This window comes from Thalassobacillus devorans (assembly GCF_011761345.1).
In the GTDB taxonomy this organism is placed as follows: domain Bacteria; phylum Bacillota; class Bacilli; order Bacillales; family Halobacillaceae; genus Thalassobacillus; species Thalassobacillus devorans.
On sequence record NZ_JAASRY010000001.1, the window covers coordinates 801,407 to 859,077 of the forward strand.

Below are 57,671 nucleotides of genomic sequence, written 5' to 3' on the forward strand. Positions count from 1 at the left end.
GTCGCCCATGTTCAGGTAGGCAATCCACTCGAACACGCTTTACTGGTCTTAGTGAAGACCGGATATTCTGCGGTTCCTGTACTGGATGCTGCATTTAAGCTGAAAGGGACAATCAGCAAAGCCGCTATCATCGAACAAACGTTAGGAATCGAACAATTTGAATTTAATAAACTATCCGAGATGTGTGTCAACACGGTCATGAAAACAGAAATCCCGATTCTTCACCGGGATGATTCGTTTGAAAAGGCGTTGAAGTATGTCATCGATAACCCATTTGTCTGTGTCGCAGATGAAGAAGGTTCTTTTGATGGTATTTTGACGCGCAGAGCAATTTTAAAGCAGTTGAATCGTTATTTGCATACAGAAACGAACCTCTTACGGGATAAGGTGAAGGGGTAGAGAAAAAAGAAATTGCAATCAACCGGGGCTCGACTCTATTAAAGAGTCAGCCCTTGTTTTATCTTAAGATGAAGAAAGTGAAGGGGATTTATGGAACAGTCTGTTGTACATAAAAAAACGATCAAACGGCCGCTCGTGTTAGCATCTATTATGCTTGCCATGTTTCTGGCAGCAATTGAAGCCACGATAGTATCTACAGCGATGCCAAGCATCGTCGCCGATTTAGGAGGATTCAGTCTATACAGCTGGGTATTTTCTGCTTATCTGCTGACGAATGCTGCCACGGTGCTGATATTCGGTAAACTCTCAGACATCTTTGGAAGAAAACCGATATTTTTATTTGGAATATCGGTGTTTTTAATTGGTTCGACATTAAGCGGGTTTGCTGCTTCCATGGAAATGCTTATTTTCACCCGGCTGATCCAGGGATTAGGGGCTGGGGCATTGATGCCGATTGCAACGACAATCGTTGGTGATATTTATACGAAAGAAGAGCGTGCCAATATTCAAGGCTACCTATCAAGTGTTTGGGGAATCTCTGCTGTAACGGGCCCGGCACTCGGCGGCTTTTTTGTTGATGTGTTGAGCTGGCCGTATGTATTCTGGATGAATATACCGTTAGGTTTGCTGGCGATGGCAGGCATTATCCTTTTCTTTCATGAGGAACTGGATAAGACAGACAGGAAAATCGACTATGGCGGTGCCTTGTACATGTTCATTGCTGTCAGTGCCCTCATGCTGATTCTCGTGGAAGGCGGGGTTAGGATAGCCTGGGATTCACAGTTGATGCTCGTACTTGCGAGTCTATCATCTATCGGATTCGTCCTATTTTTCTCCCAGGAGAAAAGGGTAAGCGCACCGATGATGCCATTTGAAATCTGGAAGCATCGCTCGATATCCATTGCTAATATTACATCCTTGACCACAGGAATGATTCTTATCGGCGTTTCCAGTTATTTGCCGGCATTCGTTCAGGGTGTGATGGAGAAGCCTGCGATTGTCGCCGGTTTCACGTTAACCACGATGTCGATTGGCTGGCCTATCTCATCTGCTCTTGCCGGGAGATTGCTGCTTCGGATCGGATTTCGGTCCACCTCATTGATTGGTGGTATTTCGTTAATTATCGGTGGTATCTTCTTCTTTATGTTATCTCCGGAAAAAGGACCGGTTTGGGCAGCGACAGGCTCGTTTTTCATCGGTGTCGGCATGGGGCTTTCGACGACTTCTTTCATCGTCTCGATTCAAAGTACGGTGGATTGGAAGACAAGGGGGATCGCTACAGCATCCAACATGTTCATGCGTTCCCTGGGGAGTGCGGTGGGCGCAGCTTTGCTCGGCGGTATGCTCAACAGCAGGATTCAGACAGCAATTGCTCAAGCGGATCTTGGCAAGGAGTTGACCGTCGACTCCACCAACCTGCTGCTGGATGCGGAAAAAAGGGAGAGTCTTTCCCCCGGTGCCCTTGAAGTACTGCAGGAGGCCCTGACATCCGGACTTCACCTTGTCTATATCGGTATCCTGGTCCTGGCGATCATCAGTCTTTTATTGATCAGTTTGCTGCCCAAAGGAGACAAAAGCAACGTAACGAAAAAATAAAGAAACAAGTGAAATTCTTGTCACAAACATTTCACTTTGATAAAGTAAATGAAGCAGTACGTTACATACCATGAAGGAGGAATTGACACATGAAACAAATGGATGCAAACGAAATCATTTCGTTTATTTCGAATAGCACCAAGTCGACACCAGTCAAAGTTTACCTGAAAGGGGAAAACTTGAAGAGCATCGATTTCGGTGAGAACGTTCAGGATTTTGTCGAAGAAAAAAGCGGAGTCTTATTCGGTGAATGGAAAGACATCGAACAGCTTCTTGAAAACAACAAAGATGCTATTGCGGACTACGTAGTAGAGAATGACCGCAGAAACTCTGCGATTCCATTGCTGGACTTGAAGGGCATTAACGCTCGTATCGAGCCAGGCGCTGTCATCCGTGACCAGGTGGAAATCGGCGATGGCTGCGTAATCATGATGGGTTCCATGATCAACATCGGTTCTGTTGTGGGTGAAGGTACGATGATCGATATGAACGTAGTCCTAGGCGGACGCGCAACGGTCGGCAAAAACTGCCACATCGGAGCAGGAGCCGTACTTGCAGGGGTTATCGAGCCGCCATCTGCCAGCCCGGTAGTAATCGAAGATGGTGTCGTAATCGGTGCAAACGCAGTTGTTTTGGAAGGTGTCACAGTCGGTGAAGGTTCCGTCGTAGCAGCAGGCTCCATCGTTACAGAAGATGTCCCTCCAAATACACTGGTTGCCGGTACACCAGCAAAAAAAATCAAAGACATCGACGATCAGACCAAATCCAAGACAGAAATCAAACAGGAACTACGCAAACTGGATAACTGATCAACCCTTAAGGCCTTGCACATCGCAGGGCCTTTTCTATAAGAAATATTGCATTAAAGCTCCTTTTACTGAAGACTGAGTTTCGAGACTTTAGCTTGTGATTATGGCGGCCGGGAAAACGGATCGCTTTCCGTGGGCATGTGGTGAGCTTCCTCAGGCTTCGCCTGAGGAGGTTCGCCAGTTCCACCGCAGGGAAGCGAATCCTTCCCCTATGCCGCTATTCCTCAAATAATGTCTCGAAATCAAGTCTTCGACTTTTCGGTTCTTTAATTGAACAAGTGTTTAGGGATAACCAGCAACAACTTAACAGATTCAAAAAGAAAGAGGTGGGCAGGTTGGATAAAAACCAGCTTCAAATAATAAGAAGAGACTTGCACCAGATTCCGGAACTTGGCTTCCAGGAATACAAAACACAACAGTATCTCTTAGAGGAGATCGGACGGATGCCACAGGAGCATATCGAAATCAAAACATGGCGGACAGGAATTTTAGTTTTTGTAAAAGGCGAGAATCCGTCAAAAACAATTGGCTACCGGGCCGATATTGATGGACTGCCTATCACGGAAGAAACCGGGTATGAGTATCAATCCCGGCATGAAGGAAACATGCACGCCTGCGGGCATGATTTTCACATGACTATCGCATTAGGATCACTAAGACGGCTTGCCGAAAACCCGGCAGCTGACAATGCATTGTTTATTTTTCAGCCGGCAGAGGAAGGACCAGGTGGTGCCAAGCCGCTTTTGAATAGTGAAGCATTTCAAGCGTGGCGTCCTGATGTTATTTTTGCTCTTCATATAGCACCAGATCTGCCGGTGGGGACCGTTTCATCCCGAGAAGGCTTGCTGTTTGCTAACACAAGCGAGTTGTTTATTGATTTGAAAGGGAAGGGTGGACATGCTGCCTACCCCCACCAGACGCATGACATGGTAGTGGCCGCGAGCTATTTCGTCACGCAGCTGCAGCAAATCGTTGCCCGGCGTGTGGATCCTTTGGATAGTGCGGTCGTCACAATTGGAAAAATTACCGGTGGAACAGTCCAGAATGTCATTGCAGAAAACGCCCGTCTGGAGGGAACGATCCGGACGATGTCCCCGGAAGCGATGAAAAAGGTAAAGGCGAATATTGAACGGCTGGCAGAAGGGCTGGAAATCGGACATGAATGTACCGCTTCGATTGATTATGGAGCTAATTACTATCAGGTGCACAATAACGGCAAGCATGTGGATGCTTTCCGGCAGATTTCTGAAAAAGTGGATGGTGTCACCTTCCAGGAAGCACCTCCAGCCATGACTGGGGAGGACTTCGGTTATATGCTGAAAGAGATTCCCGGGTTTATGTTCTGGCTTGGAGTGGAATCTGAATATGGACTTCATCACGCAAAACTAACACCGGATGAACGTGCATTGGCTGTTGGGGTGGACATTGTGGAAGCGGTCACCCGAAACTGGTAGGCATGGTTATCTGCATACCTCCTTTAACGTTGGTAACAATAGGGACGTAGACCTTACCCTATTCAAGGAGGAAAAAGAAATGAGAAAAATTGCAGTAGAGGAAAGTTTGACAGATATTAGTTCCGCTTTACAGGAAAAAGGGTATGATATAGTAACCCTTCGAAATGAACAGGATGCACAAGGATGTGACTGTTGTGTCATTTCCGGTCAGGATAAAGATGTGATGGGAATGGCGGATGTACAAACAGAGCAGTCGGTCATCAATGCACACGGTGCGACAGCGGAAGAAGTCTGTCAGCAAGTGGAGCAGCGGATGCGATAAGCAAATGGGGCGCATTGCCCCGATACATAGTCGTTAGAGGAGAGATTGGATGGAAACCACGTTAAAGCTTTTGGCAGTAGCCTTGCTGATCGTATTGACGGCTTTCTTTGTAGCGAGTGAATTCGCTATCGTAAAGGTGCGGAAAACGAAAATGGAAGCAAGGGCTGAAGCAGGGGATAAAAAAGCGAAGAGTGTATTACGGCTGACAAATAACCTGGATTATTATCTATCTGCCTGTCAGCTGGGAATCACAATTACCGCATTGGGATTAGGCTGGCTCGGTGAACCGACCCTCGAGGTGCTCCTCCACCCGTTATTGGAAGAATTTGAGCTGCCGAGTGCTGTCAGTCATACCATCTCTTTCGGAATCGCCTTTTTTGTCATCACCTTTTTACATGTGGTTTTAGGGGAGCTTGCCCCAAAGACAGTTGCCATCCAAAAAGCAGAAGCAATCACGCTGCTGTTGGCAAAGCCATTGATTTTATATAGTAAGATGATGTATCCGCTGATATGGCTGCTGAATGGGTCTGCCAATATCCTGGTGCGTATGTTCGGACTCCATGCAGCCAATGAATCCGAGGAGGTGCACTCCGAAGAAGAATTGCGGCATATCTTATCGGAAAGTTATCAAAAAGGGGAAATCAACCGATCTGAATTCACATACGTGGACCGTATTTTTGAATTCGATAACCGGACAGCAAAGGAAATCATGATTCCCCGTACGGAAATGGCTGTTATCGATATCAACGATTCTGTCAAAGCGATCAGTCGTTATATCCAGCAAGAACGGTTTACGAGATATCCAGTCATTGACGGTGATAAAGACCATATCCTGGGTGTCATTCATTTGAAGGAACTATTTTATAATGATTTCGAAGACCTGGGTACGTTAGAGCCGTTCATCCGCCCGGCATTCAAAGTATTTGAAAATATCCCGATCCATGACTTGCTGGTCCGGATGCAAAAAGAACGGACGCATATGGCCGTCCTGATCGATGAATATGGAGGTACATCCGGAATTGTTACCATTGAAGATATTATTGAAGAGATCGTAGGAGAGATCCGCGATGAATTCGACCACGAAGAAGAACGGGCGATCAAACGTCTGAAAAACGGCCACTTCCTTGTGGAAGGAAAAGTCTCTATTCAGGACATGAATGAATATTTTGATTTGGATCTTGAGAATGAAGACTACGACACGATTGCCGGATTTATTTATACGAATGATATCGATGCTTCGGAGGGGACAGAGGTCACCTTCCGGAATCATCATTTTAAAATCGTTGATATGATTGATGGGCAAATTAGAAAAGTAGAGGTATGGAAAGAATAAAAATGTCCCGGGCGCAGGAGCCCGGGATAATTTTTTTAGGATTTAACTTTTTATGAGACAGATTCGGCTTATATGAGAAATTACATCCGTTTGTGATTCCCTCGGGTTCATTAATGAGACAAAATTTAAATTATGAGAGACAAATTCGTGATTTAATGAGACAAATACGAAAATTTTCGAGACAAACTACCCATATACGAGACAGCCGGTCCAGGGGGGGCCGTTAAGCTTCTGCGTTACCCTGCTTCTCTATATATACCTGATGAGGGAACGGGATTTCAATGCCAGCAGCGTCAAGGGCTTCTTTCATCGCCTTGCGTAAATCCCTTTCGACGCCCCATTGTTCCATGTTTGTGGTTTTACCGAGAACTCGTAAGACGATATCAGAGGAACCAAGAGTCTGAACACCCAGGACATCCGGGCCTTCTTTGATTCGTTCATCATTGGCTGCAAAATCATCACAGACGCGCTGAAGAACAGCGACGGCTTCCTCGATATTTTCATCATAAGCGATGCCGATGTCGATCATCGCGCGCATGTTGCCGCGAGAGTGGTTACTGACACCTGAGATTTCCCGGTTGGGGATATAATGAAGAGTTCCATCAAAGCCGCGCAGCTTTGTCGTCCGCAGGCCAACTTCTTCCACCACTCCGTCATAACCTGCTGCGGTCACATAATCATCTACATCTACCTGCCGTTCAATCAATATGAAAAAACCGGTAACGATGTCACTGACAAGGCCTTGAGCGCCAAAACCAATGGCGAGACCGACAATACCAGCACCCGCAAGTAATGGTCCGATCGGAATACCGACCATCTCAAGAAGCATTACCACAAAAACGAACATCATAATGTAGGAAAACAGATTGATTGTAAGACGCTCCAGTGTTTTCGTGCGAGGTTCCGGAATTTTTCTATGTCTGCTGATCCGGTTGATGGCGCCACTGATCGCTTTTCGGCCAATCGGTGCAATAATTGCGAACGCTATGAGAAGCAATAGGATTTTCAACCCTACCGTAATCAACAGCTCTGTGATTTCCGTTAAATTGATTTGGAAACCATCCTCAAACAAATTCATGTAAACAACTCCTTATTTCATACCGTGCTATGTAATAGAATAGCGGATTTTGTAATAAATTATCAAATCAAACGGTTGATTCGGTAATAACCGGGATAGAAAAGGTTTTTGCCGGATGTAATGCCTATCATTTTACATTCATCAATCATTATTGTTTAATGAGAATGTGTAAGGGTTATATTATTAGGGCATGCTTGATTATGGAAGTCGGAGAAGCTAGATTAAATTTATTATAATTTAATATTGACTTTAAACAAGCAGCTCGTTATAATAGGACTTGTGAGTGATTACAACAACTAATTCAATATTTTTTGGAGGGATTTTCATGGCAGAACGTATGGTAGCAAAACAAGCTCCACGCTTCGAAATGGACGCAGTACTTCCGAACAAAGAATTCGGAAAAGTATCTTTGGAAGAAAACATGAAGAACGACAAATGGACAGTGCTATTCTTCTATCCAATGGACTTCACTTTCGTATGTCCAACAGAAATCACTGCACTTTCCGATCGTTACGATGAATTTGAAGATCTGGATGCAGAGGTAGTTGGAGTATCTACAGATACTATCCACACACACTTGGCATGGATCAACACTTCCCGTGATGACAATGGTCTAGGCGATCTTGCCTACCCATTGGCTGCTGACACTAACCATAAAGTCTCTGAAGACTTTGGTGTACTAATTGAAGATGAAGGTGTTGCACTACGCGGCCTATTCATCATCAGCCCAGAAGGTGAATTGATGTATCAAGTAGTTAACCACAACAACATCGGCCGTGACGTTGATGAAACACTACGTGTACTTCAAGCACTTCAAACTGGCGGACTTTGCCCAGCAAACTGGAAGCCAGGTCAAGAGACTCTATAATAGGGTCATAAAAGGACAAGCTATTCACAAGGGTCTAACTTCAGGTTAGGCCCTTTTATATCTAAGTAACCGAACTGTACCTTTTCTAAGGAGGAATTAACATGCGTTTAAGAGCACCAATGCCTGAACTGGAAGGCGCAACCGAATGGTTGAACGGAGAGGTCTCTAAAAGTGATCTATTAGGAGATAAACCTACATTGATCCATTTCTGGTCTGTCAGCTGTGGTCTATGTAAAGAAGCAATGCCGAACGTTAATGAATTCCGTGACGAATATAAAGAAGATTTGAACGTGGTTGCCGTCCATATGCCACGCTCTGAAAAAGACCTTGATTTGGATAAAATCAAAGAAGTGGCTGCTGAGCATGATATTACTCAGCCCATTTTCGTAGACAACAAACACGCACTTACCGATGCGTTTGAAAACCAATATGTTCCTGCCTACTATGTATTTGATGAAGAAGGTAACCTTCGTCACTTCCAGGCAGGCGGCGGTGGTATGAAAATGCTCCGCAAACGCGTCAACCGCGTCCTTGGCAACAAAGAAAAATAAGCACGAACCGAACCACCAGTTAAAGCTGGTGGTTTTTTTAATGACTAAAAGTGATTGTTCCTCGTTATTTACTATGAAAATCCACGTGTCATGTACATTAGTGCTATCCAATTTTACACTAGAATAAAGTATGGAGAATTTTAAAAAAATTAACTCAAAAAGGTGGATATTTATTTCGTAACCCGATATATTTATAATTACGTTAAAATTTTACAGAAAGAGGAGGGAGACAATGGATACTTTCAAAAAGCTGAGAGAATTTTATTGGCCTTATAAAAAGTATTTCTTTTGGTCGCTGTTGTTTTTATTATTTGTGACGGGAATTACTGTGGTATACCCGATCATCCTGCAAATCACAATCGATGATGTTGTAGCAGATGAACGGTATAATCTCATTCCTTATTTGGCAGGCGCCTTCATTATTTTGATGTCCATCAAAGGAATCGCCACCTACCTACACCAATACTTAGGTGATTTATTCGGTATCACTTCCGTCTATAAATTGAGAGATGAACTTTATAAAAAATTACAGCGTCTCCCATTTAAGTATTATGACAACGCCAAAACCGGCGATATCATGTCCCGGCTGACAGCGGATGTGGAAGGGTTCCGCTTTTTCCTTTCATTCGGTATTGCTGAATTAATCCGTATCACATTATTGATTGTCATCAGCCTAAGCGTCATGTTTTATTATTCCGTGCCATTGGCGCTTGTAACGATGGCGGCGATGCCTTTTCTGGCAGTCGTTGTTTTCCAGTTTGATAAACGCGTCCATCCAGCTTTCCGAGGCATTCGTAAATCGTTCGGGAAACTGAATACACGCGTACAGGAAAATATAAGCGGCATGACAACCGTTAAATCATTATCAAGGGAAGGTTTTGAAATCGGCAGATTCTCCGACCGTAACCAGGACTACCGCCAGAATTACCTGACCACCGCCAATATCTGGGCAAAATACTTTCCATTGATGGAGTTCATCGGAAATGTGTCTGTCGTCGCATTGCTGGCGTACGGAGGCAGCATGGTCGTCAATGGGAATCTTGGCCTCGGCGAACTCGTCGCATTCTTCAGCCTCGTCTGGTATATCCTTGGACCATTAATGAACCTCGGTTTTGTTATTAACTTATTTTCTCAATCGAAAGCGTCCGGGGAACGTCTTCTTGAAATTTTAGAGGCGAAAGAAGATATTCAGGAAAAATATAAACCAATTACTCTGGAGCGCTTAAACGGTCATGTCACTTTCCGTGATGTCACCCTGACTTATACGGAAGATGATGATTCAGCATTAAAAAATGTCAATTTTGATGCCCCTCCAGGCAAGGTCATCGGTTTAATCGGGGCAACTGGTTCCGGGAAAACAAGTATCACCCAGTTAATCACTCGATTTTATGAACCTGAAACCGGAGAAGTACTAGTTGATGGCAAACCTGTAGACCACTATGCCTTGAAAACTTTACGCCGCAATATCGGGTTTGTACTTCAGGAATCATTCCTTTTTTCAACGACGATCAAAGAAAATATTGCTTATGGGAACCCGGATGCTACATTAGAAGAAGTCATAGATGCTGCCAAGCGGGCGCAGGCACATGAATTCATCATGGATATGCCTGAAGGTTACGATACGTTGTTAGGTGAGCGGGGAATGGGCTTATCCGGTGGCCAAAAGCAGCGGATCGCAATTGCCCGGGCGATTTTGATTGATCCGAGTATCCTTGTTTTGGATGATGCTACTTCTGCTGTGGATATGGAAACAGAATTCAAGATTCAAAAAGCTTTGAAGGAAGTGATGCAAGGGAGAACGACCTTCATCATTGCACACCGAATTTCTTCCTTGAAGCACGCGGATGAAATTATCGTCCTGGAGGATGGGGAAGTAAAAGAGCGTGGTACCCACGACTTCCTGCTTTCTAACGGTGGTCCATATCAACGTATCTATGATATTCAGTATCAGGATAAAGAACAGATTTTGAAAGCATCCAATACCTGAAATCAAAAAGGGGGGAGTCACCTTGGCACGCAGACAAAAAACGAAACCACAGGAAAATAAGCACTTGAACCGGTTTCATTACACCATCGACCAGGCGATTGAGAAGCCGTTCAACTGGGAACAGATGGTCCGGTTATTAAAATATTTAAAACCATACGCAAAAACGCTGCTCCCGGCAGCTATCATCGCCATGCTGGTGTCAACGATCATCCGATTAGTCGTACCGATCCTGATAGGTAAAGTAGCGATTGATATTGCGATTGCGAATCAGGACGTCAATATGCTGATTCAGCTCGTAGTCGGAATCGCCATTCTTTACTTATTCAGTTATCTTGGGAACGTATTCCGTATTAAATGGGTGAACATCCTGGGGCAAAATGTCATCTATGATTTGCGCCAGCACTTGTTCTCCCATGTCCAGCGGTTATCACACCGGTTTTTCGACTCGCGTTCAGCCGGTTCGATACTTGTCCGGATCATGAATGACATCAATTCATTGCAGGAACTGTTCACAAATGGAATCATCAATCTATTGATGGACATCGTGACCTTGCTTGGCATTATCATAATATTATTCGTGCTGAGCCCGAAACTGGCATTGGCGATCATGGTCGTTTTGCCACTCATGTTTTATATCTCAACGAAATTACGCCGGAATATCCGCCGTTCCTGGCAGCGGGTAAGAATTCAGCAATCCCGTTTGAATTCCCATTTGAATGAAAGCATTCAGGGTATCCGGATCACCCAGTCGTTTTCTCAGGAAAAAGAAAATGCTGAGTTCTTTGACGGTGTCAATACCGACAGTTTTGAAGCCTGGCGGAATGCTACGAAGAAAAGTGCTATGTTCCGTCCATTTGTAGAAATGAGTAACGCCATTGGCACAGTCATTCTTATCTCTTACGGGGCGTGGCTGATCATTCAGGGACCGGCGAATGGGGGAATTGAAGTAGGGACGTTTGTCTCCTTCGCCTTTTTCCTGGGAATGTTCTGGGAGCCGATTTCACGTCTCGGACAGATGTATAACCAGCTGCTGATGGCAATGGCGGCGTCAGAACGGATATTTGAATTTCTTGATGAGCAGCCAAACGTGGCGGAGAAGCCAGATGCGAAACAGTTAGAGCGCATCAAGGGTCATATCGAATTCGACCATGTCCAGTTTTCATATGATGATAAAAGGATTGCCCTTCATGAAATTTCACTGGAGATGAAACAAGGGCAGACTGTTGCATTGGTCGGTCATACAGGTTCCGGTAAATCTACAATTGCTAATTTGATCAGCCGTTTCTATGATCCTACCAAAGGAGCTGTGAAAATTGATGGAACCGACCTGCGCGATGTTACCATTGACAGTGTCCGGCAGCAAATTAGTGTCGTCCTTCAGGATACATTCATTTTTTCCGGCACCATCATGGAAAATATTCGTTTCGGCCGTCCGGATGCAACGGATGATGAAGTTATTGAAGCGGCAAAGGTCGTCGGGGCTGATGAATTCATCCAGCGTCTTTCGAATGGATATGAGACAGAGGTGGAAGAACGAGGCAACGTCCTCTCTGCAGGGGAACGTCAACTGCTTTCGTTTGCAAGAGCACTGCTCGCTGATCCAAGAATCCTGATTTTGGATGAAGCGACAGCAAGCATCGATACAGAAACCGAAGTGAAAATTCAGTCTGCATTGCGTCGGCTGTTAAAAGGAAGAACAGCGATCATTATCGCTCACCGTCTTTCTACGATCAGGGAAGCGGATAATATCATTGTGCTGGAGCATGGTAAAATTCTTGAACAAGGCAGCCATGATGAGCTGATGGACCAAAAAGGTGAATATTACGACCTGGTCAAAACACAATTCCAAATGCTGGATGCCATATAAAAAAGCAAAATAATATCAAAAACGCCTGGATAATCAAAGTCCAGGCGTTTTTTCTCTTGTTCATCAACGACCCTGTTTTATTGAAAGTGGTATCGGGGCAGACTTTTTCTTTGGACAAAAACGAAACAAATATTATACGATAAAAACTAGAAAGAATATGTGAAGTTTGTCACAAAATAGTCATGATTAAAATTAAATTAAAACGATTTCACATATTATACTAGTGTTAGTATTTTTAGGGTAGAGTAACCATAGAGTTCATGAAAATTGAAGTGTAATGGGGAGGGAAGTCTGTGTTTGAATTAGATAACGTCATGCTAAGCAGGTTATTGACATCATTAACGCTTGGCTTTCATATTATTTTTGCAACGATCGGGGTCGGGGTTCCACTATTGATTTCCATTGCGGAATTCATGGGTATCAAAAAGAAAGACCCGAATTATACCTTGCTGGCCAGAAGGTGGACAAGAGGGTTCATTATACTCGTTGCAGTTGGTGTGGTAACCGGAACGGCTATCGGCTTGCAATTATCCTTATTATGGCCGAGTTTCATGCAGGTTGCTGGAAACGTCATCAGCCTCCCATTGTTCCTGGAAACCTTCGCCTTCTTTTTTGAGGCTATTTTTCTTGGTGCTTACTTATATACCTGGGACCGATTTAAAAAGCCGATCTATCATTGGTTTTTATCCATTCCTGTCGTTATTGGGGCTGGGATGTCGGCGTTTTTCATTACTACCGTCAACTCTTTTATGAACACGCCGCAAGGTTTCGAAGTCAAGGATGGCGCGTTGGTGAATGTCCAGCCACTTGTTGCGATGTTCAATCCTGCGACACCGACGAAGGTATTCCATGTTCTGTCGACAGCTTATTTGACATCTGCTGCGATCCTCGCGGCTATTACTGCTTTTTATATCATTAGAAAAAGAAACACGGAATACCATAAAAAAGCTTTAAAACTGACGGTCGGTTCCATTTTCATTTTTGCTTTGTTGACGGCTGTTGCAGGGGATTTATCTGCTAAATTCCTGGCGCATGAACAACCGGAAAAACTGGCCGTAGCAGAATGGCATTTTGAAACAGAGGAAGGCGCAGATTTAATATTATTTGGCCGGTTGAACGAGGATAATGAGGTTGAAAATGCTCTTCGCTTACCGAAAGCATTGAGCTTTCTTGCCACCGGAGATTTCAATGGCGAAGTAGTCGGTCTTGATCAATTCCCTGAAGATGAAATAGCTCCGTTATGGGTACATTACATGTTTGACTTAATGGTGCTGATTGGATTCTATTCCTTAGGGGTCAGCTTGCTCTATTTGATAGTTGCTAAGATGAAAAAATGGAATGAAAACAACAAATGGCTGTTGTGGCTGATTGTATTCAACGGCCCGCTTGCCATGCTTGCCATTGAATTCGGCTGGATTTATGCCGAGGTAGGACGCCAGCCATGGATTTTGAGAGGGTACATGACCGTTGCAGAAGGTGCCACTACCTCACCGAATGTCGGCTGGATGCTCCTGTTGTTCATTCTTTTATATACCGTGTTAGGCATCGGTGTCGTCACCGTGCTGCGCAAATTGTTCAAAAACAACCCTGCTGAATCAGAGCTGGAACGGCATTATCCGGAATTCACGGCTAAAGGGGAGGAGCGCTGATGACATACGAACTGATAGGAATCACTGTGTTATGGATCTTTTTATATGGCTACCTAATTGTCGCTTCGATTGATTTCGGTGCCGGATTTTTTGCTTATTATGCCAAGGTGACAAAAAGGGATCATGTAATCAATCGGTTGATTTCCCGTTATTTATCCCCGGTGTGGGAAGTGACCAATGTTTTTTTCGTATTTTTCTTCGTCGGACTGGTCGGTTTCTTCCCGGATGCGGCCTATTATTATGGCCAGACACTGCTCGTTCCCGGGAGTATAGCAATTGTATTGATTGCTATCCGCGGCTCATTCTATGCATTTGAAAACTACGGTTCGAAACAGAGTAACATTTATTTGTTCCTTTATGGAGCAACAGGTCTGTTGATTCCTGCTTCCTTATCAACAGCGCTGACCATTTCGGAAGGCGGGTTCATCGAAGAGACAGCGGAAGGTGTACACTTACTGACAGGTGAATTACTAACCAGTCCGTACTCCTGGAGCGTTGTATTTCTTGCGATAGTCTCTGTCCTGTATATCAGTGCAGCATTCTTAAGCTTCTATGCTCACCGTGCTGATGACCAGGGAGCATTGAATCTAGTGAAAAAGTATGCCCTGTTTTGGAGTTCGCCTACGATAATTGCCAGCCTGACCACATTTATTGCGATGAGTCAGCATAATGAAGATCACTTTAACCGGATGATGGAATTATGGTGGGTGTTTGGACTGTCTGTCGGATTTTTCATGCTTGCCATTTTCCTGATTTACCAGGGCAAATATTACGGCTGGGCGTTCATAGCCGTCATGTTCCAGTTCTTCACCGCGTTTTTCGGTTATGGTGCATCTCATTTGCCTTACCTGCTTTATCCGTACATTACCCTTTCCGAAGGTGTCGTCAATGATGCGATGGGGCTTGCACTGGTGATTGCATTTATTGCCGGGTTGTTCCTATTGATTCCATCGCTCATTTTATTAATGAGAATGTTCTTGTTTGATGCTGATTATGTCAAAGGGAAAAAGTGATACCGACAGCCTCCCGAACGCGGAGGCTGTGTTTAATTCTTTTAGGGTGCTCGTCGCAAACCTTAAATTATGATAAAATACTTCTATCAGATGTAAGCGAAAATGGAGGATTAACGATGAAGAAAGAGTATGCAGTCATTGGCTTGGGGCGCTTCGGCGGAAGCATCTGCAAGGAATTGAGTAAAGAAGGTCTTGAAGTACTCGCCATTGATTTAGATGAAGATAAAGTAAATGAATACAAAGAAATTGCATCCCACGCTGTTATTGCTGATTCTACCGACGAAACCGTGTTGAGAGAACTGGGAATCCGTAATATCGATCATGTCATCGTCGCCATTGGCGACAATATCCAGGCAAGTCTGCTGACTACCGTTATTCTGGAAGAGCTGGGTATTAAAAAGATTACTGTGAAAGCTCAGAATGATTACCATGAAAAAATACTGAGCAAAATAGGTGCCGATCACGTCATTCACCCAGAACGTGACATGGGTAAACGAATTGCCCATAATATTATGTCTAACAATATTCTCGACTATATCGAACTTTCCGACGACCACAGTGTCGTGGAAGTGAAAGCCGGAAATAAAATGAGCGGACGGTCGCTTGTGGACCTGGATATTCGAGCCCAGTACGGCTGTAACGTCGTTGCCATCAAGCGGGATAAAGATGTTATCGTATCTCCCATGGCGACTGAGATGATCCAGGAAGGCGATATCCTGATCGTAATCGGTGCTGATAAAGATATTTCGCGTTTCGAGAAAAATCTGGTTGTCGAAGACGATTAAAATAGGAATGTTTTACAAAAAATGATGAAAAGCTTATCAAGGACTGGCGGAGAATGAACTCTGTCAGTCTTTTTTATATGATAATTTCCTGCCAAGTAATTTTTTGGGGAAGGTTTCCTTTGTTGCAGGGAAGGATATACACATGGATATAAGATAACTAGATGTAGAGAGGGTGCTTTATGTTGTTAGAAAAACGCACGGGTGCCGTGATGACAGAAATGTTGATTGATTGGGGCATTGATCATATCTATGGCATGCCAGGTGATTCCATTAATGAATTGATTGACGATTTACGAAAACAGGAAGAAAAATTAAAATTTATTCAAGTGCGCCATGAAGAGGTAGGAGCGCTCGCTGCTGCCTCGTATGCTAAACTAACCGGAAAAATCGGGGTTTGTATGTCCATCGCAGGCCCAGGAGCCATCCATCTATTGAATGGGTTATATGATGCCAAAGCTGACAGGGCACCTGTCCTGGCGATTGTCGGGCAAGTGGACAGCGAAGAAATAGGCACCGATGCCTTTCAGGAAATCAACCTGGAGCGGATGTTTGATGATGTCTCTGTCTTTAACAAGCGGGCAGCGACGGAATCCCAGCTTCCTGACTTACTGAATCAGGCGATTCGTGAGGCTTATGTAAATAAAGGTGTATCGGTATTGATTGTACCGGACGATTTATTTGCCAGGAAGTTTAAAAATGAAAGCCGGCTGACTTCTCAAGGATTCTATCGACCGCAAATTTTCCCATCAGAAACATCATTAAAAGAAGCCCGATCACTGCTTGATGATGCGAAAAAGCCGGTAATCCTCGCAGGTAAAGGGGTGAAAGGAGCCAGTGAGGAACTGGTGGCTTTTGCTGAACATATCAAAGCGCCTATCATCCTTAGTCTGCTGGCTAAAGGGGTGATTCCGGATCAGCATCCGCTTTGCCTGGGGCAGCATGGGCAGATAGGGACAAAACCTGCATACAAGGCAATGATGGACGCAGACTTGATCCTTTTAATAGGTACCCAATTTCCGTACAGGGATTTCCTGCCTGATGGTGTAAAAGCCATCCAGATTGATTATAAGCCTGAACACCTTGGAAAGATGTATCCGATCGAAGTGGGCCTTGCGGGCGATGCCAAGGAAACTCTTGCCTATCTTACTTCTCATATGAGTGAAAAGAAAGACGATTCGTTTTTAAGAGAGAGTCAGGAAAGAATGAAAGAATGGCATGTACAGCTCCAGGAGGAAAAAAAGCTGGAACAGGATCCAATGCATGCCCCCCAAGTGATGTATCACTTGGAGAAGGTGATGGACAAAAATGCCGTTATTTCCTGTGATGTCGGGAATGTGACCGTATGGGTGACACGCTTTCTTCCATTGAAGCAACAGGATTTCATTATTTCAGGCTGGCTGGCAACGATGGGAAGCGGGCTCCCAGGAGCAATAGCGGCACAAATTGCCTATCCGGATCGCCAGGCAATCGCTGTATGCGGAGATGGCGGCTTTAATATGGTATCCCAGGATTTCGTAACAGCAGTAAAATACGAACTTCCGATCAAAGTAATTATACTCAATAACAAATCCATTAGCATGATCAAATATGAGCAGCAGCAAATGGGACACCAGACATATCAAACTGACTTAGGCGAAATGGATTTTGCTAAATTTGCTGAAGCATGCGGCGGAGAAGGCTATCGTGTGGAAAAATTTGAGGACTTAAGCAGCAGCATGAACCAGGCATTCGCGAGCGACAAACCCGCCATCATTGACGTCGTCATTGAAGAACAGGCCCCATTACCAGGACACATCGGTTATACCCAGGCAGTCAATTACAGTAAATTTTTGATTAAAGAGTTTTTCGATACAGGCAACATTGAACTTCCTGACATGAAAAAAACAATCGATCGACTAATCTGATGGCAGAGTAATCCCTATTTTTCAGTTAGGGGAGAAGTTTCCGTCGTTAGGGCAGAAGTTTGTTGAGTTAGGGAGGAACGTCTGGTAGTTAGGGCAGAAGTTATTGGCGATAGGGAAGAACATGGAGGCGTTAAGTAAGAAGTTACTGTAATATGCTTCCATTTAAGCCATCATCCGAATCTGGCTCCTGAAAAGTAAAAAATCCCGGACATTTTATACATGTCCGGGATTTTTTATTATACCTCCATGATAATCGGAAGGATCATCGGGCGGCGTTTTGTTTTATCAAATAAGAATGGTGCAATGGTATCCGTAATTTCATTCTTGATTTCCGACCACTGGGTCGTACGGCGTTCCATCACTTTTTCAACATGCTGGGAAACAAGCTTTTGCGCTTCTTTGATAAGATCTTCAGATTCACGCATATAGACGAATCCCCGCGAAATAATATCTGGACCTGATGCGATCTTGAATTCCTTCATGTTGATGCTTACAACTACAATTACAAGCCCTTCTTCGGAAAGGATACGGCGGTCGCGTAAAACGATGTTCCCGATATCACCAATACCGCTTCCATCTACATACACAGAACCGGATGGAATTTTGCCTGCAATCATGGCATTATCTTTTCCGAGGGCCAAAACGTCTCCGTTATCCATAACGAAGCAGTCACTCGGATCGATGTTTGTCTGTTGAGCCAGTTTCGTATGCTCTTTTAACATACGGTATTCACCATGAATCGGCATGAAATACTTAGGCTGCATCAAACGAAGCATCAATTTCATTTCCTCCTGGCTTCCATGACCAGAAGTATGGATGTCATTTAATGGTCCGTGAATGACATCCGCTCCGTTACGGTAAAGCATGTTGATTGTCTTAGATACACTCAACGTGTTCCCTGGGATTGGGGAAGAGGAGAACACGACAGTATCTCCTGGCATGATCTGAATCTGACGATGTGTACCATTGGCGATACGGGATAGAGCTGCCATTGGTTCCCCTTGGGAGCCGGTACACAGGATCATGACCTCATGTGCTGGAAGACGGTTGATCTGATGGGCATCGATGAAAGTATCCTTCGGTGCTTGAATATAGCCGAGTTCCTGGCCGATTCGAATAGACGATTCCATGCTGCGTCCGAATACGGCGACCTTTCGGTTATGTTTCACCGCTGCTTCTACCGCCTGCTGCAAACGATAGATATTGGATGCAAAAGTCGCAAAAATGACTCGTCCATTAACACGGCTGAATATGTCCTGGATGCTTTGTCCAACCACACTCTCAGACTTTGTAAAACCTGGGACTTCACTATTTGTACTATCCGATAATAATGCTAATACGCCTTCTTTACCGATTTCAGCCATTTTTGCTAGGTTTGCTGGCTCTCCAACCGGGGTGAAATCAAATTTGAAATCACCGGTGTGCACAACATTCCCTGGTGGTGTTTTCACAACGACACCAAAAGAGTCCGGAATGCTGTGTGTAGTTTTAAAGAATGTCACCGATGTTTTGCGGAATTTGATTACATCCTCTTCCTGAATCGTGTTCAGTTTTGCATTCCGCAATAAACCGTGTTCATCCAACTTATTTTTAATTAGTCCAATCGCTAATTTTCCTGCATAGATAGGCACATTGATTTCACGTAGAAGATAAGGAATGCCACCTATGTGGTCTTCGTGTCCGTGGGTGATAAAAAGACCTTTAATCTTGTCCTGGTTTTGCACCAGATAGGTGTAATCCGGAATGACATAATCAATCCCAAGTAATTCATCTTCCGGGAATTTGATACCCGCATCAATCAAGATGATTTCGTCCTGGAACTGGACGCCATACGTGTTTTTACCGATTTCACCTAAACCGCCTAGTGCAAAAACAGCGGTTTGATCATTTTTAACGAATTTCATGATCAGCCGTTCTCCACTTCAAGTTTTTCAACCGTTTGTTTTTCATAATTCAGGTGTTCCTCATCTAACCCCTGAATAAATTCAATATTAATCCCACGATCGGACAGATGTTCACGAACTTTTCTTTCTGTCTCTGCTTCTACATACAGAGCTTTTGTACGTTCTCGAACAGGAACTTCGGCAGGAAGCTCCTGATATAACACTTTATATACCATTTTCTAATATCTCTCCTAACTGCTAATGTTTTCCATGTTTTTTCCTAGCAATAATAATAGCGCATAGTTTATCGGATGTTTTTTGCTACTCCTAATACGTAGGAGAAGACCGTCTCAGGCTAACGTTTTACGCTTCCAAAAATCTTTCCAACGTTTTTTCAGCTTTCTTCTTAAGCGCTTCAGCATAGCACTCATCTCCTTTCAAGGTGATGAAGAAAACAACTAAAAACGTTCAACCGACCCAATCCCGTTACTCTTAGTATAATACGGTTTGAGAAATAATGAAACAAAGAACTATTATCTGAGAGGATTTATTATCCAACGATACCCGAAATTGGCGCTTGAAATTCCTGAAGTTATCCCTTAGTTTTTCCCTTCTCATCTTGTTTCAGTCATGCTATGGTGTATTCATTGATTAAAAATAACTGAAAAGAAATAACAGATACTAACGGAACAGCAGGAGGATGAAAAATGAATAAGAAGATTGCTTTTTTTGATATTGATGGAACTTTGCTAAATCATAATAAAGAACTGCCTGAAGAGACGATTCTCACAATAAAACGCCTGCAGGAAGAAGGAGTTTACTGCGCAATTGCAACAGGCAGGGCTCCATTCATGTTCGAGGATATTAGAAAAACACTGGGGATTGAATCGTTTGTTAGTTTTAATGGACAGTATGTGGTATTTGAAGGGGAGGTCATTTATGAAAACCCGCTTTCAACGGAGAGGCTGACCACTCTCTTTGAACATGCCAAGCAAACCGGCCATCCTATGGTGTTTATGAATCATGAAGAAATGAAGGCGACAGAATCTGAGCATGAGCATATTTCGGAAAGTATGGGGAGCTTACATTTTGATTACCCGGATATCGACGATGCCTTTTATGATGGAAGGAACATATACCAATCATTGATTTTCTGTGAAGGGGATGAAATTGAGGATTATCGTGGGGAGCACGACGCTTTTGATTTTATCCGCTGGCATCCAAAAGCCTGTGATGTCTTACCTGGCGGTGGCTCTAAAGCAGAAGGAATCAAAAAAATGATCGAGGCAAGCGGTCTGCGCATCGAAGACTCCTACGGATTTGGTGATGGACCGAACGATAAGGAAATGATGGAAGTAGTCGGTACCGCTGTTGCAATGGGGAACTCAATTCCAGAGCTTAAACCCCTAGCTGATTACGTCACCGATGATGTCGACGAAGGCGGACTAGTCAAAGCCATCCACGAAGTCGGCCTTCTAGAAAACTAAGAGGTCCGTTATCATGTAAGAGAAGGATGGGCAGGAAAACACCTCGAAATCAAGTCTTCTACTTTTCGGCATTTTAATTGAATGGGACCATTTTTAAAAAGCTTAGAGCCACGAGGACTCTAAGCTTTTTTACTATATGGATTAGATTGTGAAATGAGAAGTTGTGTTTAATGATCGAGGGCTTTGGCGTTTTCTGGTTCTTTGAATGGATTATCCGGATCGATATGATCGTAGAACATCACGCCATTCAAATGGTCGATTTCATGCTGGAAGACGATTGCTGCAAAATCTCGCAACCGCAATTTCACTTCGTTTCCTTCCAAATCAACAGCTTTGATCGTGACTCGTGCATAACGCGGAACATATCCAGGTACTTCCCGGTCTACAGAAAGACAGCCTTCACCGCTCGTCAAATAGGCTTTTTCAACGGAATGACTAACGATTTTCGGGTTAAACAAGCCATAACTATATAATTTATCATTGAAATCCGTAAAATGGACCGCAAGCATCCGCTTGGATACTCCAATTTGAGGAGCGGCTAATCCTACGCCCGGTCTTAAGCTGTAACGGTCACAGATTTGTTCGTCCTGACTGTTTTTTAAATATTGCAGCATCTCTCCAAGGGTTTCTTTCTCTTCCTCGCTCGGGGGCATTTCCACCTCGTCTGCCACCTCACGAAGCACCGGATTACCCTCCCGTACAATATCTTTCATTGTAATCATACCAATGTCCATCCTTTCTCTCTATCTCTGTCTTCGAATATCTTCATATAGTTTAACATAGATGACTTCAGAAGGGGGATAAGAGAAATCCCCATTCTACTACAATATTGGATAAAATATCCTTCCAATTTAATTTTTTTTATTATAGTATGTAAATTATGATGAAAAGTATGGAAAAATCCATACTTCTTAAGGGGGAAGATTCGTGTTATTAAGAAAGCTATTCATACCATTATCACTCATCTTAGTTATGTTAGCAGCCTGCAATAATGGGCCGGCTCCTGAGGAACAAATCTATGAACATCTTGAAGAAGCTGTTTCTCTGGAGGAAGAATTCCGGGAACAACAAGAGCCGATCGTCGAATTGGAGCGTAAGGAACAGGAATTGTATAACAAAATCATTAACCTGAGCATGGATGAATTCGACCAGATCAAAGAGTATTCCCAGGAAGCGGCATCTTTAGTGGAAGAGCGTCAGGAAAAGATTGATCGTGAAAAAGAAAGTATCGATGCAGCTAAAGAAGAATTTGATAAAATCGAACCGATTATTGATGATTTAGATGAAGAAGAACAGGCAGAAGCGAAGGAAGAAGCACAAAAACTGGTGGAAACGATGAATAATCGTTACGATGCTTACCAGCAATTGTATGAAAGTTACCAGTCAGCGATTGAACTGGATAAAGAATTATACGAACTGCTTCAGCAAGAGGACTTAGAAGAAGAAACATTACAGAATCAAATCGACAAAATTAATGATAGTTATGATAAGGTCATTGAAGCGAATGAGGAATTCAATCAGTATACAGAACAATACAACAAGCAGAAGAAAACTTTCTATGAATCGACAGATTTGAATGTGGAATACAGTGAACAAGAAAATGGAGCTTCTGAATCGGAATCAAATGAGCAGGAGAAAGAAGATAACCCTGACTCAGAGAAAGACGATACAGACCAGGAATAAAAAGGCCGCCCTTAGCGGTCTTTTTTTGTTGAGTATCCAGGGGAACATCAATAAAAATAACAGGAGAATCATTTTTTTCAGAACGTAACTGATACAGGAGTGCTATTTTACTGAAACAGTCTTCTTACGCTGCATGCCTTCCAGCCTGTTTCATCCTTGTTGCACCAGCTGTTATTAAAAAACCTCCATTGAAATTGATACAAACTGTTTGACGTTTCCTAGTAAGATAAGCTAAACTACAAACAGAACATTTCATTGTACCAGTTATTTTTGTGTTCTTATTGTAACAGTTTCCATTGTGTAAGGCTTATGATTAATATAAATGGCTAAAGGGTAAAAGAATAAGAGCAAATCGGTACAGGTTTTTTCAGCTTTTGGGAAAGCTAAGGAAAGTATCCATTTTTTTAATAGGAAGGAAGAGGTGAATCAGTTTGAAACGCTCACTTGAAAACATTGAAAATCAGTTCGAAATGTTTCAAATTCTGAATGAAAAAGGCGAAATTGTAAATGAAGATGCAATGCCTGACCTTTCAGACGATGATTTGAAAGAGATCATGCGCCGCATGGTTTACACACGTATCTTAGACCAACGTTCCATTGCCTTGAACCGTCAGGGCCGCCTGGGATTCTATGCTCCGACAGCAGGACAGGAAGCTTCCCAGCTAGGCAGTCATTATGCACTTGAGAAAGAAGACTTTATTCTTCCAGGGTACCGTGATGTACCTCAATTGATCTGGCATGGTCTGCCATTGTACCAGGCATTCCTATTCTCCCGTGGACACTTTCACGGTAACCAGATGCCAGAAGGTGTGAATGCTGTCAGCCCGCAAATCATTATCGGTGCACAGATTACACAAGCTGCTGGTGTCGGTATTGGTATGAAGAAACGCGGCAAAGACGCAATCGCAATTACTTACACAGGGGACGGCGGTGCCTCCCAAGGTGACTTCTACGAAGGTATTAACTTTGCTGGTGCATTCAATGCACAGGCAGTATTCGTAGTCCAAAACAACCGTTATGCAATTTCCGTTCCAGTAGAAAAGCAATCCGCTGCGAAAACAATCGCCCAAAAAGCAGTTGCTGCTGGTATTGAAGGCATTCAGGTAGACGGTATGGACGTTTTGGCTGTTTATGCAGCTACCAAAGATGCACGTGAACGTGCTATTAATGGTGAAGGTCCGACATTAATCGAAACCATGACATACCGTTACGGTCCTCATACAATGGCTGGTGATGACCCGACACGTTATCGTACAGAAGAAACTGACAATGAGTGGGAAGCAAAAGACCCTATCGTCCGTTTCCGTACGTTCCTTGAAAACAAAGGCCTATGGTCTGAAGAAGAAGAAAATGAAGTAATCGAACAAGCGAAAGAAGAAGTTAAAGCTGCCATTAAGAAAGCAGACGAGCAGCCAAAACAGAAAGTTACTGAACTAATGGATATCATGTACGAAGAACTTCCTGCCAGCCTTCAAGAGCAAAGGGAAGAATACGAGGCAAAGGAGTCGAAATAAATCATGGCACAAATGACAATGATCCAAGCCATCACTGATGCGATGCGCACAGAATTAAAAAATGACGAAAATGTGCTTGTCTTCGGTGAAGACGTCGGCCAAAACGGCGGAGTTTTCCGTGCAACTGAAGGCTTACAAAAAGAATTCGGTGAAGAGCGCGTATTCGATACACCGTTAGCAGAATCCGGAATCGGCGGTATGTCAATTGGTCTTGCCCTGCAAGGGTTCCGTCCAGTTCCTGAAATCCAGTTCTTCGGTTTCGTGTTTGAAACCATGGATGCAATAAGTGGACAAATGGCTCGTTACCGCTACCGTTCTGGTGGTACCCGTACAATGCCTATCACTGTTCGTTCCCCGTTTGGCGGCGGTGTACACACACCTGAACTTCATGCGGACAGCCTGGAAGGCTTGATGGCCCAGCAGCCTGGTCTGAAAGTAGTCATTCCTTCCAATCCATATGATGCAAAGGGATTGTTGATTCAATCTATCCGTGACAACGATCCGGTTATTTTCCTTGAGCATATGAAGCTTTACCGCTCCTTCCGTGAAGAGGTACCGGAAGAGGAGTATACGATTGATCTTGGAAAAGCGGAAGTGAAACGGGAAGGAAAGGACGTTACATTGATTGCTTACGGTGCGATGGTCCATACTGCATTGAAAGCAGCCGATGAATTAGAAGAGAACGGCATTTCAGCAGAGATTATCGACTTACGTACGGTAGCTCCAATTGACTATGAAACGATTATGGAGTCTGTGAAGAAGACAAATCGTGCTGTTGTGTTACAAGAAGCGCAAAAAGTGGCTGGTGTAGCTGCTAACGTGGTTTCAGAGATTCAAGAAAAAGCGATTCTGCATCTGGAAGCACCAGTACTACGTGTTACTGCTCCAGATACGGTATATCCTTTCTCTCAGGCAGAAACGGTATGGCTACCAAACCATAATGACGTTGTAGAGAAAGTTAATCAAGTAATGAACTTTTAATTGAAACCTAGAAAAGGGAGGCAATAATCGTGGCTTTCGAATTTAAACTACCGGACATCGGTGAAGGCATCCATGAAGGTGAAATTGTAAAATGGTTTGTCAAAGCCGGTGACGAAGTAAAAGAAGACGATGTTCTTTGCGAAGTGCAAAACGATAAAGCTGTCGTAGAAATCCCATCTCCTGTCGAAGGTACTGTCAAAGAGGTATTAGTAGAAGAAGGTTCTACCACCACAGTTGGTACAACAATCATCACATTTGATGCTGAAGGGTATGAGTCTGACGACAGCGGAGAAGACAAGCAAGAAGAAGCTCCAAAGGAAGAAGCTCCAAAAGAAGAAGCAAAATCAGAAGAGCCTGCTGCCGAAGACAAAGGCGCAGCTAAAGAAGATGCTCCTGCTGCAGACGATGAAGAAGTAGATGAAGATAAGCGTGTCATCGCGATGCCATCTGTCCGCAAACATGCCCGTGACAACGATGTCGATATCCGCAAAGTCCAAGGCACTGGCAAAAATGGTCGTGTGACCAAAGAAGATGTTGATGCATACTTGAGCGGCGATCAGCAGCCACAGGCAGAAGCAGGCGAAGCGAAAGAAGAAGCACAAGAACAGCAAGCTGCTGCATCTGGCGAAAAACAACAGCCTGTACTGGAAGGTCAATATCCAGAAACTCGTGAGAAAATGAGTGGTATCCGTAAAGCTATCGCTAAAGCGATGGTCAACTCCAAGCACACAGCTCCGCATGTTACGTTGATGGACGAAGTAGATGTCACCGAGCTTGTCGCTCACCGTAAGAAGTTCAAAGCAGTTGCTGCGGAGCAGGATATCAAATTGACGTATCTTCCTTATGTCGTCAAAGCTCTTGTGTCTGCGTTGAGAAAATATCCAGCACTAAATACACAAGTTGATGACGAAACGGATGAAATTATTCAGAAACACTACTATAATATTGGTATCGCAGCAGATACTGACAAAGGATTGCTTGTACCAGTTGTAAAAGATGCTGACCGCAAATCCATTTTTACTATCTCAAGTGAAATCAATGAACTTGCTGTGAAAGCTCGTGACGGTAAACTGTCATCTGAAGAAATGAAGGGCGGTTCTACTACAATCACCAATATCGGTTCTGCTGGCGGCCAATGGTTCACTCCGGTCATCAATCATCCGGAAGTAGCGATTCTTGGAATCGGCCGCATCGGCGAAAAAGCCGTTGTACGCGATGGTGAAATCGTAGTCGCTCCAGTTCTTGCTGTATCCTTGAGCTTTGACCATCGTATTATCGATGGTGCTACAGCTCAGCATGCAATGAACCACATCAAGCGTTTACTGAACGATCCACAACTTATTATGATGGAGGCGTAAAGTATGGTAGTAGGAGATTTCCCAATTGAACTAGACACGTTAGTAGTAGGTGCGGGTCCTGGCGGCTATGTAGCTGCCATCCGTGCCGCACAAACTGGTCAAAAGGTAACAATCGTAGACAAAGGAACACTTGGTGGTGTCTGTCTGAACGTAGGGTGTATCCCTTCTAAAGCACTAATCCAGGCCGGCCACCGTTATGCACATGCAAAAGGTGCCGACGAAATGGGCATCCAGTCCGAAAACACTACAGTCGATTTTTCCAAAGTACAAGAATGGAAAGGAAAAGTCGTTGATAAACTTACTGGCGGTGTAGAAGGGTTATTAAAAGGAAATAGCGTGGATATCGTCAAAGGCGAAGTTTACTTTGTCGATAAAAACACTGTTCGTGTCATGGATGATAAAAATTCTCAAACGTACACGTTCAAGAATTGCATCATCGCGACAGGTTCCAGCCCGATCGAACTGCCAAACTTCAAATATTCCGACCGTGTCCTGGATTCTACAGGTGCCTTGAACCTGAAAGAAATCCCTAAGAAGATGGTTGTCATCGGCGGCGGATACATCGGAACTGAGCTTGGTACTGCCTATGCTGATTTCGATACTGAAGTTACAATTCTTGAAGGTACCAAAGATATCCTTGGCGGCTTCGAGAAGCAGATGACACAACTTGTCAAGAAGCGCCTAAAGAAGAAAGGCGTTGAAGTTGTAACGAATGCGATGGCTCAAGGCGTTGAAGAAACAAAAGATGGCGTAAAAGTCACGTATGAAGTGAAAGGCGAAGAGAAAACGATCGAAGCAGACTACCTGCTTGTTACAGTTGGACGTAAGCCTAACACAGATGAAATCGGCCTGGAGCAAGTTGGCGTCGAAATGTCAGACAAGGGACTTATTAAAATCGATAAACAATGCCGTACAAGTGTAGATAACATCTTTGCGATCGGTGACATTGTCGAAGGTCCTCCACTTGCGCACAAAGCTTCTTATGAAGGTAAAATCGCTGCAGAAGTTATCGCAGGTGAGAAATCAGAAATCGATTATCTGGGCATCCCGATGGTTGTCTTCTCTGATCCGGAACTTGCATCTGTCGGCTATACCGAAAAAGATGCGAAAGAAGCTGGGTATGAGGTGAAAGCATCCAAGTTCCCATTTGCGGCAAACGGCCGTGCGTTGTCCTTAAATGAAACAGACGGTTTCGTTAAATTGGTTACGCGTCAAGATGATGGCCTGGTTATCGGTGCACAAGTTGCCGGAGCCAATGCCAGTGATGTTATTGCTGAACTAGGACTGGCAATTGAAACTGGTATGACTGCGGAAGACCTTGCACTAACTATCCATGCTCATCCTTCCCTAGGGGAAATCAGCATGGAAGCAGCCGAAGTAGCACTAGGAACTCCAATTCACATCAAATAATAAAGCATTCAAAAAATCCTGAACCTCATTGGTTCAGGATTTTTTACTTTGAAGATAATTTAACCTTGTTAAAGGAATAAAGTATAAGAAACACTTAGGCTTTCGCCATAGAGTACCTGGCGATAACCTAAGCTACTCTATATGTAAAATACTGTAGGAGAAAGGCAGCAGTACTTCTATAAGAGAAGAACAGAATTCAGAAAGGGGTGGAGCATGTCGGCTGCAAACGCAAAGACAGCTCCATTTATTATAATTGAAGTTTAAATTATTTTATGATTTCCATTAGCTGCTCGACGATTTCCTCACTTTTCCGTTCACCGGTAATGGTAGCTACCGTTTTTTCTTCTTTTCTGATTAGAAAGGCGGGCAGCTTGTTAATGTGTTCCTCCACTTGATATAACGATGCTGTACTTTTGAAAAATTCAAGTGGCTGCTGTTTATGTTGATTTTTAAAAGAAAGAAAGGCATCCATATATGCTTTGTCGATGTCTTTATCCTCTTCCTCGGTCAATAATTGAACTTCATATCCATTCGAATTGGCGCTGATGACTTCTATTTTTTTCTGTTCAGGGAAGCACCCTGAAATCATGATGAAAATCAAACCGACTGGCAGAAGTAGTTTAGTCAATGCAATACCACTCTCTTTCTATCGTAGAAACTGGTTACATTTTATCAGAGAAGATACGAAAAAAAGCGAATGTTATCGAAATGTCATGGAAGTGAAAACCCATCGAAGTGTTGTTTAATCGCATTGTCAAATTGTAATAAAGGCACAACGATAAGCGCTTTTTAACATCCCATCCCTTACCTTTCGATAACGGACACAACTATCTCGATACTGAGTCTTCAAGTAAAGGGAGCTTTAATTTGACAAAACAAGAAAGCTAAAAGGCGAGTATAAAACCGATAAGGTTCTATACTCGCCTTTTCTTAAACTGTAACAGCTCAATTATTTTTTCCCTTTTAATCCTATTTTTTTATCCTCTTCAGCAAACGTTCGTACTAACGAGAAGCAGAGCATGATCATGATAAACGTGAATGGGAAGGCGGCTATGATGGCTGCCGTCTGTAGAGCTTCTAAGCCTCCCTGCCATAGAAGGACAGCTGCTGCGCCAGCCTGTATAAGCCCCCATGTAAACTTAACCTGGTTACGTGGGTTCAAGCTGCCTCCTGTCGTCTGCATTCCAAGCACAAAGGTTGCTGAGTCAGCCGATGTGACAAAGAACGTACTGATCAAGGTCAGTCCGATGATTGACATCACCATGCCAAGCGGGATATTTTCTAACATTGCAAATAGGGCAACTTCTGTCCCTAGTTCATCCACCGCGGACTGAATATCCATGCCCTGGAAGAATTCAAGGTGAATGGTGGTACCACCGAACACGGAGAACCATAGACCACCGAAAATAGTCGGTACTAAAAGAACCCCAAGTATAAATTCGCGAATCGTACGACCACGAGAAACACGGGCAATAAACGTACCGACGAATGGTGCCCAGGAAATCCACCATGCCCAGTAGAAGATTGTCCACCCTTGAATCCAGGAATTACTTTCTTCCGAGAACGGAGTCATACGCAAGCTCATCTGCGGAAGGTTGGAAATATAAGAGCCGAACGTGGTTGTAAAGTAATCCATGATAAAGTTTGTAGGACCTGCAAATAGCAGGAAGAACATTAACAATAGGGCCAATACAATATTTGTATTACTCAAATATTTGATACCTTTATTCAAACCTGTCATGGCAGAAATCATGAACAAGACGGTCACAACAGCAATAATAGATAGCTGAAGGGTGAAATTATCACTTAACCCTGGGACTAAATAAGCGAGACCACTCGATATCTGCAAGGCCCCAAGACCAAGCGACGTTGCCACCCCGAAAATGGTTGCGAAGACAGCAATTGTATCCACAGTAGTCCCAATTGGTCCCTTTACTCGTTCCTCCCCAAGCAATGGAATTAGTGCTGCACTTATAACCCCTGGGGCGTTTTTACGGAACTTGAAATAAGCCAGAGCCAATGCAATTACGGCGTAGATTGCCCATGGGTGCAGTCCCCAGTGGAAAAAGCTGTAGCGCATCGCTTCCCGTGCCGATTCCTGAGTCTGTGGGTCAGCAGTAGGTGGTGTATGGAAATGGGATAGCGGTTCAGCAGCCCCCCAGAAAACAAGTCCAATACCCATTCCAGCACTGAATAACATGGCAAACCAGGTAATGTAAGGATACTCTGGTTCATCATCCGGCTTTCCCAATTTAATTTTTCCATATCGGGAAAAGATTAAAAAGATAGCAAATGCCAGAAAACCTGTTGCAGAAAGTAAATAAAACCATCCGAATTTCTCCGTTAGAAAACCTTGAATGTTCGTTGTAATGTTGCTAAGGTTCCAGGTTGGTAATATTGATTCCGGTATGATTCCCCATAAGATGAATAGGAAGGCGATAACAACCGAAATATAAAAAACCTTTGTAACCTGTTTCAATCTCATCATCCTTTCGTAAGAAATTACTACTGATTGAAGTCATCAACTCATCCCTTGCTGCTTTTTTACATATTGATAATAAATAGCTGCGTGTTTGGAAGTGGAGAGTTCCTTCAACTCTTCCATTACGTCATGCAAACAAAGTAATTCATACAGCAATACCGTCTGCGGCGGTAAATGGTGACGGTATCTTGATTCGTGTTCGATATGTTCTTGTTTCCAATCCCAAAACACATGATCTAGTTCCTCGATTTGCTTGAAATGCTCTTCTGGAATTTCTTGCTTAGGTGCTCTTAATATTGCCACAAATGAAGGAATCATTCTTCCGATCAGATGTTTTTCACGGTGATTGAAATCCGTTGCATCTGTCTGGATATACTGCAAATTTCCCAAGTGATAAATGATCTGCTGCAATAAGTCCAGCTTTTTTTGAGCAAATTGAAATGCACGCATATCGAAATTGGTGTGCTTATGATAGGACCATTCTTCCCTTTGATATTGCGAGAGCTGGTGGGTCTGTTCAATATGTTTTGTAAGCTCTTGATACCTTCTGTTAATAAGGCCCTTCTTTGCATGACGCTCTCCAATCACTTCATTTAATATCAATTCCAGCAAGTCAGCTGCTTGGCCATACAGCCGGTCGATACTGCGGTGAATACTCGTAAAATAATTCGGCGGCAGCAAAAAAAAGTTGACTAGGGAAGAAACTACTATACCAATAGATGTAGTACCCAATCTTATGAAGAACGAAACAATGTAATTTTCCTGGAAATCAGGGATCATAGCAGTTGCCGTAATCGTAGCTACCAGTATTCCGTCCTGAAGTTTCAGCTTATGGCACACAGCGATGGTAAGCATAGCTACCAATGCATAGGTGAGTGCTCCTTTTCCGAATACCCCATATAAGGTAGTAGCAAGTAATGCACCTATTGCTGAGGCGGGAAACCTTATCGCTGCCTTCCGGATGGAATCTGCTGCAGTATGCTCAATTGTGACAATCGCTGTAATGACCGCAAAAATAACCGGCCAACCAAAATAACCGCAGATCAGTGCGGTTATAAATACGGAAATACCGGTTTTTAGTGTCCTGCTTCCAAAAAGTTTGAATTGCCGTAGACGTTCCATCATATAGAACCACCCTACATTTCTTTAGGCTCCAGCCACGATTTCTTATTATAGTATAAATTAAAAAGAAACCATAGTAAAAACTACAAAAAATCAGGTATAATGAAATTGTTGGAAATACATAGAAAAAAATAACATCTGGGGGTCATTATTACATGAGAAAAGGTTTGTTGCTGCTGCTGCTGGTTATGGTGCTAGGGGCATGCAGTATGGAAAAAGATGCAGAGGCAGAACAAGATTCTATTAATGCAGAAGAAAAAGACGATACAGCTAAATCAGAGGAAAATTCAGAAGTGGAAGAGGAGTCTGCTGCTGAAGGAGAAGAAGAGAACGGAAATGAACTAGTGGAAGAAGAGGCCGTTCAGCAAGTGAGTGAACCATTATATGAGTTGTCTGGAAATTGGGCTGTACAGCCGATCGATGACCAGGCGAATGAAAAGGTGGCACTCGTCACGATCGATGATGCGCCTGATAAATTTAGTGTAGACATGGCGAAAACGTTGAAAGAACTTGATGCTCCTGCCATATTCTTTGTAAATGGCCATTTTCTTGACACACCGGAAGAAGAGGAGAAGCTGAAGCAAATTTATGAAATGGGCTTTGCCATCGGTAACCATACCTTCAACCATGCTTCTTTGCCAAGTTTGACAGAAGAGGAACAGTATGAAGAAATAGTCGGGTTAAATGATCGTGTCGAAGAGGTCATCGGCGAGCGTCCAGAATTTTTCCGGGCGCCATTCGGACAGAATACCGATTACTCCAAACAGTTAGTGGAAGAAGAAGGTATGCTATTGATGAATTGGACATATGGCTATGATTGGGAACAGGATTACCAGACTGCATCGGCTATTGCCGACATTATGGTTGAATCTCCTTTGTTAGCTGACGGCGCCAACCTGCTTATGCATGATCGTGAATGGACAGCAGAGGGTCTCGAAGACATTGTCCTAGGCCTAGAAGAAAAAGGTTTTGAAATACTGGACCCGCTTTTGATCAAGCGGCCATAATATAAAACACCACCCTTTTGCGGGGTGGTGTTTTGTCTCATTAAAGAGGAGAGAGTCTCTCTTTTTTGAGAATTTGTCTCGTTTAATTTTAAATTTTTCGCTCATAATCGGAAAATTGTCTCTCATCCACTGTATACATGCTCACTTATAACGTAGTTGTCTCTTTTATTTATCCATTGTCTCTTATACGAAATAAAAGTCCCTCTCCCCCTAAACTGGCCGCTCCTTAAATGGCCGGTCACCATATTTAAATAAAAAGCAATACACCCTAATGCATTTTTATTCTATTTACGATAGTTTTCGTTTATAATAATACATAATACGATCGTTGAATAAATGTAACTTTCCTTCTAATTTCTTCGCAAAGAATTTTGCAAGCTCATTCCCTTTGTTTTTATCTCCATGTGTAGAGGCTTCAGGCAGGGTTATTTGAATAAAAAATTGTTCCTGGTCGTCTGTCGATCCTTTTGTACTTCCTACTCCAACCAGTAAATGTTGATAATTTGGATCCGTTCCCCTTAAATGCAGATAGTTGCCATTATCGTCGTTTTTCTCCGTCACTAAGTAAGGAAAAGCGTGGCTGTTGTAACTCCAATCGAGCTGTTCTCCGGTTTTTGAAGTGATTTCCTGATAATAGTTGAGTAAATCATGTACCTCTTTCAAAGAAATCGTTTGTTGGACACTTTCTTCTACTAAATGAATGAATGCACTTTTACCCATTTTTCCAACTCCTGTCATAGGTTTCTAATCTTATGTTAGCACTTCCCATAAAGGTAGCTCAATAACATTTGTCACGTTTCCTGAATAAAATCTGGCATCTATTTCTACCAAAAAGCCAATCAGGCTTAATATATTAAGGAGGGAAACATATGTATATGGAAAAATTGTATGATGAAATGGAGCAGTCTAATGTAAGGTTTGTGGGATTCACTACGAAAGAAGGAAGGTATGACTTTGGTATTGTGTACACCAGTCAATTTTTCGGAAAGCCCCTCGTTGTATGTATGCAATCCGGCCAATCTTCGTTGCTCGACAGTTCGGATGTAAAGGATCTGGATTTTCTGCAAAAAAAATTCCGCCTGCCGGATAAAATGGTTGCGATGGATCTCGCTGATTTTCTAAACGATGTAGTTCCTCCGGCAGAGTTGATGGAAGCCTCTTACGAATAAATTCAGTCAGCTCGTTTACAGGATATCTTTATTGGGAAAGAAAAAAATAAATGTGACATACTTTTTGGGCTTGATTTTTTAAATGTGTCATATTAAAATAAGACCATAACCTGAAAACGATTACAAATTACTTGTAAAGGAGCTGGATATTCAGATGGGTACAATTGTATGTCAAGATTGCCAGAAGATCATTGAGCATTATGAAGATGAGAAGGTTTCCACTCTTTATAGTACTTGTCCGTCGTGCAACCCGAAAAAGAAATAGTCATTATATGCACATACGAAAACCCCACCGGCCATTCCGGTGGGGTTTAATTTTTTTAAGGGCTACATAATGAAAAAAGTATGTCTCATTATTTGAAAGCGCGATGTTCTTTTATGACACGGATGGTTGCCAGCGTTTCATCCTCAGGCCCTTGGACTGGAAGGCCGGCATCGAGATTATCCCGGATATAGGCTACATTATCGGCTGTTATAATTTCACCGGGAATGAAAATAGGAATTCCCGGAGGGTAAATCATCAAAGACTCGGCACTGATTCTTCCAATGCCTTCATCTAAAGGTACAACTTCTGTTTCGGAATAAAAAGCTTCCCTTGGTGATAAGGCGAGCAGCGGAATTTCCGGAACCTTTACTTTAACAGGTTGTTTTGCCGCGCGTTCGGTTTGTAAGGCAGCAAGTTCTTTCAACGCTTGGGTAAGGCTTTCCGTTTCTTCCCGTGTATCTCCCGGTGTTACCAGACAGAGGATATTATATAAGTCTGATAACTCTACTTCAATCCGGTAGTGCTCCCTCAGCCAAACCTCTACATCATAGCCTGTCATGCCTAGTTCTTTTACCGAGATGATCAGCTTGGTCGGGTCATAATCATAAGTGGCATCACTGCCTAATATTTCTTTGCCGACACAATATAGGCCTGGTATTTCATTGATTGCCAAACGTGTTTCTTGTGCTAAGGTGATCGTGCGCTCGAGCATTTCTTTTCCCTTGATGGCCAGCTGTCTTCGTGCCGTATCCAGCGATGCCAGAAGCACGTAGGAAGTGGAGGTGGTGGTTAGCATCGATAAAACGGCCTGCACTCGTTCATGAGACACCAGCCCCTCTCTCAAGTTCAATACAGAGCTTTGGGTCATAGAGCCGCCCAGTTTATGGACACTGGTAGCAGCAAGGTCAGCCCCTGCCTGCATGGCTGAAAGAGGAAGGTGCTCATGGAAATGGATGTGGACGCCGTGGGCTTCATCGACAAGTACAGGCACATGAAAATCATGAGCTACTTCAACGATCTTCTTTAAGTCAGCCGCTATCCCGAAGTAGGTCGGATTAATAACGAGTACTCCTTTGGCATCCGGATGAGCATTCAGCGCCCGGTTTACTGCTTCTGGCGTAATCCCATGAGAAATACCTAGCTGATCATCAAGCTCTGGATGAATGAAAATCGGTGTCGCCCCTGAAAAAATGATCGCAGAAGTTACGGACTTATGAACATTCCGGGGGACGATGATTTTGTCGCCTGGCTGGCAGACGCTCATGACCATTGTCATGATGGCTCCACTTGTACCCTGGACGGAAAAAAACGTATAGTCCGCACCAAATGCTTCTGCAGCCAAATCCTGTGCCTCTTTGATAATTCCCTGCGGATGATGAAGGTCATCCAGCGGTTCGATATTGATCATATCGATAGATAAAGCATTTTCCCCGATGAATGCACGAAATTCTTCATCCATGCCTTTGCCTTTTTTGTGACCTGGTATATGAAATTGAATCGGATCCTTCTCTGCATGAGCAATGAGACCCGCGAATAATGGAGTTTTGTCTTGAGACAATTGATACACCTCTTCATGTAATCATATAAAACAAATGAATTATAGCAGATGGCAGGCCTTGTGGCTAGCTTTTTTTAATCGTGGTTATTAGTTGATGCCTTGTAACCCAGTCATGATAGAATGAAAAAAAGGAGGCTGGAAAATGAATTGGGAAACGAAAGTAACGAAGCTCTTAGGTATTACATATCCGATTATCCAGGGTGGCCTGGCTCACCTTGCTTATTCCGAACTTGCTGCGGCCGTTTCGGAAGCAGGAGGGCTTGGCCAGATTACGGCCATGAGTATGGATGGCCCTGAGCAATTAAAAGAAGAAATCAAACGTGTCAGGACGATGACCGATAAGCCATTTGGCGTCAACTTTGCTATTGGTCAACATGGCCGGCCGTTCGAACATATGGTGGAAGTTGCTGTGAAAGAGAATGTTCCTGTCATTTCTGTCACAGGCGGCAACCCCAAACCTGTCCTAGAAATGGTAGAAGGAACCAATATTAAAAAACTGGTCCTGGTAGCCGCCAGAAGACAGGCAGAAAAAGCGGAACAACTTGGTGCCGATGCTGTAATGGTTGTTGGCCAGGAAGGAGGGGGACACATCGGCCGCGATGATATCGGTACCTTTGTCCTCACTCCTCAGGTAGTAGACTCCGTATCCATTCCTGTCATCGCTTCCGGCGGTATCGGAGACGGAAGAGGATTGATGGCTGCGCTTAGTCTTGGATCGGAAGGCATCGAAATGGGAACTCGATTCATTGCTACGAAAGAATGTGTCCATGCTCATGAAAGTTACAAAAAGGCCTTAGTAGATGCGGATGAAATGAGTACCACCGTGATCAAACGTTCCCTGAAAGCACCGGCACGTGCGCTGAAAAATAAATGGACAGATGAAATTCTTACCCTGGAAGCGACGAACCAGGGTTACGAAGGTTTGAAGAACTATATCAGCGGAGAAGCTAATAAACGATATATATATCAGGGAGAAGTTGAAGAAGGTTTCGCCTGGGCAGGACAGGTTGCGGGAAGAATAAAGGATGTTCCTACAGTAAAAACTTTAATAGATAACATGATCAATGAAGCGGAACATATCCGTAAGAAATGGAGCACATAGAAGAAAGGGGATTCCAGTATGAATTATACCTATCCTATCGATGAAACATGGTCCAAAAAGGAAATTATCGATGTCGTCAATTTTTATTCATTAGTAGAACAGGCATATGAGAAAAGTGTGAAAAGGGATGAGCTGATGCTCGCCTATACTCGCTTCAAACAAATTGTTCCTTCCAAAAGTGAAGAAAAGCAATTATGCGGAAAGTTCGAGAAAGAATCCGGATACTCCTGCTACCGGACCGTGAAAAAAGCAAGAGAAATGGAAAACGGCGATAAAGTAAGCATGTCATAATAAAAAGTCTGACCCTTTGCCAATTTGGCTTAGGTCAGACTTTTTTAAATAAAAGCGAGTCGCTTATCTCCCTGATCAACTCTGCATGGGCATGTGATCAAGCTTGTTTTGCCATGCGGTAAAGAGGTTCGAGTGTTTCGAATGTAGCCTTGCAGCGGGCTAGAAACTTATCAGCATCTTTCAAAATTGGATCGTTACGATCTATATTAAGACCACAAAGGAGCTCAGCCTTCTTGACATTTTCCAGCCGATCCACCATCTCACTGAACTTTTCATCCGTCAGTTCTTTTTGAGGAAGGGCATCCGGCTTCGTGTGATCGATCGACCATACAAAGTCTTCTGGTATTTCTTTTCGAATTTGGTTGTCTTCTTTCTTGATTGCTTTAGCGAAGTCCTGTTTTACGGGACTTTCGTAAATAACTGCGAACCAGACAAATACATGCGTTTCCCATAATCCGATTTGGAAATGAGGAAGTTTTTTATACCCGCGATTATTGTTAGCAAGCGCTGCCCATGTATCTTCCGGTGGATTCTTCGTGCGGCGGGCATGCTTAGCAACGTGCACAAACATCTCGTCCCCGGTCAGCGCCGTTACATCCGGTGCGAGCTCAGCGGCAATCGCTTCGAGCTTCGGTGATACTTGTGACCGGAGCACTTCCATTCGTTCCTCTAGACCAGGTATCGTGAATACATCAAAGTCCTTATCGGTAAACCCGTTAAAACGCTCCATGTACCATCAACTCCTAAACAATTTTGCTAATTGAAAGTTTACCATAGTATAGCCAAACTGCTAAATAATACGTTCTATTGGTTTGAAACCCGGTTAGATTGGTTAAATAAAAGTAAATAAAAACACATACCGAATAAGCAAACTGCTCATATAAATAGACAAAAGAGGGTTTCGACAAAGGGAGGGAAAATAATGAAGCGTGTTATGGAAGCGTTGTGGCAAAGAGAAGCTGAAGAGAAACTTCCTGTCATCCGTCTGGAAATAGATTATGAACTGATGACCTTATATGATGCGATGATGGGGGAGGATGAAGAGCAAATAGCCAGGAGCAAGCAACGATTGAATGAACTGCGTTCCGAGCTACTTCAATGGATGACATAAACAGGGCAGCTGATTAGTTGCTCTTTTTTTGTACTTTTAAGAAAGTTTAACTTTGGTAAAGGATTAAAGTATAATAAAATACTGAGGCTTTCGCTATAAGTACTTGGCGACAAGCCAAGTTTTCTCTAATTTATAAGGAAAAAAGAAATAAGTGTATTATATGGTAGATATTTGTTAGGCTAATCATACAGTATTTCTACGCTAAAACGTTAAAGGGGTTCTTGTCATGGAAACACAAACAAAGCAACAACTATTCGAACAAGCGAGGTCATGGGTACTCGAAGCAGGGGAAAAAATTCGTCAACAGATGGAGCAGCCATTTAAAGTGGAAACCAAAGCAGGTCCCAATGATCTTGTGACAGAATTAGACAAAGAAACAGAAAAATTTTTTGTTGAGAAAATAAACTCCACTTACCCGGATCATAAGCTGTTTGGGGAAGAAGGCTTCGGGGATGAAATAAAGACACTTGATGGCACCGTATGGATCGTCGACCCCATCGACGGTACCATGAATTTCGTCCATCAAAAGCGGAACTTCGCCATATCAGTCGGGGTTTATCAAGATGGAGTAGGAGAATTTGGAATCATTTATGATGTCATGGCTGATGTCCTTTATACAGGGATTCAAGGAGAAGGTGCGTATAAGAATGGAAAACGACTGGACTCTCTGAGTAAGCCTCAATCATTGGAAAGTTCGATTTTATGTATCAACTCGTTCTGGGCGTTACGCAATAAACGGGTAAGTGAAGAAGGAATTCACCGACTTGTTGAAAAAGTAAGAGGGACACGTTCCTTTGGTTCAGCTGCACTGGAATTTGCTTACGTGGCAGAAGGTATTATTGATGGTTATTTGACGATGAGTCTGATGCCGTGGGATATAGCGGCTGGAATTGTCATCGTTGAAGAAGCCGGAGGAATTACCACCCAGGCTGATGGAGAGCCGGTCAATATGCTAGAGAAAAACTCCATCCTGACGTCCCATAAGGACATCCACAACGAAATTGTCAGTGAATATATTGAATTAAAGAAATAAGTACAAAAGCGCAAGCGCCTTGCTCACCCCCGACAAGCTTAAGGCAAGCCTCGCCGTGACGTTTTTTGTACTTTTAGACCAATTAAGTTTAAAAAGGTTTAAAGTATAAGTAAAACTAAGGCTTTCGCCATAAACCATTGGCGATAAGCCAATTTTTTCTAATCACAGAGAGGGTTGACTTAAGACCTCGAGGGGGTAGGCGCTGGAGCTGGATGTAACCTACTACTTAAAGTTATCTACAAAAAGAAAATTTAATAATTTCCTAGACTAGTACTAAAAAACGATCGTGACCCAGTAGTCACGATCGTTTTTTACGTTTAGCAGCTATGCCAAATCCCATAACCCCAAAGCCAAGCAAAAGAAACAGTCCGGCCAGCCAGAAGTTTTTCATGCCTAAGGCAAATCCTACAAATACGAAGCAAAGGATGGCCAAAAAAGCGGTAAACATCCTTTTCCAATCGATTTTTCCCATTACTTTCACCTCTTTTTTATGTACTCTTTCAGTATATCTGACAAAACGTTTGTTGAAAATGGTCGAATTGATAGAGGAACTCTGATAATTTCTTCTAGCGCCATCTGCATTTGTTTAGTATGATGGAGACAAGAGAGAACAAGGGGGAACATCATGAACGAGGAAAATGTTTTAAATGTACCCAATGATTTGTGGCCGATAGCAGATTTCTTCTTCCAGGGCCTGGGTACAGAAGTGAATATGAATAATGAAAATGAAGTAGCCTTGCTTTTCCGTGGCTTCTTTTTATTGTATTTGACGGTCGTCATCCTGGCGATCATTACGTTCAAACTTGGTTTTGCAAGAAAACTTCCATTAGTACAGAACATTATTATATATGCTGTATTAATTATTGGAACTTTCTTTCTGACGCTGATTCTAGGATTAAATCTCCCGATTGCGGAAAGCCTGCTTGCTTCTGCCGTCGTATTAGGAATTTATCGACTCCGGCTCCACAAAGAACGAAGTGGAAGAAACGAAGGATAACAAGAAGGAGAGTGAAGGAATGCGCTCACTGCAGGATGCTGTTTATAATTGGCTTACCATTAAAGTAGTTGCCGATAAACGTCCCGACGACCTGTCTGCAAATGAAACAGCCGACTTTTTTTACGAAATGTTGAAAGAAGATCATCACCTGACAGACATCGAAATTCACCGGGATGAAGAAATGTACCAAGTGGAATGCATGACACAGGAAGAAGTGCGCAAGTTCCGTTTTCCGACAGAATTAATTGAACTGATCCTTAATCAAATTGAAGAAGAACCGCATAAATTTAAAAATTATCATTAAAACAAGAAAAGCTTGGCTTGTCGCCAAGTCTTCACGATGACTTAACAACGTTAAACATCCTTCATACACAACAAAGGCTGACCTAGATAGAGTATGGAATCTCTCCGGTCAGCCCTTTTGCTATCATCGAGCTCCAGCCGAACGTCATTAATAAGCAGACGCTTGCGCTTTTGCCATCAGGATAAATATTTCTCTGTTTTCCGTTCTTTGTAGATGCGGAAGTCGCCAGTTGCCAGTCTTTGTTTCGTTTTTTCACTTATACGCTCATGACAGCTTGGACACATGTACGTAGTGAGGCGCCGGTTTCTCAGCCGTTTTGCCTGTAGACAATTACTGTCAATATTGTTTATATCATCGCAAATGACACATTTTACTCGCATAATTTCACCTCAGTTAATCATTGGTCTCTTTCTGATACAGGCTCATTTGAAGCCTGATTTACACGACAGCTTTTATCCGTATAGGAATTCATCCTATTAGCTTGAAAGCTTATAGTAAAAGTATAACATACCGTATATAGAGACGCATTAAAGCGAGGGTTTATTAGTAATCCCTCAATGCCGGGTTAAACACAAAGGAGGAATAAGAATGGCGAATCAAGTAGAACAAACTTTAAACGACAAGCAATACGAACTGCTGCAACAAGAAACATTTATGTTGTTATCCACCTATCATGAAGAGACGCGTTCCCCAATGGTGAATGCGATCAGCTGGGTATATGCCAAAGACAGAAGGACCCTTGTATTCGCGGTTGATAATCGTTCGGTTATCGTCCGGAATATCAAATCCGCCCCCAAAGTCGTGTTGACTTTAATTGATGCAGACTCCACTTATTCCATTAAAGGAGAGGGGAAGGTGCTGACCGAACGAATGGAAGAAATTCCATTGAAGCTCGCTAAAATTGAAGTGGACATTGAAGAAGTAAGAGATGTCATGTTTTACGGAGCAAAAATCTCTAAGGGACCTGACTATGATAAAACATATGATGAGAAAGCTGCGGCCAAGCTGGATCGCCAAGTCATGACCTCCTTGAAGGATTAACCAGAAAAATACCGTTTCAAATAAATACTTTTCGGGAAGTGTATTTACAGAAGACCAAGAAAGGATGATTTCTTTGAGGAAAAGATGGATTTTTTCAACGGTAGGTGCACTAGGCGCAGGTACTTTGGCATACTTGCTGAAGGACGAAGAACGCCGGGGCCAATGGAAAGGGAAAGCACAGTCACTTTTCACTAAGTCTAATGGCAGTGATTTACCAGTAGAAGCAGCTGGAAATCCGCAGGAAGACAATCATGAAAATACTAAAATGGTGTCCGAGGGTTCTCAATTCGGAGTCCAGTATTATAATGAACTGACTGAAAAAGAGCGGGAAATACTTGAAAAAGCAAACAGCTAAATCCTGAAAAGGGTTTAGCTGTTCTTTTTTTAGTTTAGGAAATTATAAAATTTTCTTTTTGTGTATATTTTTACGTAGTGGGTTACATCCAGCTCCAGCGCCTACCCCCTCGAGGTCTTAAGTCAATCCTCTCTGTGACAAAAAACGTCACGGCGAGCCTTGCCTTAAGCTTGTCGGGGGTGAGCAAGGCGCTTGCGCTTTTGTATTTCAATTATTTTCTTTGTTCAAATGTTCGTTGGATTGCTCTTCTTCGATTTCATCCAGCTTCTGTTCTTCTTTTTCAGGAACAGATTCTTTATTCGGATCAGGCTCTTCCGGGCGGTCGTCATCAATTGGCATTTCCGGCATGTAACGACCGACAATGGCACTTAATTCTTCGCTAATGGCCTGAACCGGATGGCCCTCCTGCAGTTTGTTGTTCAATTGTCTGATGCGTTCCACACCATCTGCATCGGCAACAACTACTGCTTGTTTTCCGTATGGGTCATGTTTCAATGATTCTCCTACAGAATATTTAATCGTTCCCACCCGGGACCGATCTAATTCCTTATCAACATCTATGCCTACCACAACATAAGGACCCAGCACAATGGCAGTAGCATCATGTACATTTGGGACTTCTGTTGCCAGTTTAGCTAAGTGTTGTGCAATTTCCTGATTGGAGCGATCTTCCTTTTCTATAGGATCTGAATCTTTTACCATCAACGGTTCCGTTCCATCACGCTCTTGCTGTAATGTCTCCGGATCGTCGTTCTGACAAGCCGTCAAAGCGAATAAAGCAGTCAATATCAAGGCGTTAAGCATATGTTTTTTCATAGTAAGTTCACCTTCTTTTTTTACTAGCGTTTGTCAGGTCGTCTATCCTTATGCATCGGAACATATAAATGAGGTAAGAACCCTTGAAACCCTTCAACCTGATATATAGGAGGCGTACTGTTTGAAAAAAATCTATGTCTTGGATACGAACGTCCTGCTTCAGGATCCAAACGCAATTTATACGTTTGAGGATAATGAAGTCATCATTCCAGCCGTCGTATTAGAAGAAGTGGATACGAAGAAAAGAATCATGGAAGAAATTGGCCGCAATGCAAGGCAGGTATCGCGTATCATTGATAGGCTTCGCGTGAAAGGTGAACTGCACAAAGGGATTCTGCTTCGCAATGGGGGTAAATTAAAAATCGAATTGAACCACCGTTCTTATCAGAAAATGGAAGAAATTTTTGTAGAAAAAACAAATGATAACCGGATCTTGGCAGTAGCACTTAACTTGCACGAAGAAGAAAAACAAAAGAAAAACGGCAAACAGGTGATTCTTGTTTCGAAAGATATGCTGATGCGGGTAAAAGCGGATGCGATGGGGATACCAGCTGAGGACTTCCTTAATGAACGGGCCATTCACAAAGATGAAATATACACCGGCTTTTCGGAACTTTATGCCGAAAAAGAAGTCCTGGATCGCTTTTACAAAGATGGGCAGCTTCCCATCCAGGAATTGACACGGTCATATTACTCGAATGAATTTTTTATTTTAAAAAACCGGAACAACCCGTCACAATCAGCAATGGGGATGGTAAACCAACAGGGATTTTTAAAACCCTGCCAATTTTCCAATGAACATGTGTGGGGGATTAAACCAAGAAATGCGCAGCAGATCATGGCTATGGAACTGCTGCTAAGACGGGACATACCATTAGTGACGTTGACGGGGAAAGCTGGGACAGGCAAAACGTTGCTGGCACTGGCTGCCGGATTAATGCAAATTGAAGATTTAGGATTGTATAAAAAGATGTTAGTAGCACGTCCAATTGTACCACTGGGGAAAGATTTAGGTTATCTTCCGGGAGAGAAAGATGAAAAGCTGAGACCGTGGGTCCAGCCGATTTATGATAACCTGGAGCATTTATTCAATGTGAAAAAGCCAGGGGAGCTGGATGGCATTTTATCAGGTCTTGGTTCGATACAAGTAGAAGCATTGACTTACATCAGGGGCAGAAGTATACCCGATCAGCTCATCTTAATCGATGAGGCGCAGAACCTGACCCGCCATGAAGTGAAAACCATCCTGACAAGAATCGGGGAGGGAAGTAAAATTGTCCTTCTTGGAGACACGCAGCAGATCGATCATCCTTATCTAGACGAATATAATAATGGGCTTATGCATGTAGTGGAGAAATTCAAGCATCATAATTTGAGCGGACATGTGAAGCTGATAAAAGGGGAGCGTTCACCGCTCGCCCAGCTCGCAGCCGATTTCTTGTAAATCTTTAAAAAGGCCCAAATAAATCTCAATGTTGATTTACAAATAAAGCTCCCTTTTTTACTGAAGACTCAGTTTCGAGATAGTTGGATCCGTTACCATAAGCGGAAAGGGATGGTCTGGGAAACGACTCGCTTTCCTGCGGGGGACCTGGCAAGCTTCCTCGTGAGGGATCTCGCCTAGCTCCTTCTCCCGCGGGAGTCTCCCCGTTTCCCTGCCCATCCAGCTATTTCTGTAATAAACGGACCCTTCAAAAGGGGAAAGGGAGTACAATAAAACCTTTATTCTCAGGCATTTATAAAGGATATAGGGGAACCAAAATCTTCTTTCTATTATCATAGGCATTTTTTACAAGTGTGATTTCGAGAATTTCCTATGGTAAAGGGGCGTAGGGAAACGGTGAGACTCCTCTGGGATATGCGGGATCGCTGAGGCCCCGCAAGGCGAAGCCTGAGGAGACTCAGCACACGCCCACGGAAAGCGAATCGTTTCCCGGAGCCCCTAACCCCCAATAAATATCTCGAAATCAAGTCTTCGACTTTTCGGCCCTTTAATTGAAGACCTTTTATGGTAAATCTACAACTTGTTTTAAAAAACTTCAATAAAGCTGGCATCCAGAGGTTTGGTACAACCTTGGGTGCCAGCTTTTTGAATAACTGCAGATTAATTGAAAAGGATTTTTGTAACGCCTTTAATCGGTTCGTTTTTGTTGCTTCCGTCTTCCCAATACAGATGAATTGGACCATCTTCTTTTAACGGACGGCCTTCGACAGAAAACAACGCAAGTGCCTGCCTCATGTCTTCGATTGAAATTTCTTTGTTTCCTTGTGTCGTCTCCAACGTAACGCCCTTCGAATCATTGGCAGGTTCGCTCGTCTTGATAAAAGGTTTTAAATCCATTAAATATGTCTCTTTTAGGATTTTTTCTTTCTCAAAACGGGAAATACTTCTATTAACGGGTGGGTCGATTTTTTGTTGGTAAATTTCACGATCCCAACGCATGGAAGCTTTCTGCAGTTCATCTTCCTCCGTATTTTCTTTATCAACTGTACCGAATGCTTCTTCCAAAGTTATCTTCCGATCATCAAAAATCCATACAGTCGGATCCAGAGTGATTGGATAGTTCACATTTCCTGCTATTTGAACAATCATGGCAAGGGCCACCTTTCAATAAAATAATCACCATAATTCAGAATAGCAAAAAATTGTAATCATTGCACCCGAAGGAGGTAATAAAAGTGGCCAAAAATTTAACGAAAGAAGTATTAGAAGATTGGCTGGAAAACGTAAGACCCTTAGCGAGAGATGGAAAGGTCGCAGACTATATACCTGCATTAGCAAAGCAGGACCCCGACGAACTGGCAGTCGCTGTCTATGATCTGGACGGAGAATGTATCAGCGCCGGGAACCTTGTCTGCTGTTTTACACTGCAAAGTATCTCCAAGGTACTTTCCCTTGCTTTAGCTTTAATGGACAATGGGGAAGAATATGTCTTTGAGCGTGTTGGCATGGAGCCGACCGGAGACCCTTTCCACTCGATTTATCGACTGGAGCAGCATGCACCTTCAAAACCCCTGAACCCGATGATTAATGCCGGCGCCCTGGCTGTAACAAATATGATTCACGGGGCGACGCCTGATGAAAAAGTAGGGAGACTGCTCAGCTTCATTCATGAAATGACAGATGACCAGTCTATTCGATACAACGAAGACGTGGCGGTGTCTGAATTCCAGACAGCATACTTGAACCGCTCCCTTTGCTACTATATGAAACAGCATGGCGTAATTGAGGGAAGTGTAGAAGAAAACCTGGACGCTTATACGAAACAGTGTGCAATCGAAGTAAACATCAATCATCTGGCCCGTATCGGTGCTATTTTTGCCAATGATGGCAAAGACCTCGAGTCTGGGCGGCAAATCATTCCAAGGCATTTGGCCCGTATTTGTAAAACATTCATGGTGACGTGTGGCATGTACGATGCTTCTGGTTCTTTTGCCATCCGGGTAGGAATCCCAGCGAAAAGTGGTGTATCCGGCGCAGTAGTTGGTTCGGTCAACGGCTTTGGCGGAATCGCCGTATACGGTGCAGCCCTAGACGAAAAAGGAAACAGCGTCGTCGGCTTAAAACTATTGGAACTCCTCGCCAACCGCTATGATTTATCTATATTTTAAATGACAGCATTTTTGCATTTATGCACGCAAATAGGGATAAGAGGTATGGGTTTTGAAGTTTAACATATATCTTATATTGCAATTTGGCGGGACAGACGATAATATAGTAGTAGAAGTCTGTTATTGGAGGGGATTTTTGATGTTATCTGATTTGGCTGTAGATCATCGCGAAAAAGCCTACGCCCTTCTCAAGGCTGATGCAGATAAGATCTTGAAGTTAATCAAGGTTCAAATGGATAATCTGACCATGCCACAATGTCCTTTATATGAAGAAGTTTTGGATACACAAATGTTCGGGCTGTCACGTGAAATCGATTTCGCGGTACGACTCGATCTAATAACCGAGGGGGAAGGCAAAGCTTTGCTGGATAACTTGGAACAACAGTTGAATGTATTACATGAAGCTGCACAGAAATCTTGATATATAAGCTCAAATTGCGACAGCTAATGTTGTAATTTGGGTTTTTTTATACTTTGAGAAAGGATTATTGCTGAAGAAATACGAAGGCTTTTTCGATAAGGATCTGGCAATAAGCCAAATATTTAAATTGCGTAATGAAAAGATAAACTTTTGGCGTCACACCAGGCTTTTCTATTTTCCATATCATACATAACTCGACAGCTATAAAAATACTTGGTTATAAAAAGAAGGAATTTTGCGACGAATCTAGTAAAATATTATAGAGGGATGGAACGTAATGCGACAAAAATTGAAAAATATCGACTTTACTCTGTTTATCATACCGATTCTTTTGACTGGATTTGGAGCTGTGATGATATACAGTGCCAGCATGGTTTATGGCCCAGTATTATTGGATACGTCCAGTTTTCACTTTTTGAAAAAACAGCTGATGTGGGGGTCCATCGGCATAGGCTTACTTTTCTTTTTTACCATTTTTCCTTACAGACATTTGCAGCGGATGACAAAGCTGATTGTATTATTGATGATATTTATGCTGGTGGGGCTATTCTTTTTCGGTAAAAATGTTAACAATGCCACCTCATGGTATGACTTGAAATTCATGAGTTTTCAGCCAGCTGAATTTGTAAAAATCGGTTTGATTATTTACCTGTCTGCAATCTATGCGAAAAAGCAGCGTTACATCGATGATTTTGGTAAAGCCGTCCTTCCGCCCTTGATCTTGACCAGCATGATTCTTGGTTTAATCGTGTTGCAGCCGGATATTGGGACGGCGGCCATCATCGGGTTGATTGCCAGCTTTGTCATCGCAAGCTCCGGGATTAAAGGGAAACACATCGCTTTATTGATCGGGGTCACACTGGCATTCGTTTTGCTGCTAGCACCGCAAATGGTTACGGACGAACGGTTATCCCGTTTTACAGGGGCGTTCCAGCCGTTCGAAACACCAGATGGGGACGGCTATCATTTAATCCAATCCTATGTGGCAATCGGAACAGGCGGGTTATTTGGGGAAGGCCTGGGACAAGGTGTACAGAAGTTAGGCTTCCTTCCTGAACCGCACACCGATTTCATCATGGCTGTCATTGCGGAAGAATTAGGCTTCATTGGTGTCATCATTGTTGTAGGACTGCTGGGGGGACTCGTACTGAGAGGATTGTACATATCCAGACAGTGCAAGGATACGTTCGGTTCCCTGCTTGCGCTCGGAATTTCTGCAATGATCGGTATCCAGGCATTCATCAACCTTGGAGCAATGTCCGGTATGCTTCCAATCACCGGTGTGCCGCTGCCATTTGTAAGCTATGGCGGTTCATCCTTATTAATTATGATGCTCTCTGTCGGTATCTTGAATAATGTCGCACTTACCGTCCGTGTAAAAGAAGAACAGACAAAAGATCGTCGGCCAGTGCCGGCCGGTAAAAGTACTACGATTCAAAACACAAATCAACCAGAACGACAAGGAGTGAGATCATGACTGAAACAAGAAAAATCAATAAAGTTTTAGTAGCAAACCGAGGCGAAATCGCTATCCGTGTTTTCCGTGCCTGTACAGAAATGAATATTCGTACGGTGGCGGTCTATTCAAAAGAAGATACTGGGGCCTTCCACCGTTATAAAGCGGACGAAGCCTATCTTGTCGGTGAGGGTAAAAAGCCGATTGATGCCTATTTGGATATTGAAGGTATTATTGAAATTGCAAAAAACGTAGGAGTAGATGCGATTCATCCAGGTTATGGCTTTTTATCTGAAAACATTCATTTCGCCCGCCGTTGTGAAGAAGAAGGCATTATCTTTATCGGGCCTACCAGTGAACATTTAAATATGTTTGGAGATAAAGTAAAAGCCAGGGAGCAGGCTGTCCAGGCAGGTATCCCCGTTATTCCGGGAACAGACGGACCGGTTTCGGGCTTTGACGAAGTAGAAGAATTTGGCGAAAAACATGGGTATCCTATCATAATTAAAGCAGCTTTAGGAGGCGGTGGGCGTGGCATGCGTATTGTCAGAAGTGCCGACAACGTCCATGAAGCCTATGACCGCGCCAAATCAGAAGCAAAAGCAGCATTTGGAAGCGATGAAGTATATGTGGAGCGCTTAATCGAACAGCCGAAGCATATTGAAGTCCAGATTCTAGGAGACATAGATCAAAATATCATTCATTTATATGAACGCGACTGCTCCGTGCAGCGTCGCCATCAGAAAGTGGTAGAAGTTGCTCCAAGTGTGTCACTTTCAGATACATTAAGAGAAGAGATTTGTGAAGCAGCAGTAAAGCTGATGAAAAATGTGAATTATATCAATGCTGGAACAGTAGAATTCCTTGTGACCGATAATGAATATTTCTTTATTGAAGTCAACCCGCGAGTGCAGGTAGAGCATACGATCACCGAATTAATTACCGGAGTCGACATTGTCCAGACGCAAATCCGGATTTCGGAAGGGTATAACCTTCATGAGGAACAGATCGCCATACCACAGCAATCCGAGATACAGACCCATGGATATGCAATCCAGTCCCGGGTCACTACGGAAGATCCATTGAATAATTTCATGCCGGATACAGGAAAAATCATGGCTTATCGTTCCGGCGGCGGTTTCGGAGTGCGGCTTGATGCAGGGAATGGCTTTCAGGGAGCTGTCATTTCCCCGTATTATGATTCGCTCCTTGTTAAGGTTTCCACTTGGGCGCTTACATTTGATCAGGCAGCCAAGAAGATGGTGCGTAACCTTCGGGAATTCCGTATTCGCGGTATCAAGACGAACATTCCATTCCTTGAGAATGTCATCCAGCACAATCAGTTCCTTTCTGGAGAGTATGATACAACATTTATCGACCGTTCTCCTGAGTTATTCGTCTTTCCGAAACGAAAAGACCGTGGTACAAAAATGCTTAATTACATTGCAGACCGGACGGTCAACGGTTTTGAAGGGTTAGAAAATAAGAAAAAACCGGTTTATGCCAAGCCGAGAATCCCTAAAGTGAAATATTCTGAACCGATACAGGAAGGGACCAAACAAATATTGGACCAGCAGGGTCCTGATGGCCTGGCGAACTGGCTGAAAGAACGGAATGAGGTATTGCTGACAGATACAACATTCCGGGATGCCCATCAGTCCTTACTGGCGACGAGGGTTCGTACAAAAGATTTGGAGACCATTGCTGAACCTACTGCGCGCCTTTTGCCTGAGCTGTTTTCTGTGGAAATGTGGGGAGGAGCGACATTTGATGTAGCATCCCGCTTCCTGAAAGAAGACCCATGGCAGCGTTTGTTGAAACTGCGTGAAAAGATGCCGAATGTATTATTCCAGATGCTTTTACGTGCGAGTAATGCGGTCGGTTATAAAAACTATCCGGATAACCTGATCCGTGAGTTTGTTGAAAAGAGTGCTACAGCGGGCATCGATGTCTTCCGTATCTTTGATAGTCTTAACTGGATTGATGGCATGAAGCTAGCCATCGATTCCGTCCGGGAAAATGAAAAAGTGGCAGAAGCAGCACTTTGTTATACTGGGGATATTCTCGATTCCTCCCGTCCTAAATACGACTTGGATTACTACGTACGAATGGCAAAAGAATTACAAAATGCCGGAGCACATGTTCTCGGAATCAAAGACATGGCGGGGCTCTTGAAGCCTGAAGCTGCTTATCAGCTTGTATCCAGTTTGAAAGATTCGATCGATATCCCGATTCATCTTCATACACATGATACGAGCGGGAACGGAATTTTCACTTATGCCCGTGCCGTCGAAGCAGGAGTAGATGTTGTAGATGTAGCTGCGGGTCCAATGGCAGGACTCACGTCCCAGCCTAGTGCGAACAGCCTCTATTATGCTTTGGAAGGCAATAATCGCAAACCGAACATGGATATTAAAGCTTATGAAGAGTTAGGCCATTACTGGGAAGACATCCGTAATTATTATGCTGACTTTGAAAGCGGAATGAAATCTCCCCATACGGAAGTATATGAGCATGAAATGCCTGGCGGGCAATACAGTAATCTTCAGCAGCAGGCAAAGGCTGTCGGTCTCGCAAGTCGCTGGGATGAAGTGAAAAAGATGTACCGGAAAGTAAATGATATGTTTGGAGATGTTGTTAAAGTGACGCCTTCCTCCAAAGTAGTCGGTGATATGGCATTGTTTATGGTTCAGAATGACCTTACAGAAGACGATGTCTATGAAAAAGGAGATTCACTAGCATTTCCTGATTCCGTCGTCGAGTTCTTTGAAGGGTATTTAGGTCAGCCGTATCAAGGCTTTCCTGCTGAATTGCAGCGGATCGTATTGAAAGGCAGGAAACCGATCCAGGTCCGCCCGGGGGAACTGTTACCGCCGGTGGATTTCAAGGAATTGCGGGATACTTTATTCCATTCACTGGATCGTCAAGTAACAAGTTTTGATATGATTACGTACGCGCTCTATCCGAAAGTATTCATGGATCATCACCGTTTCTATGAACAATATGGAGATATGTCTGTATTGGATACCCCGACGTTCTTCTATGGCATGAGACTGGGTGAAGAAATCGAAGTGGAAATCGAGCAGGGGAAAACGCTGATCGTTAAACTTGTTTCTATTGGTGAAGCACAAGCCGATGGAACAAGAACGGTTTACTTCGAACTGAACGGCCAGCCACGAGAAGTGGTTGTCAAGGACAATAGTATAAAATCAGCTGTACAGGAACGACCGAAGGCGGATAAATCCAACGATAAGCATATTGGTGCAAGTATGCCGGGTACCGTCATCCAAGTGTTGGCTGAAAAGGGTGAAAAAGTAGAGAAAGGTGATCACCTGATGATTACGGAAGCAATGAAGATGGAAACGACCGTCCAGGCTCCGTTTTCCGGTCAAATTAAAGATATATATGTTAAGAACAACGAGGCAATTCACGTAGGGGATCTATTGATTGAATTTGAATAAGTGGTAACACTAAGGGCTGGCCTCATCAAACAGGCCAGCCTTTTTTAATTTTTTATAAAATTAATTGGGTAGGGATAACCTTAGGTGACGGACTGAATCCAGCTCCAGCGCCTACCCCCTCGAGGTCTTAAGTCAATCCTCTCTGTGATTAGAAAAACTTGGCTTATCGCCAATGGTTTATGGCGAAAGCCTTAGTTTTACTTATACTTTAAACCTTTATAAACTTAATGGGACTAAAAGTACAAGGGACGTAACGCCGAGGCTTGTCTTAAGCTTGTCGGAGGCCTGCAGGACAAGGAATGCTTCATAGAAAGACATCGCACGAAGAAAAAGTGGGGTTTCTTTTTCGAGGATGCAGGTCAGTTCGATGTTGGCACAGGACGTGCCGTTTTTAATCGAACGTCACTACTAGCAAGGCGCTTGCGCTTTTGTGCCGGAAATCTCTTTGTCACATTTTTGTTTATTTTGTATTGTTAACAGCATGGAAATGTAAAAAACACTTGCAAATGAAGCTGTTGTTTGCTAGAAATATATAGGGGATATTGAAAACGGAATAAACGTGAACACCCTGATTTAAAGGCATTTCCAAGTCAATAGAAACTCGTGGAGAAAGGCTGGATTGCCTTTTATTTTATTATGGGGGCATGTTTTCACAAATTTGTCACATCTTACAAAAATAATGTGATTAAATAGATTGAGAAGTTATTCCGTGATACAATGGCTTTGATGCCCCAAGGGCTATTTGAGAGGGTTCTTACCCCTTCAATGATTTTTTTGAAACACCACCCTAAAAAAACAGCTTCCATGTTATGTCGAACCATTGTTTTATGAGGGAGGTTGAAGGAGGAAGATAAACTGATGAACAATACGAGAACAGTCGAGACGGCATCGTCACAAGCCATCAACCATTCGACTGTCAGCAAATCATCACTTTGGGCTGATATCATGAGTCTGATCAAGATAGGAATCATCAATTCCAATTTGATTACGACATTTGCAGGCTTTTGGCTGGCTCTGCATTTTACCGGGTCATCCTTCATAGCTCATTGGCCGACATTTTTGCTTACGATGGTCGGAACCGCTTTCATTATAGCGGGAGGTTGTATCCTTAATAACTGGTATGATCGTGACATCGATCCTGTCATGTCACGAACGCAGACACGTCCTACTGTCACTGGTACGATCTCACTTTCCAATGTCAAGACAATGGGCATCGTGGTATCCATCGTTGGATTCTTATTATTGTTATTTACAACTGTTGAAGCTGCACTTCTCGGTGCTTTTGGGTGGTTTGTCTATGTGATTTTGTACACGATGTGGTCAAAGAGAAGGTATACGATCAATACGGTCATCGGCAGCTTTTCTGGAGCGGTTCCTCCGCTTATCGGCTGGGCTGCGATTGAACCAGGCCTTCGCCTTGAAGCGCTCATCCTTTTTTTGATCATGTTCATTTGGCAGCCGCCTCACTTTTTAGCACTAGCTATGAAGAAGAAAGACGAGTATAAAGCGGCTAATATTCCGATGTTGCCAGTCGTCCACGGCTTCGGCATCACTAAACGTCAAATGGTGGTCTATGTGGCATGTCTGTTGCCACTCCCTATCTATTTAGCTTCACTAGGAATCACCTTTATGATTATCAGTGGTTTGTTGACAGCAGGCTGGCTGGTATTGGCACTGGCTGGTTTTAAGATGAAAGATGACATTAAATGGGCAACATGGATGTTTCTTTATTCCTTGTTGTACCTGACCATCCTATTCCCACTGATGGTTATTGTCACACTGCCTTATTAATCAAATCAGATGATGACAGTCAAGTCATCATCTGATTATGAAATAAAAGTAAAGCTAAAAAGAGAAAGAGAGGTTGTATTCATGAAAGGATGGATGGGAAAATTCCGTGCTTTGTTCTTGCTCGGATCGCTCTCCTTGATCCTGTCAGGCTGTGGAGTTGATAAAGTCAGCGCACTTAAACCTGAAGGGTATGGAGCGGAACTACTATACGATTTGATGATTCTGAGTATTGCCATTATGATCTTTGTATTCATCGTCGTTATGGCCATTTACACCTTTGTTCTGATTCGTTACCGTCAGAAAAAAGGGCAAGAGGATTATATTCCTAAACAAACAGAAGGTAACAAAATGCTTGAAATCATCTGGACAGTCATTCCGATTATTCTATTGTTAGTGCTTGCAGTGCCAACAGTGACGGCTGTCTTTGACTTGGCAGAAGAGTCATCAGATGAAGCAGACATACGAATCGATGTCACCTCCGCACAATTCTGGTGGCAGTTCGATTATGCTGGCGAAGAAATTTCAACCAGCCAGGATTTATACATCCCTAAAGGGGAACGCGTATACTTAACGATGAAGTCAGCTGACGTCATCCATTCCTTCTGGGTGCCATCGATTGCAGGTAAAATCGATACCAACCCGGGAGATAACGAAAATACAATGTATCTGGAAGCAACAGAAGAAGGAGTCTACTGGGGACAATGTGCTGAGCTTTGCGGTCCTTCCCATTCATTAATGGACTTCCGTGTTGTAGTCGTAAGTCCGGAAGAGTATGAGCAGTGGGTAAGCGATATGCAAAATGCAGATCCGGAAGCTGAACCTGAGACACAAGTAGCCCAGGAAGGTAAAGAAATCTTCGAAAACAACTGCTTGAGCTGTCACGCTATCGGGTCCCAGCCGAAAGGTGTCGGACCTAACCTGACAAACTTCGGTGATCGTACCAAAGTGGCAGGTATCATGGAGCCGACAAAAGATAACATTAAACAATGGATCCTGAATCCAAATGAAATCAAGCCGGGCAACACGATGCCTGCGAATCTTGTAGACGAAGAGGAAGCAGGTAAGGTTGCTGAATACTTGATGCAATTGAAACCTTCAGAAGTAACTCCGGAAAGTGCACAATAATTTAAAGCTATGTTATATAGGTATTTAGTTTAGAGGGAGGTTAAAAGCGTGAGTACTGCAGTAGCGCAAAAGAAAGGCTTCGGCGCTTTTATGTGGGATTACCTGACAACTGTCGACCATAAAAAGATCGCGCATCTTTATCTTGTCGCCGGCGGATTGTTTTTCCTATTAGGCGGATTAGAAGCAATGATTATCCGGATTCAGCTGATTAAACCGGACAATGAATTCATCAGTGCAGGTCTTTACAACGAAATGATCACGATGCATGGTACAACCATGATTTTCCTGGCAGCGATGCCATTATTATTCGCGTTAATGAACGCCGTGGTCCCTTTACAAATCGGCGCACGGGATGTAGCATTCCCGTTTCTTAACTCATTAGGTTTCTGGCTGTTCTTCTTCGGCGGTGTAATCCTAAACTGTTCCTGGTTTATGGGTGGAGCTCCTGATGCCGGGTGGACAGCTTATGCACCATTATCAACCACATCACCTTCACATGGTGTAGACTTCTATGTTATGGGACTCCAGATTTCTGGTGCCGGGACATTGATCGGTGGTATCAACTTCCTTGTAACTATCGTCAATATGCGAGCACCAGGTATGAGTTATATGCGTATGCCATTGTTCACATGGACGATTTTTGTAACAAGTACGCTGATTTTGTTTGCATTCCCGGCTTTGACGGTCGGTTTGTTCTTGATGATGTTTGACCGTATGTTCGGCTCCGTATTCTTTGATGTCGCGGCCGGCGGTAACGTCATTATCTGGGAGCATTTATTCTGGATCTTCGGTCACCCGGAAGTTTACATTTTGATTCTTCCTGTGTTCGGTGTCTTTAGTGAAGTGTTCGCTACATTTTCTAAAAAACGTCTATTCGGATACTCTGCAATGGTATTTGCTACCGTGTTGATCGGTTTCCTAGGGTTCATGGTTTGGGCTCACCACATGTTCACAACAGGTATGGGGCCGGTTGCAAACTCCATTTTCGCAGTAACCACAATGGCGATCGCTGTTCCTACAGGTATCAAGATCTTCAACTGGTTATTCACCATGTGGGGCGGAGCAATCCGAATGACAACAGCGATGCTCTGGTCGGTTGCCTTTATTCCGACATTTACAATCGGTGGTATGACTGGTGTCATGCTTGCTGCAGCAGCGGCTGACTACCAGTACCATGACACGTATTTCGTTGTTGCTCATTTCCACTACGTTATCGTTGGTGGAGTTGTATTCGGTATTTTTGCCGCTCTTCATTACTGGTGGCCGAAAATGTTCGGTAAAGTTCTGAACGAAAAGCTTGGGAAATGGGCTTTCTGGCCATTTTTCATCGGTTTCCATTTGACATTCTTCATCCAGCATTTCCTTGGATTGATGGGAATGCCTAGACGTTACTGGAAGTTCCTTGATGGGCAAGGGCTTGAGACTGGTAACTTGATCAGTACAATCGGTGCTTTCTTCATGGCTCTTGGTGTAATAATTTTCGTTTGGAATATCATTTACACTCATATGAAAGAACCAAAAGCGAGCGCGGATCCATTTGACGGTCGTACGCTGGAATGGTCCATTCCTTCACCGCCTCCATTCTATAACTTTAAGCAGACGCCACTGGTACGTGGTCTGGATGCGTTATGGATTGAGAAATCTGAAGGTAAGAAAGCAATGACACCAGCTGAGCCGCTTGGAGATATCCATATGCCTTACGGATCTATTATCCCGTTTGTCATGTCTTTAGGACTTTTCATTGCAGGTTTCGGTTTCATCTACCAAGTCGATAATCCTGTCTGGTTGTCTCTTGTATTCATCGGTATGGGTATTACACTGGGGTCCATGTTTGTCCGTTCTGTCAAAGACGACCTTGGCTATCATATCCATAAAGAAGATTTAGAAAAGGGGGATGGCCAGCTATGAGTAACGAAGATATACTAAATCCGAAACAAATGCCCCATGAGCCGGAAAAAGCCACCCTTGAAGGCAAGAATAAGTTTGTTGGTTTCTGGTTTTTCCTTGGGGGAGAAACAGTTTTATTCGCAAGTCTTTTTGGTACTTACCTTGCATTGAATGATTCTACTGCCGGTGGGCCAGGGACAGAGGAATTATTCGGTCTGGAACTCGTATTTGTCATGACGATGCTGTTATTGACCAGTTCATTGACCAGTGTTTATGCCATGTACCATATGAAAAACAATAACTTTTCCAAGATGATGGTATGGCTGGGAGTAACAGTTGCACTAGGTTTATGCTTCCTTGGTTTTGAAATTTATGAGTTCTATCACTATATTCATGAATATGAGTTTACTTTCCGCTCTTCTGCGTTAGGTTCAGCATTCTATACACTCGTCGGTTTCCACGGGGGCCACGTACTATTCGGTCTACTTTGGATTATGACCTTAATGGGTAGAAACGCCAAGCGTGGTTTGAACCTGTACAACGCACCGAAGTTTTATATTGCCAGCTTGTACTGGCACTTCATCGACGTCGTTTGGGTATTCATCTTTACAGTTGTCTACCTGATGGGAAAGGTGGGTTAATCAATGGAAAAAGACACCAATTCCACTCATAACGAGTTTGAAAAAGCAGAACATAAACAAGAGATGCAACATCAGGTAATCAGTTTTGTCATGATGATCATTTTCACTATCGCAGCTTTTGCATTAGTGGTCAGTGATATCAGTAAATATTTCACGATACCAATCATTCTGCTGTTGGCAGTAGTACAGGTCGTATTCCAGCTTTATTATTTCATGCATATGAAAAATAAAGGGCACGAAATGCCGGCATTGATGATATATGGAGGTCTCGCAGTAGCATTCATGACAATTCTTACTTTCACTACGATTATTTGGTGGTAAGATTAGGCTGTAAGAGGTCGGGACAACTTGTTCCGATCTCTTTCTTCAATTAGGGAAAGAATTTGTCTGTTTTGTGAACTTTTCAGACGGCAGAATAAAATAGTCGAGAATTGCAGCGGTTTTAGTTAAAATAGGGTTATACCAACAGACCAATATGGAGTGAACATTATGTGGTTAGAATTACAGATTTTCGGGTTCCGGGCACTTTGGAGTCCTTACTACTTTTTATTTATATTGCTATTGGCCGGGCTTTACTATTATGTCACAGGTCCAGGACGCCATCGCTTCACGGATGAAGGGCGCCCGACAGGTAAGCAGCAGGCCTTATTCTATACGGGCTTAATCGTCTTGTATATTATCAAGGGGTCGCCA

56 protein-coding genes (2 of these 56 running past the window's edge) are annotated in these 57,671 nt (G+C 43.3%); 42 read left to right on the forward strand and 14 right to left on the reverse strand.

Going from position 1 to position 57,671, the window contains the following annotated elements; all coding sequences use genetic code 11:
* The 6 genes from cbpB to FHS45_RS04030 all read left to right on the forward strand — a co-directional run.
* Window positions 1-399: the 3' portion of a cyclic-di-AMP-binding protein CbpB gene (gene cbpB, locus FHS45_RS04005; protein WP_062445584.1), read on the forward strand. Its footprint begins 69 nt before the window's first position; 399 of the gene's 468 nt are visible here — the last part of the coding sequence; the start codon falls outside the window, past its left edge; its stop codon occupies window positions 397-399.
* A gap of 90 nt (window positions 400-489) precedes the next feature.
* Complete coding sequence (locus FHS45_RS04010) at window positions 490-1,995, forward strand: MDR family MFS transporter (protein ID WP_062445586.1); 1,506 nt, start codon at window positions 490-492, stop codon at window positions 1,993-1,995.
* An 89-nt stretch (window positions 1,996-2,084) separates the two neighbouring features.
* Window positions 2,085-2,804 carry a 2,3,4,5-tetrahydropyridine-2,6-dicarboxylate N-acetyltransferase gene (gene dapD, locus FHS45_RS04015; protein ID WP_062445587.1) on the forward strand — a complete coding sequence of 240 codons (720 nt, stop codon included), beginning with the start codon at window positions 2,085-2,087 and terminating at the stop codon, window positions 2,802-2,804.
* 335 nt (window positions 2,805-3,139) lie between these two features.
* Window positions 3,140-4,258 (forward strand): N-acetyldiaminopimelate deacetylase, encoded by a 1,119-nt coding sequence (locus tag FHS45_RS04020; RefSeq protein WP_062445589.1) that lies wholly within the window; start codon window positions 3,140-3,142, stop codon window positions 4,256-4,258.
* 79 nt (window positions 4,259-4,337) lie between these two features.
* Entirely contained in the window at window positions 4,338-4,580 is a 243-nt protein-coding gene (locus tag FHS45_RS04025; RefSeq protein WP_062445591.1) for a YkuS family protein, read from the forward strand.
* A 49-nt stretch (window positions 4,581-4,629) separates the two neighbouring features.
* The gene (locus tag FHS45_RS04030) at window positions 4,630-5,913 is read left to right on the forward strand and encodes a hemolysin family protein (protein ID WP_062445594.1); all 1,284 of its coding nucleotides are present in this window, start codon (window positions 4,630-4,632) and stop codon (window positions 5,911-5,913) included.
* A 223-nt stretch (window positions 5,914-6,136) separates the two neighbouring features.
* Here FHS45_RS04030 and FHS45_RS04035 read toward each other — a convergent pair whose 3' ends face one another.
* Entirely contained in the window at window positions 6,137-6,991 is an 855-nt protein-coding gene (locus tag FHS45_RS04035) for a mechanosensitive ion channel family protein (RefSeq protein ID WP_062445597.1), read from the reverse strand.
* A gap of 325 nt (window positions 6,992-7,316) precedes the next feature.
* On the opposite strand from FHS45_RS04035, the gene FHS45_RS04040 reads away from it, so the two are divergent.
* The 8 genes from FHS45_RS04040 (at window position 7,317) to FHS45_RS04075 (ending at window position 17,615) form a co-directional block, all read left to right on the forward strand.
* The gene (locus FHS45_RS04040) at window positions 7,317-7,859 is read left to right on the forward strand and encodes a peroxiredoxin (protein ID WP_062445599.1); all 543 of its coding nucleotides are present in this window, start codon (window positions 7,317-7,319) and stop codon (window positions 7,857-7,859) included.
* Window positions 7,860-7,960: 101 nt separating this feature from the next.
* Window positions 7,961-8,410, forward strand: a complete 450-nt coding sequence (locus FHS45_RS04045; protein ID WP_062445601.1) for a TlpA family protein disulfide reductase — start codon at window positions 7,961-7,963, stop codon at window positions 8,408-8,410.
* Window positions 8,411-8,642: 232 nt separating this feature from the next.
* Window positions 8,643-10,397 (forward strand): ABC transporter ATP-binding protein, encoded by a 1,755-nt coding sequence (locus FHS45_RS04050; protein WP_062445603.1) that lies wholly within the window; start codon window positions 8,643-8,645, stop codon window positions 10,395-10,397.
* A gap of 22 nt (window positions 10,398-10,419) precedes the next feature.
* A complete protein-coding gene (locus tag FHS45_RS04055) occupies window positions 10,420-12,264 on the forward strand; it encodes an ABC transporter ATP-binding protein (RefSeq protein ID WP_062445605.1) in 1,845 nt (614 codons plus the stop codon).
* Window positions 12,265-12,557: 293 nt separating this feature from the next.
* Window positions 12,558-13,913: a cytochrome ubiquinol oxidase subunit I gene (locus FHS45_RS04060; protein ID WP_062445607.1), complete on the forward strand. Its 1,356-nt coding sequence runs from the start codon at window positions 12,558-12,560 to the stop codon at window positions 13,911-13,913.
* Window positions 13,913-14,926, forward strand: coding sequence for a cytochrome d ubiquinol oxidase subunit II (locus FHS45_RS04065; RefSeq protein ID WP_181949534.1), 1,014 nt, complete (start codon window positions 13,913-13,915; stop codon window positions 14,924-14,926). The genes FHS45_RS04060 and FHS45_RS04065 overlap by 1 nt, the downstream gene beginning before the upstream one ends.
* 116 nt (window positions 14,927-15,042) lie before the next feature.
* Entirely contained in the window at window positions 15,043-15,711 is a 669-nt protein-coding gene (locus FHS45_RS04070) for a potassium channel family protein (protein WP_062445611.1), read from the forward strand.
* A gap of 182 nt (window positions 15,712-15,893) precedes the next feature.
* Complete coding sequence (locus FHS45_RS04075; RefSeq protein WP_371872013.1) at window positions 15,894-17,615, forward strand: pyruvate oxidase; 1,722 nt, start codon at window positions 15,894-15,896, stop codon at window positions 17,613-17,615.
* A 236-nt stretch (window positions 17,616-17,851) separates the two neighbouring features.
* On the opposite strand, the gene rnjA is transcribed toward FHS45_RS04075, so the two are convergent.
* A complete protein-coding gene (gene rnjA / locus FHS45_RS04080; protein ID WP_062445615.1) occupies window positions 17,852-19,519 on the reverse strand; it encodes a ribonuclease J1 in 1,668 nt (555 codons plus the stop codon).
* A 2-nt stretch (window positions 19,520-19,521) separates the two neighbouring features.
* Complete coding sequence (locus FHS45_RS04085) at window positions 19,522-19,734, reverse strand: DNA-dependent RNA polymerase subunit epsilon (protein WP_062445617.1); 213 nt, start codon at window positions 19,732-19,734, stop codon at window positions 19,522-19,524.
* Between the two features lie 471 nt (window positions 19,735-20,205).
* Between FHS45_RS04085 and FHS45_RS04090 the strand changes: the two genes are divergently transcribed.
* A complete protein-coding gene (locus FHS45_RS04090; protein ID WP_062445619.1) occupies window positions 20,206-20,985 on the forward strand; it encodes a Cof-type HAD-IIB family hydrolase in 780 nt (259 codons plus the stop codon).
* Between the two features lie 167 nt (window positions 20,986-21,152).
* Here the strand turns inward: FHS45_RS04090 and def are convergent, their stop codons facing one another.
* On the reverse strand, window positions 21,153-21,707 hold the full coding sequence (def, locus tag FHS45_RS04095) for a peptide deformylase (protein WP_062445621.1): 555 nt from the start codon (window positions 21,705-21,707) through the stop codon (window positions 21,153-21,155).
* Between the two features lie 205 nt (window positions 21,708-21,912).
* On the opposite strand from def, the gene FHS45_RS04100 reads away from it, so the two are divergent.
* From FHS45_RS04100 to lpdA, 5 genes are all read left to right on the forward strand, one after another.
* Entirely contained in the window at window positions 21,913-22,668 is a 756-nt protein-coding gene (locus FHS45_RS04100; RefSeq protein WP_229717811.1) for a YkyA family protein, read from the forward strand.
* Window positions 22,669-23,138: 470 nt separating this feature from the next.
* Window positions 23,139-24,182 carry a pyruvate dehydrogenase (acetyl-transferring) E1 component subunit alpha gene (gene pdhA / locus FHS45_RS04105; protein WP_176224073.1) on the forward strand — a complete coding sequence of 348 codons (1,044 nt, stop codon included), beginning with the start codon at window positions 23,139-23,141 and terminating at the stop codon, window positions 24,180-24,182.
* Between the two features lie 3 nt (window positions 24,183-24,185).
* Window positions 24,186-25,163, forward strand: a complete 978-nt coding sequence (locus tag FHS45_RS04110; RefSeq protein ID WP_062445624.1) for an alpha-ketoacid dehydrogenase subunit beta — start codon at window positions 24,186-24,188, stop codon at window positions 25,161-25,163.
* A gap of 29 nt (window positions 25,164-25,192) precedes the next feature.
* The gene (locus FHS45_RS04115) at window positions 25,193-26,521 is read left to right on the forward strand and encodes a dihydrolipoamide acetyltransferase family protein (RefSeq protein WP_062445626.1); all 1,329 of its coding nucleotides are present in this window, start codon (window positions 25,193-25,195) and stop codon (window positions 26,519-26,521) included.
* A gap of 3 nt (window positions 26,522-26,524) precedes the next feature.
* On the forward strand, window positions 26,525-27,931 hold the full coding sequence (gene lpdA / locus FHS45_RS04120; RefSeq protein ID WP_062445628.1) for a dihydrolipoyl dehydrogenase: 1,407 nt from the start codon (window positions 26,525-26,527) through the stop codon (window positions 27,929-27,931).
* A 265-nt stretch (window positions 27,932-28,196) separates the two neighbouring features.
* On the opposite strand, the gene FHS45_RS04125 is transcribed toward lpdA, so the two are convergent.
* The 3 genes from FHS45_RS04125 to FHS45_RS04135 form a co-directional block, all read right to left on the reverse strand.
* Window positions 28,197-28,559 (reverse strand): hypothetical protein, encoded by a 363-nt coding sequence (locus FHS45_RS04125; protein WP_062445629.1) that lies wholly within the window; start codon window positions 28,557-28,559, stop codon window positions 28,197-28,199.
* Between the two features lie 321 nt (window positions 28,560-28,880).
* Window positions 28,881-30,410, reverse strand: a complete 1,530-nt coding sequence (locus FHS45_RS04130; RefSeq protein WP_062445631.1) for a glycine betaine uptake BCCT transporter — start codon at window positions 30,408-30,410, stop codon at window positions 28,881-28,883.
* Between the two features lie 42 nt (window positions 30,411-30,452).
* The gene (locus FHS45_RS04135) at window positions 30,453-31,538 is read right to left on the reverse strand and encodes an FUSC family protein (RefSeq protein ID WP_062445632.1); all 1,086 of its coding nucleotides are present in this window, start codon (window positions 31,536-31,538) and stop codon (window positions 30,453-30,455) included.
* A 152-nt stretch (window positions 31,539-31,690) separates the two neighbouring features.
* On the opposite strand from FHS45_RS04135, the gene FHS45_RS04140 reads away from it, so the two are divergent.
* Entirely contained in the window at window positions 31,691-32,542 is an 852-nt protein-coding gene (locus FHS45_RS04140) for a polysaccharide deacetylase family protein (protein WP_062445633.1), read from the forward strand.
* 288 nt (window positions 32,543-32,830) lie between these two features.
* On the opposite strand, the gene FHS45_RS04145 is transcribed toward FHS45_RS04140, so the two are convergent.
* Window positions 32,831-33,262 carry a DUF1885 family protein gene (locus tag FHS45_RS04145; RefSeq protein ID WP_062445635.1) on the reverse strand — a complete coding sequence of 144 codons (432 nt, stop codon included), beginning with the start codon at window positions 33,260-33,262 and terminating at the stop codon, window positions 32,831-32,833.
* A gap of 149 nt (window positions 33,263-33,411) precedes the next feature.
* Between FHS45_RS04145 and FHS45_RS04150 the strand changes: the two genes are divergently transcribed.
* Both FHS45_RS04150 and FHS45_RS04155 read left to right on the forward strand, forming a co-directional pair.
* Window positions 33,412-33,711 (forward strand): DUF3055 domain-containing protein, encoded by a 300-nt coding sequence (locus FHS45_RS04150; protein WP_062445636.1) that lies wholly within the window; start codon window positions 33,412-33,414, stop codon window positions 33,709-33,711.
* A gap of 154 nt (window positions 33,712-33,865) precedes the next feature.
* Window positions 33,866-33,976: a GapA-binding peptide SR1P gene (locus tag FHS45_RS04155; RefSeq protein WP_082412043.1), complete on the forward strand. Its 111-nt coding sequence runs from the start codon at window positions 33,866-33,868 to the stop codon at window positions 33,974-33,976.
* 88 nt (window positions 33,977-34,064) lie between these two features.
* Here the strand turns inward: FHS45_RS04155 and FHS45_RS04160 are convergent, their stop codons facing one another.
* Complete coding sequence (locus FHS45_RS04160) at window positions 34,065-35,534, reverse strand: aminotransferase class I/II-fold pyridoxal phosphate-dependent enzyme (protein WP_062445638.1); 1,470 nt, start codon at window positions 35,532-35,534, stop codon at window positions 34,065-34,067.
* A gap of 142 nt (window positions 35,535-35,676) precedes the next feature.
* Here FHS45_RS04160 and FHS45_RS04165 point away from each other — a divergent pair, with 142 nt between their 5' ends.
* Window positions 35,677-36,636 (forward strand): NAD(P)H-dependent flavin oxidoreductase, encoded by a 960-nt coding sequence (locus FHS45_RS04165; RefSeq protein WP_062445640.1) that lies wholly within the window; start codon window positions 35,677-35,679, stop codon window positions 36,634-36,636.
* A gap of 18 nt (window positions 36,637-36,654) precedes the next feature.
* Complete coding sequence (locus FHS45_RS04170; protein ID WP_062445642.1) at window positions 36,655-36,927, forward strand: UPF0223 family protein; 273 nt, start codon at window positions 36,655-36,657, stop codon at window positions 36,925-36,927.
* 97 nt (window positions 36,928-37,024) lie between these two features.
* Here FHS45_RS04170 and FHS45_RS04175 read toward each other — a convergent pair whose 3' ends face one another.
* Window positions 37,025-37,657, reverse strand: coding sequence for a YktB family protein (locus FHS45_RS04175; protein ID WP_062445644.1), 633 nt, complete (start codon window positions 37,655-37,657; stop codon window positions 37,025-37,027).
* A gap of 192 nt (window positions 37,658-37,849) precedes the next feature.
* Between FHS45_RS04175 and FHS45_RS04180 the strand changes: the two genes are divergently transcribed.
* Both FHS45_RS04180 and FHS45_RS04185 read left to right on the forward strand, forming a co-directional pair.
* Complete coding sequence (locus tag FHS45_RS04180; RefSeq protein WP_062445646.1) at window positions 37,850-38,038, forward strand: hypothetical protein; 189 nt, start codon at window positions 37,850-37,852, stop codon at window positions 38,036-38,038.
* Window positions 38,039-38,264: 226 nt separating this feature from the next.
* Complete coding sequence (locus FHS45_RS04185) at window positions 38,265-39,071, forward strand: inositol monophosphatase family protein (RefSeq protein WP_062445648.1); 807 nt, start codon at window positions 38,265-38,267, stop codon at window positions 39,069-39,071.
* Between the two features lie 298 nt (window positions 39,072-39,369).
* Here FHS45_RS04185 and FHS45_RS04190 read toward each other — a convergent pair whose 3' ends face one another.
* On the reverse strand, window positions 39,370-39,543 hold the full coding sequence (locus FHS45_RS04190; RefSeq protein WP_166761358.1) for a DUF5325 family protein: 174 nt from the start codon (window positions 39,541-39,543) through the stop codon (window positions 39,370-39,372).
* A 153-nt stretch (window positions 39,544-39,696) separates the two neighbouring features.
* Here FHS45_RS04190 and FHS45_RS04195 point away from each other — a divergent pair, with 153 nt between their 5' ends.
* On the forward strand, window positions 39,697-40,068 hold the full coding sequence (locus FHS45_RS04195) for a YlaH-like family protein (protein WP_062445649.1): 372 nt from the start codon (window positions 39,697-39,699) through the stop codon (window positions 40,066-40,068).
* 19 nt (window positions 40,069-40,087) lie between these two features.
* Entirely contained in the window at window positions 40,088-40,372 is a 285-nt protein-coding gene (locus FHS45_RS04200) for a hypothetical protein (RefSeq protein ID WP_062445651.1), read from the forward strand.
* A gap of 176 nt (window positions 40,373-40,548) precedes the next feature.
* Here FHS45_RS04200 and FHS45_RS04205 read toward each other — a convergent pair whose 3' ends face one another.
* Window positions 40,549-40,752: a YlaI family protein gene (locus FHS45_RS04205; RefSeq protein ID WP_082412044.1), complete on the reverse strand. Its 204-nt coding sequence runs from the start codon at window positions 40,750-40,752 to the stop codon at window positions 40,549-40,551.
* Window positions 40,753-40,960: 208 nt separating this feature from the next.
* Here FHS45_RS04205 and FHS45_RS04210 point away from each other — a divergent pair, with 208 nt between their 5' ends.
* Both FHS45_RS04210 and FHS45_RS04215 read left to right on the forward strand, forming a co-directional pair.
* Complete coding sequence (locus FHS45_RS04210) at window positions 40,961-41,413, forward strand: pyridoxamine 5'-phosphate oxidase family protein (RefSeq protein ID WP_062445653.1); 453 nt, start codon at window positions 40,961-40,963, stop codon at window positions 41,411-41,413.
* 64 nt (window positions 41,414-41,477) lie between these two features.
* The gene (locus tag FHS45_RS04215; protein WP_308789074.1) at window positions 41,478-41,768 is read left to right on the forward strand and encodes a hypothetical protein; all 291 of its coding nucleotides are present in this window, start codon (window positions 41,478-41,480) and stop codon (window positions 41,766-41,768) included.
* A gap of 207 nt (window positions 41,769-41,975) precedes the next feature.
* On the opposite strand, the gene FHS45_RS04220 is transcribed toward FHS45_RS04215, so the two are convergent.
* The gene (locus tag FHS45_RS04220) at window positions 41,976-42,584 is read right to left on the reverse strand and encodes a YhcN/YlaJ family sporulation lipoprotein (protein ID WP_062445657.1); all 609 of its coding nucleotides are present in this window, start codon (window positions 42,582-42,584) and stop codon (window positions 41,976-41,978) included.
* Between the two features lie 121 nt (window positions 42,585-42,705).
* On the opposite strand from FHS45_RS04220, the gene FHS45_RS04225 reads away from it, so the two are divergent.
* Complete coding sequence (locus FHS45_RS04225) at window positions 42,706-44,028, forward strand: PhoH family protein (protein WP_062445659.1); 1,323 nt, start codon at window positions 42,706-42,708, stop codon at window positions 44,026-44,028.
* Window positions 44,029-44,688: 660 nt separating this feature from the next.
* Here FHS45_RS04225 and FHS45_RS04230 read toward each other — a convergent pair.
* Window positions 44,689-45,177, reverse strand: a complete 489-nt coding sequence (locus tag FHS45_RS04230; protein WP_062445662.1) for a hypothetical protein — start codon at window positions 45,175-45,177, stop codon at window positions 44,689-44,691.
* An 86-nt stretch (window positions 45,178-45,263) separates the two neighbouring features.
* Between FHS45_RS04230 and glsA the strand changes: the two genes are divergently transcribed.
* From glsA to ctaG, 10 genes are all read left to right on the forward strand, one after another.
* Window positions 45,264-46,196 carry a glutaminase A gene (gene glsA, locus FHS45_RS04235; RefSeq protein ID WP_062445663.1) on the forward strand — a complete coding sequence of 311 codons (933 nt, stop codon included), beginning with the start codon at window positions 45,264-45,266 and terminating at the stop codon, window positions 46,194-46,196.
* A gap of 139 nt (window positions 46,197-46,335) precedes the next feature.
* Window positions 46,336-46,617 (forward strand): Fpa/YlaN family protein, encoded by a 282-nt coding sequence (locus tag FHS45_RS04240; protein WP_062445665.1) that lies wholly within the window; start codon window positions 46,336-46,338, stop codon window positions 46,615-46,617.
* A 277-nt stretch (window positions 46,618-46,894) separates the two neighbouring features.
* Window positions 46,895-48,094, forward strand: coding sequence for a putative lipid II flippase FtsW (gene ftsW, locus FHS45_RS04245; protein WP_062445668.1), 1,200 nt, complete (start codon window positions 46,895-46,897; stop codon window positions 48,092-48,094).
* Window positions 48,091-51,534 carry a pyruvate carboxylase gene (pyc, locus tag FHS45_RS04250; protein ID WP_062445669.1) on the forward strand — a complete coding sequence of 1,148 codons (3,444 nt, stop codon included), beginning with the start codon at window positions 48,091-48,093 and terminating at the stop codon, window positions 51,532-51,534. The genes ftsW and pyc overlap by 4 nt, the downstream gene beginning before the upstream one ends.
* Before the next feature lie 858 nt (window positions 51,535-52,392).
* Window positions 52,393-53,325: a heme o synthase gene (cyoE, locus tag FHS45_RS04255; protein WP_062445670.1), complete on the forward strand. Its 933-nt coding sequence runs from the start codon at window positions 52,393-52,395 to the stop codon at window positions 53,323-53,325.
* An 81-nt stretch (window positions 53,326-53,406) separates the two neighbouring features.
* Window positions 53,407-54,450: a cytochrome c oxidase subunit II gene (coxB, locus tag FHS45_RS04260; protein WP_062445671.1), complete on the forward strand. Its 1,044-nt coding sequence runs from the start codon at window positions 53,407-53,409 to the stop codon at window positions 54,448-54,450.
* Window positions 54,451-54,498: 48 nt separating this feature from the next.
* Window positions 54,499-56,358, forward strand: coding sequence for a cytochrome c oxidase subunit I (gene ctaD, locus FHS45_RS04265; RefSeq protein WP_062445672.1), 1,860 nt, complete (start codon window positions 54,499-54,501; stop codon window positions 56,356-56,358).
* Entirely contained in the window at window positions 56,355-56,978 is a 624-nt protein-coding gene (locus tag FHS45_RS04270) for a cytochrome (ubi)quinol oxidase subunit III (RefSeq protein WP_062445674.1), read from the forward strand. Before ctaD ends, FHS45_RS04270 begins: the two co-directional genes overlap by 4 nt.
* Window positions 56,979-56,981: 3 nt before the next feature.
* Window positions 56,982-57,299, forward strand: coding sequence for a cytochrome c oxidase subunit IVB (ctaF, locus tag FHS45_RS04275; protein WP_062445676.1), 318 nt, complete (start codon window positions 56,982-56,984; stop codon window positions 57,297-57,299).
* 168 nt (window positions 57,300-57,467) lie between these two features.
* Window positions 57,468-57,671: the start of a cytochrome c oxidase assembly factor CtaG gene (gene ctaG / locus FHS45_RS04280; protein ID WP_062445678.1), read on the forward strand. Its footprint extends 705 nt past the window's final position; only the first 204 of its 909 coding nucleotides appear in the window; it begins with the start codon at window positions 57,468-57,470; its stop codon lies off the right edge, out of view.

Bases quoted from the DNA above. Each gene is read 5' to 3' on its own strand.
- pyc (WP_062445669.1), top strand. From the start codon at position 48,091: ATGACTGAAACAAGAAAAATCAATAAAGTTTTAGTAGCAAACCGAGGC.
- FHS45_RS04270 (WP_062445674.1), top strand. From the start codon at position 56,355: ATGAGTAACGAAGATATACTAAATCCGAAACAAATGCCCCATGAGCCG.
- FHS45_RS04010 (WP_062445586.1), top strand. From the start codon at position 490: ATGGAACAGTCTGTTGTACATAAAAAAACGATCAAACGGCCGCTCGTG.
- FHS45_RS04155 (WP_082412043.1), top strand. From the start codon at position 33,866: ATGGGTACAATTGTATGTCAAGATTGCCAGAAGATCATTGAGCATTAT.
- FHS45_RS04035 (WP_062445597.1), bottom strand. From the start codon at position 6,991: ATGAATTTGTTTGAGGATGGTTTCCAAATCAATTTAACGGAAATCACA.
- def (WP_062445621.1), bottom strand. From the start codon at position 21,707: ATGATTACAATGAAAGATATTGTACGGGAGGGTAATCCGGTGCTTCGT.
- FHS45_RS04150 (WP_062445636.1), top strand. From the start codon at position 33,412: ATGTATATGGAAAAATTGTATGATGAAATGGAGCAGTCTAATGTAAGG.
- FHS45_RS04170 (WP_062445642.1), top strand. From the start codon at position 36,655: ATGAATTATACCTATCCTATCGATGAAACATGGTCCAAAAAGGAAATT.
- FHS45_RS04210 (WP_062445653.1), top strand. From the start codon at position 40,961: ATGGCGAATCAAGTAGAACAAACTTTAAACGACAAGCAATACGAACTG.
- coxB (WP_062445671.1), top strand. From the start codon at position 53,407: ATGAAAGGATGGATGGGAAAATTCCGTGCTTTGTTCTTGCTCGGATCG.
- FHS45_RS04230 (WP_062445662.1), bottom strand. From the start codon at position 45,177: ATGATTGTTCAAATAGCAGGAAATGTGAACTATCCAATCACTCTGGAT.
- FHS45_RS04025 (WP_062445591.1), top strand. From the start codon at position 4,338: ATGAGAAAAATTGCAGTAGAGGAAAGTTTGACAGATATTAGTTCCGCT.
- FHS45_RS04045 (WP_062445601.1), top strand. From the start codon at position 7,961: ATGCGTTTAAGAGCACCAATGCCTGAACTGGAAGGCGCAACCGAATGG.
- FHS45_RS04065 (WP_181949534.1), top strand. From the start codon at position 13,913: ATGACATACGAACTGATAGGAATCACTGTGTTATGGATCTTTTTATAT.
- FHS45_RS04220 (WP_062445657.1), bottom strand. From the start codon at position 42,584: ATGAAAAAACATATGCTTAACGCCTTGATATTGACTGCTTTATTCGCT.
- FHS45_RS04085 (WP_062445617.1), bottom strand. From the start codon at position 19,734: ATGGTATATAAAGTGTTATATCAGGAGCTTCCTGCCGAAGTTCCTGTT.
- FHS45_RS04165 (WP_062445640.1), top strand. From the start codon at position 35,677: ATGAATTGGGAAACGAAAGTAACGAAGCTCTTAGGTATTACATATCCG.
- lpdA (WP_062445628.1), top strand. From the start codon at position 26,525: ATGGTAGTAGGAGATTTCCCAATTGAACTAGACACGTTAGTAGTAGGT.
- FHS45_RS04070 (WP_062445611.1), top strand. From the start codon at position 15,043: ATGAAGAAAGAGTATGCAGTCATTGGCTTGGGGCGCTTCGGCGGAAGC.
- ftsW (WP_062445668.1), top strand. From the start codon at position 46,895: ATGCGACAAAAATTGAAAAATATCGACTTTACTCTGTTTATCATACCG.
- FHS45_RS04190 (WP_166761358.1), bottom strand. From the start codon at position 39,543: ATGGGAAAAATCGATTGGAAAAGGATGTTTACCGCTTTTTTGGCCATC.
- FHS45_RS04215 (WP_308789074.1), top strand. From the start codon at position 41,478: ATGATTTCTTTGAGGAAAAGATGGATTTTTTCAACGGTAGGTGCACTA.
- cyoE (WP_062445670.1), top strand. From the start codon at position 52,393: ATGAACAATACGAGAACAGTCGAGACGGCATCGTCACAAGCCATCAAC.
- FHS45_RS04050 (WP_062445603.1), top strand. From the start codon at position 8,643: ATGGATACTTTCAAAAAGCTGAGAGAATTTTATTGGCCTTATAAAAAG.
- FHS45_RS04240 (WP_062445665.1), top strand. From the start codon at position 46,336: ATGTTATCTGATTTGGCTGTAGATCATCGCGAAAAAGCCTACGCCCTT.
- FHS45_RS04205 (WP_082412044.1), bottom strand. From the start codon at position 40,752: ATGCGAGTAAAATGTGTCATTTGCGATGATATAAACAATATTGACAGT.
- FHS45_RS04145 (WP_062445635.1), bottom strand. From the start codon at position 33,262: ATGGGTAAAAGTGCATTCATTCATTTAGTAGAAGAAAGTGTCCAACAA.
- FHS45_RS04030 (WP_062445594.1), top strand. From the start codon at position 4,630: ATGGAAACCACGTTAAAGCTTTTGGCAGTAGCCTTGCTGATCGTATTG.
- ctaF (WP_062445676.1), top strand. From the start codon at position 56,982: ATGGAAAAAGACACCAATTCCACTCATAACGAGTTTGAAAAAGCAGAA.
- FHS45_RS04195 (WP_062445649.1), top strand. From the start codon at position 39,697: ATGAACGAGGAAAATGTTTTAAATGTACCCAATGATTTGTGGCCGATA.
- FHS45_RS04200 (WP_062445651.1), top strand. From the start codon at position 40,088: ATGCGCTCACTGCAGGATGCTGTTTATAATTGGCTTACCATTAAAGTA.
- FHS45_RS04135 (WP_062445632.1), bottom strand. From the start codon at position 31,538: ATGATGGAACGTCTACGGCAATTCAAACTTTTTGGAAGCAGGACACTA.
- FHS45_RS04140 (WP_062445633.1), top strand. From the start codon at position 31,691: ATGAGAAAAGGTTTGTTGCTGCTGCTGCTGGTTATGGTGCTAGGGGCA.
- dapD (WP_062445587.1), top strand. From the start codon at position 2,085: ATGAAACAAATGGATGCAAACGAAATCATTTCGTTTATTTCGAATAGC.
- FHS45_RS04180 (WP_062445646.1), top strand. From the start codon at position 37,850: ATGAAGCGTGTTATGGAAGCGTTGTGGCAAAGAGAAGCTGAAGAGAAA.
- FHS45_RS04110 (WP_062445624.1), top strand. From the start codon at position 24,186: ATGGCACAAATGACAATGATCCAAGCCATCACTGATGCGATGCGCACA.
- FHS45_RS04090 (WP_062445619.1), top strand. From the start codon at position 20,206: ATGAATAAGAAGATTGCTTTTTTTGATATTGATGGAACTTTGCTAAAT.
- FHS45_RS04040 (WP_062445599.1), top strand. From the start codon at position 7,317: ATGGCAGAACGTATGGTAGCAAAACAAGCTCCACGCTTCGAAATGGAC.
- rnjA (WP_062445615.1), bottom strand. From the start codon at position 19,519: ATGAAATTCGTTAAAAATGATCAAACCGCTGTTTTTGCACTAGGCGGT.
- FHS45_RS04185 (WP_062445648.1), top strand. From the start codon at position 38,265: ATGGAAACACAAACAAAGCAACAACTATTCGAACAAGCGAGGTCATGG.
- pdhA (WP_176224073.1), top strand. From the start codon at position 23,139: ATGTTTCAAATTCTGAATGAAAAAGGCGAAATTGTAAATGAAGATGCA.
- FHS45_RS04175 (WP_062445644.1), bottom strand. From the start codon at position 37,657: ATGGAGCGTTTTAACGGGTTTACCGATAAGGACTTTGATGTATTCACG.